Source organism: Paenibacillus sp. FSL R5-0887 (assembly GCF_038002305.1).
Taxonomy (GTDB): Bacteria; Bacillota; Bacilli; order Paenibacillales; family Paenibacillaceae; genus Paenibacillus_AQ; species Paenibacillus_AQ odorifer.
This window is the reverse complement of the sequence record NZ_JBBOCE010000001.1, coordinates 922744-979966: the sequence shown is the minus strand read 5'-3', so window position 1 is coordinate 979966 and position 57223 is coordinate 922744. Positions and strand designations below refer to the sequence as shown.

Here is a 57223-nt window from a genome sequence, read left to right as displayed (position 1 = left end):
TACCGAGCTTTTTAGCCAGCTTGTATTCCTCTTTGTATTCTTTCTTAATATGTTTCACAAAGGGATTATCTATTAGTGATCCTTTTAAAATACGTTCCAGCGAAAAACGCAAGTGGATCATTAATCGGATATGATTCATACTGCCGTGCTCAAAAGTTATCTTTCGTTCTTGCTGAATCATGTCTAGAAGCTCATTGACAATATTAGAGGCCTTGACTAACTGACCAACCGATACATTATTGACTGCTGAATACACATGATAAGTAAGAAATCCAATCTCATCTTCGGGGATTTGCACTTGAAATTCAGCATTGATTTTCTCCGATGCCTTGTAAGCGATCTCAAATTCCTTCGGAAATGACATTTTGGTTTCTTGCAAAAACGGATTAATAATATCCATCCCGTTGCGCAGACGGTAGATGGTGAACTGTATGTGGCTCGGGAGTGCCAGATAAATCTTGTCGTTTAACTTGTCAGGAAATTGACTTTGGATATCTGCAATTATCTCATCAGTTATTTTCATTACCTTAGGATCTATATCTTCCAGCAAAACTTGATATTGGCTCCAGGCTTCGCGATCTTCTAGACGAAACAATTTCTCAATCCGAACATCATTTCCTTCGATCACACCAGAACCCTTCACTGCAAATCCAATACCTTTGCCAATGATGACATATTCCTTCCCGTTTTTGCTTCCCTGAACCATTACAACGTTATTCCCAATTACACGCTGTACTTGAAATTGCTCGATCTCTCGCGACAAGCTCATCACTCCTCTCCCTAATTATCGTCAAATTGGAACAAAAAAAGCCAAGAATTGTCTAATGGAAATAAAGACAATTCTTGGCTCATGCCCTTAACGGTAACACGCCACTAAAATATAAATGATCATTTATGAACATATCATAATTCATGAACTGCTAACTCGTCAATGGTAAATTTAGAAATGTCAAGCGGAGCTCCAATTATCCCAAACAGCGCCTTATAAAAACTCTTCCACGCGAGGAAGCTTATCTTTAAGCTGGCGGACGTTAGTTTCAAGTCTCAGAATAACCTCTTCCAATTCTTTTGGATCAATGCCTCGGGAAACAGGAACCTGGATAACCTCTGTTTTTGTTTCTGCCTTTAATTCCCGCATTTCCAGCTGCTGCTCTTGCCATTTATCCATCAGATCAGCTATCGTCGCATAGAAACGTTCGTAATCTTTGATTACGCTGTCCAGAAATGTATCTACTTCCTCCGCATCGTAGCCACGCAGCTTCATGCTGAATTCTTTTTCATGTATGGTTAGAGCGTCTAATGTGATGCCAAGTTGACTGAACAGCTTCCGCTGTTTGTCTAACCGGCGTTTCATATGTTCATCCATCTTTTGCTACCTCCAAGTATATACTGCAATCATCCGGCAGTAACCATTATAACAGGGTGAGAGCATCCTGAAAATATTACTATAGTTGCAGTTCTAATAGTTGTCCACAACAGCTTTATTCAAAATGCCTAAGCAGCGGTCAAGATCCGTCTTTACCTGCTTTTTATATAACTTTGCTTTCTCTTCTCCATCTGAGGTGAAATGGTAAAGTACGATTTCTTGAAAATCCACTTTAGGGTCATTGCCTTTCAGCTGCTTGGTTCGATATAAAATCCCTTGCTGCACCAGCTCATGCAGGGCGCGATAGATTTCACTCTGTGGAGGGGAATAACCATGGGCTTTGAAATCCCGACGTAAATCCTCCAGCATTTGATATCCGTAACCGCGGTGTTGTTCTACCATTGTTATAAGATACACTTTGATAAACGCTCGTTGAGCAATCATAAACGCCATATAAACCCTCCTCATGTTGTAAATGTTGTTGGCTAATCTTTCCTTCTATTACTCTAGTATAAGCACTATTTTCCAACTTTCACAACCTGAAATTTGATAGAGGGTTCACTTATTACGTTGTTTATAGAGATTTGGTGGGATATAGGATGATTTATGTGGATGTGGGTAGGTAGGGTTTGGTTTTTTTGTGGTTTTCTATTGTGAATTTTTCATATGATGAAATTATGGAATAAATGATTGTACATCGTTGATTTCGTAGAATGATCCTCGAAGAATTAGGTCCACATGCTTCTGCACGATACAAACTCTATCTGGATCAATATACTTCAGTACGATACAAACTCCATCTGGACCCATATGCTTCTGCATGATCCTCGTCCCATTCTTTGTTTGGTTTGATCAATTTTGCTCGTTCGAGCTACTATCGGACCCCATTGACTCTATTCGCTGCTTTTCCCCACTTTTGCTGTGCTATCGGACCCTATGGGCGCTATTAGCATAAAAAGTAACATTTATACAGCTATTCTTGGGGAATAGCTGCACTGGTGTCCGAAACTACTCTGAAAAAGCTTAATATTTGCAAATAGCGTCTTCTCGGTCCGAAAGTTTCTGCGCGAAATAAACTCCATCTGAGCCCACATACTTCTGCGCAAACCAAACTCTATCTGAATCCACATGCTTCAGCACGCTCCCCTCCCATTCTTTGTTTAGTTTGTTCAAGTTTGCTCGTTCGAGTTGCTATCGGACCCCGTTGACTCTATTCGCTGCTTTTCCCCACTTTTGCTGTGCTATCGGACCCCATGGGCGCTATTGGCATAAAAAGTAACATTTATACAGCTATCCTTGGGGAATAGCTGCACTGGTGTCCGATACTACTCTCAAATAGCTAAATATTTGCAAATAGCGTCTTCTGGGTCCGAAAGTTTCTGCGTGAACTAAACTCTATCTGGATCCACAGGTTTCTGCACGAAATAAACTCTATCTGAGCCCACATACTTCTGCGCAAACCAAACTCCATCTGGATCAATATACTTCAGCACGATACAAACTACATCTGAACCCGCATGCTTCTGCACGATACAAACTACATCTGAATCCACATGCTTCTGCATGATCCTCCTCCCATTCTTTGTTTAGTTTGTTCAAGTTTGCTCGTTCGAGCTACTATCGGACCCCATTGACTCTATTCGCTGCTTTTCCCCACTTTTGGTGTGCTGTCGGACCCCATGGACGCTATTGGCATAAAAAGTAACATATATAGAGCTATTCTTGGGGAATAGCTGCACTGGAGTCCGAAACTACTCTGAAAAAGCTTAATATTTGCAAATAGCGTCTTCTGGGTCCGCAAGCTTCAATAGAACATCAATTCGAACAGCAAAACGCAAAAAAGCGATCCTCCATGTATTGAAGAATCGCTTTTTAGGTAACTAATAAGTTCCACTTTGCCAAGTTCATTTTCTAAACGTCCTTCTCAGCTATAATCCCTGCGCCACTCCGCTTTCCAAGTAACCTCTCCTAAGCACTATTTCATAGCGTTTTTCTCCATAAATTCATCCTTCGTCAATCCAAACAACAGTAAGTCTAAATACTGTCCATTTGTATAAATAACTTTACGGCGCACGCCTTCTTGAACACAACCCACTTTTCTAAGCATAGCTGCTGAGGGTTCGTTACCTTCGAGCGCACATTCGTTAAACTTGTTTGAGTCTAAGCTCCAAAAAAGCATACTTCAACAGGATGTTGATAGCTCTTGTCCCATACCCCTTACCTCGATGGTCTCTATCCACTTGCACGCCTATACTGAACGTACCATTTTTCTCGTCTATGCTATTAAGATTTACTCCACCCACATATTCACCATTCAGATTTTCGATCGTAAACATCAGCCGCTGTGATGAGAATTCTGCAAATGTGAACAATCTTAGTCTTATTTTCTCATCCTGCCCAAAATAATGACTGTAATCTATCTCTCTCATCTTATACCTCCGAGTCAACAATTTAGAGATTATGATAACACATCTACAGGATTATATTGGTATAGTATTTTTAAAATCAACTTTACGGTTAAAAAGCATAGTATTATATATTCATAAAATGCGAATCCCAAAATCATCTGAAATAGAGGTATATTCTATGAATGAATATCAATTGATTAGCGATTATAAACACATCGATAAATATAAGCTTAGCTTCAATTCTTTAGCCCAATCAATCTTTGGTATTGATTTTAAACCTTGGTATGAACAAGGGGGCTGGAATGACAAATATATTTGTTATTCCTTTATCGATGAAGATCACGTCATTGCGAATGCATCTATTAATAAAATGACTATTCTCATCAACAAAAAAGAATACAACGCCATCCAAATTGGGACGGTGATGACACATCCTGATTATCGTATGCAAGGTTTATCCCGAAAATTAATAGACCACATTATCGCTAAGTACGAACATGAATACGACTTCCTCTACTTATTTGCTAATGAGCGCGCTTTGGATTTTTATCCTAAATTCGGGTTTGAACGCATGCAAGAAAGCAGCTTTTCACTTAACGTTGCTCATCTTAGCAATCAGCCAACTACAACCTACTCTGTGCGGCCTTTATCTATAGGTAACCCCGTTGATTTTAGCATGATCAAAAATTTTGCAGTCAAAAGAACACCGGTATCCTCTGCGCTAAGTGTGATAAATAATGAACATCAGCTGCTGTTTTATTTTATTCTTCCTTTTCACGATTCCTTTTATTATATTGAAGAGGCTGACGTTATTGTGATCTTTAAACATGAGGATCATCAGCTTCATATTTTTGATATTATTAGTACAACAAGTTTTGATATCAACACAGTATTGAAAAGCATTATTTCTCCGGATACTGAAGTTATACATTTTTATTTCACACCAGATTATCCAATCGATCAAGTTAAGGCAGAATTAATTTCCCAGAGTGAAGATACCTTATTTATACGTCCGTTATTAAAAGAACTCCCTCAACATTTCATGTTTCCTATTACCTCTCATGCCTAGTTAACAAAAAAAAGGCTGCCATCTGGCAGCCTTTCTTAGTCGTGCATAGGAATATACATACTCTGTATCTCTTGTACTCCAGGGACAAATCCTAGATTTAAATAAACAGACTCCGCATCATTACCTTCCATGACATATAATCTTAGGATCGGATACTTATCTTTCAGGAGATTAAGTCCTCTTTTCAACATCAGTGTAGCAATCCCTTTTCCTCTGTAAGCAGGTATTACACCAATACTGTAAACTGCTGCGTAATCATCTTGTAAACCCAAAAGACAATTCGCAATTAGCTGTCCTGATTTCTTATCATACACAAGCGTTGACGCTGTCAGTAATTCTTCATTTGTGTAATTAGGTTCTTCACTTGGGATAAAATCTTCATAAGCGAATTTTTTTCTCCTTGTTGCCTCAAGACTTCCATCGAAGCTCGCATAGTTACATTCGGCGATCTGCTCTTCAAGAATAAAACGTTTAGCGCCCATTCCATTATCTTCGATCTGAGGACTTTCAATCCTTAACTCTTTGTTCCATTCGACCTCAAAATAATCTGTAGGACGGTGCATCCAACGGCATCTGAACTCATCAGGCCAAAACCCTGCCCGCGCAAATAATTGAACCTGGTCTGGCAGAACCTCGAAGGTTTTTATCGGTTTTGTTCTATCCGACCAATAAATCAAAAGCTTTTTTAATAGCTTCAGCACCACAAATGTATCGTTAAACGGTGGAATAACAAATAAATGATATATCCGGTTAGGCGACATCCTTACTCCACCTATTTTAGACTCGCCTTTATAGATCCAAAAAGCGTTTCTTTGGGCAGAATTGAACCTTTCTTCTTTAAAAAAACCATTATATTGCATATTTTAATAAATGGAACAATACAGTCCCCATTCTTCCGACTCTGCCTTACGAATAGAAAAATCATTATTTAAGTCATATGAAATCTCGTAATCAGACCATGCCATTAATTGCATTTACATTTCCTCCTCGCTAGTCCTATAACCTTCTGTATTCCATAGTATCACTTCTTAAAGTAAATGTTTGGTAATAAACTGTTATATTAGTCTTTTGCCGATTTAAAGCAAATGCTTTTCTTTTATCTTAGAAACGGCTTTACCTGGTTTTTAACCTCTAACTTTTGATAAGCTTGACGGACCATCAGCATACGCGCGAGTGTGATTTGTTCGTATTCCCGGGCAACATTAGGTTTATCATTTGCACTAATATGCCTTTTCGTTAGCCATTCATCACCGCTACTTAACGGTCCTTGCGAGAACTGAATTCGAATATATGCAGCTTCCAGCAATCTTTCCCTGCCAGGAGAATGATATTGCTTAAGTTCCGCAATAGCTGTCTGCAAAACCTCCGCTGCATCTTCCACATGACCCATTGCTTTTAACATTTTAGCTTGCAAAATAACCCTTGGCACCCACACGCTCACATGCCTCGTGGAATTACACATAACAAGCGCTTTGTCCAGTTGGACATTTGCATCTTTAAGATGATTCCGTTCATAGAAAAGATCCGCCAAAAATACAAAACCATGTCCTTGTAACGTTTACTATAGATGCAAATCTCTCTGTGCCTTCCCTGTTTTGGTCCAATAGCTCAACGAACGTATCCACGTCCCCCTGATAAAATGCAACCGAAGCACGATACAGATCCAACCGCATTTGAATTACTGCTTGCTCTTTTTCCGGAATAATAAATTCCTCTTCCATGAAAAGTTCAACCTTTTGTAAGAAGCGTTTGGCATCATCTGATCGTCCAGCGACAGCCATCGAACCCGCTTGAAAATAAAATAAATCAGGGTGCACAATCATATTTTTGATCGACAACTTATCTAGTGAATCTAGCAATGTAGATTCATCGCCATCTTTGATAATTGAATTGAAAGGCCTATCCATACATGATGCAGAAAACGTATAATCCTCTGCCTCAAAAGCATGCTGGATAGCTTCCAAGACCAGCCCTTCCTGAAAAAGAGCGGAAGGCAAGAATTAAACCCGCTGCCCATCCTTCTGTTTTTTTTCCAAGCAAAAATAACTCATCTTGTGAAAGCTGCTCGCTCAAGGGTTGAGATTGTAGCTCATCAATTTCGTCAAATGTAAATCTCAGATCATCGTTACTTAATTCTAGTAGTTCCTGTTGTGCTCTTAGGCGGGATAAGGCGAGTGGCGGGAGGGTTCTACTCAATATTACAAGCTTCACATTAGCCGGAAGATGTCCGATGAAAAAGCCCATACTTTCATGAATCGATTGATTCGTAATCGCATGATAATCATCCATTATAAGTGTAATAGAGCCTGGAAGAGAATGCAGATCGTTTAATAAAAGAGGAATCGCAGTTTCTACTGAACCGTCACGAACAGACTGGATAAACAAATCCAAGCGATTTAAAAAGGGGCGAAAGATTCTCTCAATTGCAGCATGCAAATTTAACCAGAATCGTACAAGATGGTTATCTGCAAGCTATGCAACCTCATCGGAATGAGTACGAGCCCATTCGGCCGCAAGTGTCGTTTTTCCAAACCCAGCTGAGGCGGCAATAAGCGTCACTTTGGCACGATTTTCATCCATGAGTTTAGACATTAATCTTATGCGCTGATCATAATAAGGAGCCTGTTTTAACCATCTATTAAGTAGTAACATAACATTCTAGCTTTCTGACATCCAATATCAAAAAAAGACCGCCAATTGGCAGCCTTTTTTCTAATATATTCTTGAGCATAACCAAAAAGCTGAACCCACTGCGATAATGCCTGCCATAGATACAAACAGGACATACCCTTTCTTTGTTCTAGTAACGGTGTGTTTATCATAAAACTCTGGTTTTCGAACGATTCCAAACCATAGATCAGCAATTAAATTCACGACTACTAAAGAAAAATTCTTTAATTTACTCATGTTATCTCTCCTTGTACATGTTTGGATTCATCTCTAACCTTTCAAGCTCTGAGCAAAACCTGACCTCCATGATGGGTATGATGGACTCCATCCGTAATCCATTCGAGCTTTTGTATTGGACGCTCCCCGTTCCCAGCCTTCTCTGCCCATATGCAAAGGAGGTCTAGGAGCTCCCAAGATTTCAGAAAAAACAGGCACCCAATCTATTCCTCGCGCAGGTTCATTGTCCACAATATTAACTGGACCAGAAGGCCAGTTCAGAGCAAGCGCCGCCGCGTTAGCTGCATCCTCCACGTGAAGGAATGACGTAACCGCTTCTGTTGCAGTCAGTCTCCCTTGTCGAATTTCTTCTGTCATTAATCCAGCAGCATCATACCAAGTCCCTTGGCCGTACAACATTCCGTACCGCAAAATCACATGATTAGGAATTTCTGCAACTGCCTTTTCAAGTGAGCGGATACCCTCAATGGTTCTCATCCGGGATTCAGAAGCATTAGCATCTAATGGAGTATTCTCCGTGGCAGGTCCCTCACCAGCTTCATAAGCCCAAGAGATACTTTGAGCAATAATCTGTTTAACCCCGTTTGTCAGTGAAGCATCGACAATATTTCGTGTTCCTTCTATTCTTATCCTTGAATTATCTGCAAAATTCCGCTGACTTAATGAAGTCAGCTGATGAATTACCACTTCAGGTTGGGCTGCTTGAATAGCCGCAAATATAGACTCACGCTCATACACATCCGCGATTACCGCTTGTGCCCCTATGCTCTCAAGGATTGTTTTGTTTTCTTCTTTATGGGTCAGACCGATAACCTCATGCCCCGCTTGTAGTAACTTAGGAAGCAATAACCGTCCAATCACACCAGCAGCACCTGCAACAAAGATTCTCATCTATTCCCTCCTTTTCGCTGTACTGTATCTTATGGCATAACTAGAGACAAAACATAATTTGAATGATTATCCATATGATACCACATATGCAAAAAAGACTGCACCTCACAGTCTATTGTTAAGAGGTGCAGTCTTTGATTTGTTTCATTTTATAAAGTGGTTCATCCAAAAATAGCAGCTTGTCTTTTATAAAGATCTTCCAATACTAAGCAAGCCATTGCTTCAACAACCGGCACGATTCTCGGACAGATACATGGATCATGTCTGCCCTCCGTTTTAATCTCAACTTCTTCACCATTCGAGTTTATGGTCTGTTGAGTAACAGAAATCGAGGATGTAGGCTTTACACTTATTCGAAAAATAATCTCTTCTCCTGTGCTGATTCCGCCTATAATCCCGCCGGAATGGTTACTAAGAAATCCATCCTTATTCATCGCGTCATTATGTTCACTTCCAAGCATAGAGGCCGCTTCGAATCCAGCTCCAAACTCTATTCCTTTTACAGCACCAATAGATAACATCGCTTTAGCTAACTCTGCATCCAATTTATCAAATACGGGTTCTCCAAGACCCGGAATAACCCCTCTAATCCGACACTCCACGATACCTCCGCAGCTGTCTCCAATCGAAGCTAAGTGTTCAATTTTTTTAATCATTTCAGCTCCAGCCTTAGCATCACAGGCGCGGACTGCATTTTGTTCAATAACATCTTCATCAAAGGTTTGACACTTAATCCCTCCGACCTCTTGCGTGTAGGCTAGTACCTCAACCCCTCTTCTTTCGAGCAGTTTCCGAGCGATCGCTCCGCCAGCTACTCTTGCCGCTGTTTCCCTGCCTGATGCCCGTCCACTGCCTCTATGATCGCGAATTCCGTATTTCTGCAAAAAAGTATAATCCGCATGGCCGGGTCTAAATGAATGCTGAATATCGTTATAGGCCTCCGGTTTCATATCTTTGTTGTACAGAACTACAAAGAGTGGAGTTCCGGTTGTTTTCCCTTCGAATATTCCTGATTGTATTTGCACCACATCATATTCCTTACGCGGTGAAGTTACAGAGGACTGGCCTGGTTTCCTTCTATCCATCTGTTTCTGAATATATGCTTCATCAATTTCAACATTAGGTGTAACTCCATCCACTATGACCCCAACCGCTGCACCATGTGACTCTCCAAAGGTAGTAATCTTAAATACTTCTCCAAATGTGTTACCTGCCATAATATTCAAACCTCCATTGCCGACTCTTTTATTATTTATATATCCAAATTATAATAAGATTGTTGCAATTAATGAAATCACATTTTCAACAGACTGTCATAGAGGTGATCTATATCAAATTCTTTAACCTTGAATGGTATCGTATTTTTTTATATACGGCTCGTTACAAAAATCTAACAAAGGCTGCAAATGAATTGCATATTACACAGCCATCCGTAAGTTATGCCATTAAACAAATGGAGGATTCTTTAGGCCTCAAATTATTTCATCGTTTATCTAAAGGTGTAGAGCTAACCGAGGAAGGACGGGCGTTATTGGAATATGTTGAGCCCTCTTTAGTCATGCTGGATTCTGCACAAAAGCATCTTCATAATCTAAAGCAATTAAACGAGGGAGAAGTTCGGATTGGAGCAAGTGATTCCCTTATAAAAAATCTTTTGCTGCCGCAATTGAACGCATTCCACAAACAATATCCCGGCATACGAATTCGGCTATCACACGGAAAAACGCATGAGATCACCAAACGTTTGAAAGAAGGCGAAATAGACTGTGCGCTCGTCCATATGCCTATTGACGATCCACAATTAAGTATTCAGACGCTTGCCACCCTTGAGGATTGTTTTGTAGTGGGACGAGCCTTTCAGGAACTGGCAAACCGTTCGCTTACGGCAAAAGAACTTGCAGAGTTACCTTTTATTTTATTATCCCCAGAAAGCAGCACCAGACTGTTTGTTGATCATTGGTTTGCTGGTAAGCGGTTGTCCGTTAAACCAGATATAGAGCTGGGCAGCATCGATTTACTCTCTGAATTTGCAAGACTTGGTTACGGGGTAGCCTTTATTAGCCGTTCTTTTGTAATTGAGGAGATTCAAAAAGGAGAACTTTTCGAGTTGCAATTAGATGATCCCCCTCCACCCCGGAATATAGGCTTCGCAATCCATCGCGATATGAGGTTATCCGTGGCAGCTGATTCTTTCGTCCGCATGCTTCGTATCCTTGATTAAGATCGTGCAAGGTAGCAGCATATAAGGACACTGCGTAACGGGGCATGTGCTTAGCAACCATAAGGTCGCTGCGGAACGGGGGGATTTCGTAGCTGCAAACCGGGGGCTTATGCTCAGTAGGATAAGGACACAGAGTCCGGGTGCGCTTACGTAGCAATACAAGGACACAGTAGAACGATGCACGTATGTAATAGTAAAAGGACTCTAGGGAACGGTGCAGGTACGTAACAGCATTAGGACACAGCGGAACGATGCACCTCCAATAAAGGACACCGTGATCGGGTACGCATAGATAGCAGTACAAAGACAGCACGTGCTTAGCAGTATTAAGGACACTGCGTAACAGCATAAGGACACTGCGTAACGGGGCACGTTCAGAGTTGCAATCCGATGCGAATACTCTGTAGCATAAGGACACGTGACCGGGTGCGCTTACGTAGCAATACAAGGACAGCACGTGCGTCGCAGCATAAGGACACTCCGAAACGATGCAGGAACGTAGTAGCAAAGGACACAGCGGACCTTAACCGCAATATTATTCAATATTTGGAGCCCTATCGGACCCCATTGCAGCTATTGGCATAAATAACAGCAAATATGAGCCTCATTCTATAGAATAGCGTCCATGGAGTCCGAAATCCTGCTGCAAAGACCAAAAATTAGCCAATAGCGTCATCTGGGTCCGTACACCTCAGAAGAGGATGAGCAAAGGGGGATTCCGGGAGGCGCGATGGACTAAAAATACAAAAGGAGCGATTCTCCATTAAATCGGAGAATCGCTCCTTGTAACCTTTTACCGCTTTTAAAGCAGGTTATTATAATGTTATATTTTATCGCGGTTGTAGACTTCAGCCGTCCGATCCGCTCTGTTAGCCATCGAATTTCCTAGTCTAGTGTCTTCGTTATAGACGCCTTCGTAACGCTGAGTATTCAGCGAACGGTTACCGCGGAACACATCATGTGCTTGATAGCCGCGTCCATTATCATCGACTAGTACAAGGATTTTGCCGCTTTCCACATAACCTTCGTACTCTTTAGCCTCATCCTCAGGAATACCGAGTCCGATCAAGCCGCCGACTAATCCACCTGCGCCTGCACCAACTGCTGCACCTGTAAGGGTTGCAACTATAGGCCCTGCCGCCAGAATCGGTCCAATCCCCGGAATCGCCAATGCTCCGATCCCTGCTAATAGTCCGGCAACGCCGCCAACTACACCACCTGTAGCAGCGCCTGTTGCTACTCCTTCTGGAGCTTTTGTGCCTGTATCCTCTGAGATGTTTCTAAGCTCATCACGATCACGTGTGATTACTGATATTTCATCATTATTAAATCCTTGATTGTGAAGTCCTTCAATTGCTCTGGTTGCTTCTTGCTCTGTGTCGAAAATACCTACGATTTTTTTAGTCACTTGAAGCCCTCCTTAGTAATTGTCTTCGCTAGTAATTACCCTTTAAACGGGAGACCAAACATCTAAGGAAAAATTTCAAGAGCATATGTAACCATAAATTATTTTACAGGACGTGTACGATTAGTCGGAATAGCCTGTAATGGGTCATCTGGCCAATAGTGCTTCGGGTACCGTCCCTTCAGATCTTTTTTGACCTCAAAATAGGTCCCCCGCCAAAAACTTGCTAGATCAGAGGTTACCTGCACAGGTCGTCTAGCTGGTGACAAAAGATGCAGCAATACTGGCAATTTTCCCCCTCCAATTCGAGGTGTGTCCAGCTGTCCAAACATCTCTTGCAATCTTACTGCCAATACCGGGGCAGCAGGATTAGTATAATCTACAGGCACACGCGAGCCACTAGGAACAGATATATGTGTAGGTGCCTCCTTTTCCAGCATCTGCCGCTGATTCCAGTCTAACATCCCCTCAAGCGCTCGCGCTAACGGTACACGCTGAAGGTCGCGGAGGTTCCTCATACCTTGCAGATATGGCAAAAGCCATTCATCCAACGTAGCAATTAAAGCAACATCTGATACATCCGGCCAATCTGAACGTAAGGTATGCATAAACATCAAACGTTCGCGAAGCTGTATGGTTCCCTTCTCCCACGGTAGGATTTCAATGCCATCTGTAGCGATGACACTTAATAGTACATTTGCCATTTCTTCCGCGGAGGGTCTTTCATGTGAAGTTTCTTTTAAGACCAACGCGCCGAGCATTGTGCGACGACGTTTCTTCACACTTCCACTTTCTTTATCCCAATACACATCCGCTTCCTCGGTGATGCGGTCTGCATGATAGGAAAGCAGTTGTCCTTCTTCTATCTCAGCTGCCAGCATAATTGCGCCCTGTGTAGCGCGATCATCGATCGAAGCAGCTACGATATAAGATGACCGGGCCAGCGGTTGCCCTTCCCGCATGGCCGCCCCCCGACCGGAGGAGAGCAGAAACGCGCCATCGCCGCGTTTCTGCCCGATCCGGTCGGGATAGGCGAACGACAGAAGCAGCCCGCAGCGGCTGATGTCGTTCACGTTCTCGCCCGGCGCGGCTTGCAGCTGCGCCAGGAAATGGCGGCTCTCGCGCTGCACAGCGCGCAGAGCCGCCGGGTCCGCTCCGCCGCTATCAGCGGAGCGCTCGAACCGGAGCAGCGCCTCAACGCGGAGCGTGAGGTCGCAATCTAGGGCCGCGGGACCCTTGAAAAGGTCCCGCTCTTGCAGCAGCGCCGCCAGCCGGCAGGCGAGCGGTGCTGTGCCAAGCTCTGCCGCGCGCAGCAGCATATGCGCGGCTCGCGGGTGCGCGCCAAGCGCGGCCATGCTGTGGCCGTGCGGCGTAATAGCGCCGCCGGCGTCCAGCGCGCCGAGCTGGCGCAGCAGCGCGGTGCCCTGCGCAAAAGGCGCAGCGGGCGGCGCGTCAAGCCAAGATAGCGCGGCAGGATCGCGCACGCCCCACAGCGCCAGCTCCAAAGCGAGCTGCGCAAGGTCCGTCTGCATAATCTCCGGCACATTGTCATCCGGAAGTCGATTATGCTCCTCCTGACTCCACAGCCTGTAGCACACGCCAGGGGCTGTTCGTCCAGCACGTCCCCGCCGTTGATCCGCGGAGGCTTTCGATACCGGGACTGTCGTTAGACTTGGCATTCCTGTGCGTGGTGAGAATACCTGTGTACGGCGCTGCCCTGTGTCAATTACCGTTCGCACGCCTTCAATCGTTAGACTTGTCTCAGCGATAGAAGTCGCAAGCACTACTTTTCGTTCACCTTGAACAGATGCAGCCACGGCTGCATCTTGGATATTTTGTGGCAGCTGGCCATATAGAGGGCGAATTACCGTCTGCTCTGCCAAGCTTCCATTTTCCAACTCACTTTGAGTTCTGCGTATTTCTCTTTCCCCCGGTAAAAAGACGAGAATATCTCCGGGTTGTTCAGCAAGCGCACGTCTCACAGCAGCTGCAGCAGTTTTTTCCAGTGGAAAATTCCCAGTAGTTGGCACATAGATTGTTTCTACAGGATAGGTTCTGCCCGGACAATTTACTACAGGCGCATCCCCTAGTAAAGCAGACACCCGCTCACTGTCCAAGGTAGCTGACATGATAAGAATCCTTAGATCCTCCCGCAGCACAGCCTGTGCTTCCAGTGTAAGGGCAAGTCCCAAATCCGCATGAAGACTGCGCTCATGGAACTCATCAAAAATAACTAAACCCACATCACCCAAAGAAGGATCGCTTTGCAGCATTCTCGTTAATACTCCTTCAGTGACTACAACAATCCGCGTATTTTTGCCTACTTTAGTGTCATTCCGCATCCGATAACCTACCGTCTGTCCAACACTTTCTCCAAGGCAGGATGCCATGTAAGTGGCGGCAGATCTAGCAGCAAGCCTTCTAGGCTCTAACATTAAAATGCTTTTACCCGCCATCCAGGGCTCGTCCAAAAACGCCGGAGGCGTTCCTGTTGTTTTGCCTGCACCCGGTTCAGCGATAAGTACTGCTGCCTGCGCAGTGTTAAGTATGTTTTTCAGGTCAGGAAGCACCTGTATAATCGGAAGCTGTTTCATTCTATCTCTCCATCGTCTATAATCATATGTTATAATTTTCCTTGAAGTTATCTTAGATCATCCTCATCATGTGTGAAAAAACCTTAAAGATCAAGACTTACCAATCATACCCTCTATAATATTAATAAGGAGACTTACTATGATATTCGTAACAAAAGCTACAATTTCAGATTTACCCATGCTCACCAAAATAGACAGCAAGATCATTGGCAATGAAAGCCGCAAATCGAAGATTGAAAAATATATCAATCATGAGCAGTGTTACGTAGCATCACATAATGGAACGTTTGTAGGATTTGCTTGCTACGATACAACCTTTTTCGAATGTTGTTTTATTCAGCTGGTCATTGTGGATCCTGAGTTCAGACGCCTAGGCATAGCCAAAACACTCCTTAGCTACATCGAGGAACAATGCCCAACCCCCAAGCTTTTCACCTCCACCAATGAATCCAATACGATCATGCAGCAACTATGTCTTTCTCAAGGGTTTGTTAAAAGCGGAGTCATTGAGAATTTAGATGATGGCGATCCGGAATGGGTATATTTTAAACAAATTAGATGAGTATACATGTTTAGTTACACATAACAAGCAAAAAGGCAGCTCTTCTGTCTAAAACGACCAAGAGATGCCTTTTTATTTTACACTATTTATTCTGATGTCCAAATGACTGTAGGCATTTAGGCAGTAACGTAACCAGCGTTATTCCTCTTCCTTTATCATCTGTTCGTGTATTTGAGCACTGTATTGCATAAAAGCAGGGTTACTATCCAAGCCGCGTTCACGCAATAACTCCTGTAGACGCAGTCTTTTCATAGACAGTTTTGACCGCAAAGCCTTGCCCTCACTGGTTTCTGCACTTCCGCTATTATGACACGCCGCTAGCAATCCTTCCAACGTAACACATTCAGCTCGCAGAGAGATTTCCTCAGGCACCAGTCCGGAGTTCTTCATGATTTTAAAAGACATCCGCAATTCTTCCGGCACACCCGATAAATCCTCGAGCTCCAGCGGCTTGCCATGCCCAGGTAAATCTCGAAATTCCCCGTTACGCATAGACTCCTGAATCCGCTGCTCAGCTAACCAAGACATCATCCCCATATACGCAGCCTCCTTCACCAATGCCACACTATTAACTACCCTGCCTAAGCAAAAGTAGATTTTACGGAATTGCGTTCATTTTAGCATAAAAGACTTAGGATTTGCATCAAGGTGCCGGAATGCTTTCTCAGATCTTTCCTATGCTGTTAACTATAGGGATGGCGAGCTATTTACTCAAATGCCCCTTGCCCTCGTCGCACAGTTGAATAGCTCAGACTCTGTAACTATCGTACACAAAGTATATTCTAAGCCCATAACCGCAACGTCAGCATACACTGGCTACCGTGAAACGTTTGGACCCAGGAGCTCTTGCTTGTATACTACATCCTTCATTACACATTCATTACATCTTCGTCGCATAGATCGTCCGGACCCAGCAGCCCTTATTTCACAAATTTAGTCCATTTCGCTGTACTATCGGACTCAGTTGCACCTATTCGCTCTAACACACCCTACTTTTGTTCAAAAACGCGGTAATAAGCGCTATGCGGTCCGATACTTCTAATAAACACACCAAAAACGCCAAATAGCTGCAATACAGTCCGATACATTAGCGAATCCACGCCTCCACAAATCGATCGGACCCAGCAGCCCTTATTTCGCTAATTTAGTCCATTTCACTGTACTTTCGGACTCAGATGCAGCTATTCGCTCAAACACACCCTACTTTTGTTCAAAATCGCAGCGATAAGAGCTATGCAGTCCGATAGTTCTAATAAACACACGAAAAACTCCAAATAGCTGCAATACAGTCCGCAACGCCGATGCATCCTCGCTACCATGTAACGTTCGGACTCAGATGACCTTATTTCACAAATTCAGGCTTATTCCCTCTGCTATCGGACTCAGTTGCAGCTATTCGCTAAAACCCACCTTACTTTTGTTCAAAATCGCAGCAATAAGCGCTATGCGGTCCGAAACGATCAAAAATCAAACAAAAAACGCCAAATAACTGCAATACAGTCCGCAAAACAATGCATACTCGTGGTCGTAGATCGATCCGATTCAGCAGGTCTTGCTCGTATACTACGTCCTTTACACCCTCATTACATCTTCGTCGCCATAGATCGTTCGGACCCAGCAGCCCTTATTTCACTAATTTAGTCCTTTTTACCCTGCTATCGGACTCAGTTGCAGCTATTCACTCAAACACACCCTACTTTTGTTCAAAATCACAGCAATAAGTGCCATGCAGTCCGATACTTCTAATAAACACACCAAAAACTCCAAATAGCTGCAATACAGTCCGCAACACCGATGCATTAGCACACACTCGCCACCGTGAAACGTTCGGACTCAGATGATCTTATTTCACAAATTCAGGCCTCTTTGCTCTGCTATCGGACTCAGTTGCAGCTATTCACTCAAACACACCCTACTTTTGTTCAAAATCGCAGCGATAAGAGTTATGCAGTCCGATAGTTCTAATAAACACACGAAAAACGCCAAATAGCTGCAATACAGTCCGCAACGCCGATGCATCCTCGCTACCAAGTAACGTTCGGACTCAGATGATCTTATTTCACAAATTCAGGCTTATTCCCTCTGCTATCGGACACAGTTGCAGCTATTCGCTCAAACACACCCTACTTTTCTTTAAAATCGCAGCGATAAGAGCTATGCGGTCCGATACTTCTAATAATCAAATCAAAAACTCCAAATAGCTGCAATACAGTCCGCAATGCCGATGCATCCTCGCCACCGTAGATGCTACTGTTTACTTCCGCCATTCATCACGCACTTATCCCTGTCTTCACTCACTTTTCATCGTCATGCACACTTATCTCCTACATCACTCCCTTTCCCCCGTCTTGCACACTTATCTCCTACATCACTCCCTTTTCTCCGCCAACACTAACTCCGCGCCGTACGCAAATCGAGCTCGTGGACTTGCCTATGACCTTATTTCTCCCGCTATTTTATTGCCCTCTATACCCTATAAGTTACGCTTCAGCCACACAGCCGGATCGTGCAATTAACACAGGCGATTGCTATACTCTTTCTAATGAGCCTCAACTCAATAAAAAAAGGACTACCGCAGTAGTCCAAAGGAGAAATATAAATGTTAGCTAACATCCAAAAAGAAGATCAATATTATGTCGCTCGTTTCGAACGGCAGTTAAAGCATTCCGCAACTGAGATTTGGTCCTATTTGACCGAAAATGAGAAGCTTGCCTTATGGTTCTCTGAATTAAAAATCGAGGACCTGCGTGAAGGCGGACTTATAAAGTTTGATATGCAAAACGGAACGTTTGTGGATATGGAAATTACCGTGCTGCAGCATCAATCTATTTTTGAGTTTACTTGGGCTGAGGATCTTGTTCGTTTTGAGTTATACCCTAATTCAGAAGGCTGTTTACTCGTCTTGAACGAAACACTACAAACGCTTACCCCGCATACACCACGAGATCTCGCTGGCTGGCATGTTTGTCTAGAAGTGATCCAGCATCTTTTGGAAGGCACGACGCTGAAGTCACGGAAAGACGAATGGAATAAATGGTACGAGCAATACCGGGAAGCGATCTCGAAATTAGGATAACAAGGACTCCGCGCCGTCAATCACGATTTGCGCACCTGTAATATGGATAGATTCATCCGAAGCCAGAAAAGCAACGAGATCAGCGACATTATCCGGCTTGCCCGGTCCATCTGCCAAGGGTTGCGCTCCATCAGGGAATTCAATCGGAATAACGATTGCTTCAACATCCTCGCTCATTTCAGTGGTTTCATCTATATTCGTAGCAATAGCCCCAGGGCAGATCACATTTACACGAATCTTAAACTTAGCAAGCTCGAGAGCTGCCATTTTGGCAAAAGCCACCTGTCCAGCTTTGGTAGTGCTATAAGTAGACCACCCAAAGCTGGCAAATCTAGTGTTCCCATTAATGGAACTAGTAATAATAATACTGCCCTTCCCTTTATCTTTCAGATGAGGAATAGTATATTTCAGAGTCAAAAAAGTCCCCGTCAAGTTCACCGATATCGTACGCTCCCAGTCGCTCAAGCTTAGTTCTTCTATCGGGCCCACAGCGCCATTAATCCCCGCGTTAGCGAATACTACATCCACACCTCCGAATTGTTCCACCGTACAACGTACGGCTTCCTCCATCTTTTTCTCATCCGAAGTATCTACCTCTATGGCCAGCGCGCAATCTTTTCGTAGCTTATTAAGCTTTTCTGCCAAGGAAGAGGTTCTTTCAAGATTTAAATCGAACAATGCTACATTTGCACCTTCCCGCGCCAGCTTAATAGCGGTGGCACGGCCAATTCCCGAGCCCGCTCCGGTTATAATCGCTGTTTTTCCAATAAATCTTTGTTTTTTAGATATGTTTGGGCTCATATGTAATCTCTCCTCTAATGTCTGTAAGATAAGTACTATGGATCAAGATTACCCAAATAAACCTGTAATGGAATCATCTTGTTCATAAATCTTCAGAATTTAGGCACGCCGCACAAAAAAATCTCCCCATTCAATAAGATGAGCGGAGAGTTTGTTTCGAATATTTAGAGTATTTAAAATATTTTGATTGTTTCGATGTTCGATGTTCGATGTTCGATGTTTCGATTATTTCAATTCAGTTATCCAGCTTGCGTACGTCCACTTTTACAGTCAGTGTTCCTGCTCCGCCGCGATATACCCCTTTTACAGGTACTATATCTTTATAATCCCGTCCATGACCCAGCTTGATATAACGCCAGTTCACTTCAACATTATTCGTCGGATCAAAACCAAGCCAGCCCGTACCCGGAATATGGGTCTCCACCCAAGCATGTGAAGCCTGCTCGAAATTAGCATTGCTGCTCTGTAGATCACCGACAAAATGATATCCACTAACATATCTTGAAGGCAGACCCACACTGCGGCAGACAGCGATCATAAGATGAGCATAATCCTGACAGACCCCCCGCTTGAGCTTGAGGGCTTTTTTTACCGTTGTATTTACGCTTGTTGCCTCAGGATCATAGGTGAACTGTTCATAAATCGTCGAAGATAACTTCAGAATCCATTCATACATATCCTCAGCTTCACTAAAAGGGTACTGGGAAGCGAACTCCACTAATTCAGGAGTCACCTCGGTATAACGGGTCGGCAAAATAAACTCAATATAACGGTTCTGAAACTTTTCATCATTTAATAGTTTAACTTGCTCTTCAAGGCTGGTTCGCGGAAGATCGGTACCCTGGGCTTTATCCAGCGTTACTACAGTAGCTTTCGTATGGATTACCATTTCCGTATGTGGCTTATTAACCGAATAGGCATGCACCCGATTACCGAAGAAATCCTCATACGTTAATAGATTAGCTGCCGGAGATACTTCAACCTCATGGTGATAACAGGATTGCCGATAGTTGGTGCGTGGGGTAAGCCTGATTTCATTGACACTGTCCGTAACCGGCTCTGGATAACTGTATGTGGTGGTGTGATTGATTTGAATCTTCATACAGATACTCCTTCTCGCCGAAAAAAGGCGCCCTCCATCGTTTTGCCCAGTCTCTGGCAAGATATTACGAGTGATTGCAGCACATCTTCCACCAGTTCACCGGACATTTCCTCTTTCTCCATATAATCCAGCTCTGCCTTCAGCTTTCCTGCTTGACGGATGACCTTCTCATGACCTGAGCCTTTTTCTGAGGAATCTAATTCAAGTCTAGCTAAATGCTCTTCCAGCTGGTGAAAAGAAAAGCGGATCGAACGTGGAAATTTGGGATTTGCGATCAAAAAATCTAAAATGCTCTCCGGTGACATAGCATCTGCATAATAACGGCGAAACGCCTGATAACCACTTACCGATTTCAGCACAGCCTGTAACTGAATATAAATTGCATGAAGCTCTTTAAAACGGCAAGAGGCAATAACTGCCTGCAAAATACGCGTCGTATTCTCTGCCCGTTCCAGAAAACGGCCGCTCTCTATAAAATGCCATTCATTTCCCCTAAGCATTACGGATTGTTCTGCTCCTAGAAACATAGCCGCACGTTCCTTCACCTGCTGGTAGAAATGATGTGGGCCACTCATAATATCAGCGACTGACCGCTCCCCAAGCCATAGATTAAAGCTGTTGACGATATCCCATAGCTCACTTGGAAGATGCTGACGCAGTGTGCGAAGATTATTTCTAGCATGATGTACGCAAGAGAATAATGAATTCGAATTGCCCAAATCGAGTGTAATAAAGGATAACACGTCCTGTTCAGAAAAGGTTTCGAACTGCTGCAAATACTCACTTCGAACTCCTAATGCATCGATAAGCCTCGACCATTTATGTCCTTCTTCCTGAAAATCCTCTTCCTGCTGGATATGATAATGTACATTGATTAGCCGCGCATGATTCTCTGCCCTTTCAATATATCGGCCGATCCAGAATAAAGCCTCCGCATTTCGATTCAGCATCTTTAGCCACTCCTTTATCCTCCAAATTGATGCTGCATATTTTTGATTCACAATCAAGGCTTACAAGATATAGATCAAGCCATAACCCAAGTATCCTTTACGCCACCACCTTGCGAGGAATTCACAACCAGTGAACCTTCTTTCATAGCCACTCGTGTTAATCCACCAGGTATGACATGCGGCTTCCGGTCTGCGCCCATTAATACAAAAGCCCGAAGATCGATATGCCGGGGTGCCATAGTGCCTCCCGACAATACTGGCGCTCTGGACAAGGACATAATTGGCTGTGCCACATAACGGTCCGGATCGGCAATAATTTTCATTCGGAACTCGGCTAATTCTTCTTTGGTCGCCTCACTTCCGATCAACATCCCATATCCTCCGGATAATGAGGTTTCTTTAACAACCATTTCGGATAGGTTCTCAAGAACATACAGGCGTTCATCGGGTCTGCACAACAAATACGTCGGCACATTACCAAGGATCGGCTCTTCATTCAGATAATAACGAATCATATCCGGTACATAGACATACATCGCTTTATCATCTGCAACACCGGTTCCCGGAGCATTAGCAATCGCTATGTTACCTGCCCTATATGCATTCATAAGTCCTGCCACACCCAGTAAAGAATCAGGTTGAAAGGCCAGCGGATCAATGTAATCATCATCCAACCGACGATACAGCACATCCACGCGACGCAGTCCGTTCATTTCTTTCAAATATATTTTGTGATCCTTTGTTACCAAATCTCGTCCTTCGACCAAATGTATACCCATCTGCTGTGCCAAAAAAGCATGTTCATAATATGCAGAATTGTATTCTCCAGGCGTTAGGAGTGCTATAACCGGATCTGACCTTCTTGAAGGAGATAGACTACGAAGCACGGATAAGAAGCGATTTAAGCTATGATCTACATCTCGGATGGAGCTGGCAAAGGACAATTCAGGAAACAATTGATTCATAAGCGTTCTGCCTTTAAAAAGATAGGAAAAGCCGGAGGGTGTTCGCAGGTTGTCTTCAAGTACATAATAATGCCCATCGTGGTGGCGGATCAGATCGATTCCTGAGGTGGTGATATAAGCTCCACCGGGCACTCGCAGACCTGACATTTCTGGCCGGAAATAACAGTTGGAAATAATCATACGCCTAGGGACGATGCCATCTTTAACAATGTATTGCTCATGGTAAATGTCATGAATGAATAAATTCAAAGCTGTGATACGCTGAATAATTCCAGCTTCTAGCCTCTCCCACTCATTCTTAGGGATAATACGTGGAATCATATCGAAGGGGATCGTTCGCTCCATAGGATGATCCTGAGCCGGGTTGTAAAGCGTAAAGGTAATTCCTTCTTCCATCATCCTACGCTGCATTAAATTTTGCTTCCCTTGCAGCTCTTCGGAGCTCATTCCGGAAAACATGCGATTCACATGTCTGTAGTGCGGCCGGACATTCCTCTTATCAGCATACATTTCATCGAAAAAATGCTGTAATGGATACGGAGACAGACCTGGCAGAGGATCTAATTTGGACATGAGCCCGACTCCTTTCGATAGATGTAATCTTTGTTAACAACTTATACTTTCATTTCAGAAAACATCCATGGAAATATTGGTTTATATTCTCATAATACGTAAATCCACTCGTTCATGTCAACATATATAACAGAGAAATGTGATTCCGGAGATATTTGTATTTTTTGGAATCGCTTCCTTTCTCTCTTATATAGGTTGCCGGAGATGAAATGTAGATTCATCATTGAATTGTATGCAGGAAGTGTGACAAGCATTACTGTTATGAATTTTTCATATAATGTATTTTTTATATAGTTGCCTGAGGATGTGGATTCATTGAGTATGGTATAATTTGTTGCGATGGGAGAGTGACCTATGGAGCACAAATATACTATGTCAATTGAGCAGGAAGAGACTAGGCGGAATCACATTTATCTGTTATTTGGCCTGTCTGAAGCGGGATCAATGAAGGTAGCCCTTAGTCATCTGGGTTGTCGTCATTTAATACGAGTACTTTCATTTAATGAAACGTTCTCTGCTGGACCGTTGCGTGGATTACATAATAATGAAGGCTATCATACCCGTGAGTTATGGTTTCAGGAACGATTTCCGGATCAGGGTTATCATTTAAATCCCCAGCATAAACTGGCAGCCATGATTCAGACCTTAAAAGAAATTCCCGAGGACAAAAAAATCACTATTTGGTGCGGAGATAACTCCCATGATCAAACGGGTTTACGATTTGCACTTTCTATTCTTAGTGAGAGGACGCAACCTATTCATGTTATTGATCCAGTCAAGGCTTATAGGGAGATTGCTGCTCCATTTGAAATCGGCTTATATCCCAGAGCACTTAGTCAGCTCCCAAATGAAGTTCTGCAAAAAATTATAAAAATTACCGAAAACACACCCCCTATCACCTCCGCTCAAAGAAAACAGTATGAACTAGAATGGCAAAAAATCAGCAACACCGAGGATATGCTTAGAGTTTGGGCTGAGGGCCAGCTTATGAATGTTCCCGAGAGTTACTATGACGAAGAAATTCTTTCTTTAATTCTGCAACTTCAACAGTGTGAGGAAAGAGATGGCTACGTAAATGCAGGTCTAGTTGTAGGCACAATTATAGGGCAATGGAATTTGTATCTCAGTACCTCATTCATAGAATATCGCTTCTGGAGGCTAATTAGTGAGGGAAAGCTGTTATTTAAAGGGATCCCTTACGCGATGCATTTATACTTTCTAAAAGTCGCTTAGCAGTTGCTACAAAATGACGGACAAACCCTTTATAAAAAAGAAAAGGAATGCCCTCCTAACTAAATATAGCTTCGAGGGCATTCCTTGTAAATATGACTTCTTTATGATTATATTGTGCTGTTGATTACACTTGCTCTTCCGATTCTTCTGACTCTTCTTCCTCGGCAATTAATCCGGCAAAAAGAGCATGTACGAACTGCTGCGAATCAAATGGCTGCAAGTCTTCCATTTTTTCTCCAAGACCTACAAACTTCACCGGCAAATTCATTTCCTGACGAATCGCTACAACGATTCCGCCTTTAGCCGTACCGTCCAGCTTCGTCAAGACCAAGCCAGTGACGCCACTCTTTTCACCAAATAACTTGGCTTGTGTAAGTGCATTTTGACCCGTCGTAGCATCTAGCACCATCAGTACCTCATGTGGAGCACTTGGGATTTCTCTTTGAATGACGCGGAAGATTTTGTTGAGCTCTTCCATCAGATTGCTTTTATTCTGCAGTCTGCCAGCAGTATCGCAGATTAAGATATCCACGTTGCGTTGCTTTGCCGCTTGGACCGCATCGTACATTACAGCCGCCGGGTCAGAGCCTGCTTGTTGTTTAATGACATCTACGCCTGCGCGTTGGCCCCAAACCTCAAGCTGCTCAATCGCTCCGGCACGGAACGTATCCCCTGCAGCCAAAAGAACTTTTTTACCTTCTTGTTTGTAACGATGAGCCAGCTTGCCGATGGTAGTCGTCTTGCCCACGCCATTGACCCCAACGAACAAAATAACCGTAATTCCATTCGGATTTTCCTTCAGGCTGTTATCATCATCTCCACGCAGCAGCTCCATAAGCTTACGGGACAAAATCGGCTTCAGCTCGGCAGCATCTTCAATCCGATTTTGCTTCACTTCGGCACGCAAATCCTCGACAAGGGTCATAACAGTGTTTACACCCACGTCTGCACCAATCAAAATCTCTTCCAGCTCTTCGTAGAACTCTTCATCTATCTTTTTGCGGCGGATGATAAGGTCGGAGACCTTCTCTACAAAACCTTTACGGGTTTTCTCTAATCCGTCGCGGAATTGTTTCGTTACACTTTCCGTTTTGCCGGAAATGCTTTCTTTTAATTTTCTAAAAAAGCTCATTTGGTTCCTCCTAAAAGTTTCTCTTCTTTGATGAATTTAAGCAATCTCAGCTTCTTCATCCTCTAAACGTACTGAAACGAGCTTGGAGACACCGCCCTCTTCCATCGTTACTCCGTATAACACGTCCGCCTCTTCCATCGTTCCTTTGCGGTGCGTAACGACGATGAACTGAGTTTGTTCAGAGAACTCGCGTAAATACTGTGCAAAACGAACAACGTTCGCTTCATCGAGCGCAGCCTCGACCTCATCCAATACGCAGAACGGAACTGGCTTCACTTGCAAAATAGCAAACAATAACGCCATCGCAGTTAGAGCGCGTTCACCGCCGGATAAAAGCTGCAGATTTTGCAATTTTTTACCCGGTGGTTGGGCTACGATATCTATACCTGTTTCCAGCATATGTTCCGGATCCAGAAGCATGAGATCCGCTCGCCCGCCGCCGAACAGCTTTGAGAACACGGTCCCGAACTGTTTGCGGATCGCATCAAAGGTCTGTTTGAAACGTTTGGACATTTCATCTTCCATCTCGCGGATTACTTGATACAAGGTAGTCTTAGCTTCGACTAGATCATCTTTTTGTCCACTGAGGAACGTATACCGTTCATGGACCCGCTGATATTCTTCGATCGCCCCTAAGTTAACCTCTCCTAGCGCAGAAATACTGCGCTTCAAACGCTGTACATCGGCTTGTGCGGCAGGTACATCTTCAGGCACTGGATATCTCTGTTTTGCTAATTCATAACTTAGCTCGTAGTCATCACTCAGCTTGCGGAGAATATTATCCAGCTCCACATCGAGTCGACCGACAGAAACTTCAGTGGCACGCAGCTTGTCCTCGACTACTTTAAGGGCCTGACGTTGATCTTTAGTCTTGCCTTCCTCAAGTTCCAGCTTACGGGTTAACGCTGTACGCTCAGCACGCGCAAAATCCAAAGTTCCAGTCGTCTCTTCCTTCTTCAAGCGGTAACTGTTCAAATCTTCCTTCTGCTTCACAGCTTCCAAAGCATTGTTAGCCAGATCCTGTTCAATCGTATGTAACAGATTTCGATTCTGGCGCAGCTCCTTGTCCTGTGAACCCACATCTTGTCTTAGGCGACGTAACTGCTCCTCCAGGGAGAATATCTCCTGATCGAGCTTGCCTTCCGAGACTTTCATACTGGTCAACTTGCCTTGCAGCTCTTCCTTAGCTGATTCATTCGCTTTACGCGCTGATTCAGCGTTACGGATACCCTCATGGGCTTCCTTTTCTTCCTTTTCAAGGCGTTCAAGCTCAGCAGTGGCTTGCTTCCGCGTCTCTTCAAGCGCACGTACTTCATTCTCAAAGCCGCTGCGTTCCGCACCTGTGCTCTCCACTTGCTCCTGCACATGCCGAAGCTCATGCTCGAGCTGCTTCAAATCACCGGAGACTCTTTGCTCTTCCAGTCTTTTCTCATCGCCATCACGGCGCAGGTCCTCCAGCTTCACGCTAGCGTTCTCCTGCTCCTCACGAAGTCTGGCAATGCCTTGCTTCAGCTTCACTATTTGACGTTCGCTTTCTTCAATCTCACTGCTTAATTGATCCAGCTGACGTTTGCGGCTAAGCAAGCTATTGTTCTTCTTATGCTGGCTACCCCCGGTCATCGAACCGCCGGCATTAACTACATCGCCTTCCAGGGTAACTACCCGATAACGATATTGGCATCTAGCGGCGATACGGTTCGCTTGCTCCAAGCTCTCCGCAATAACCACATTGCCGAGCAAACTGCCAATAATGCTAGTATATTTATCATCGTAACCAACAAGTTCGGAACCAATCCCAACAAATCCGTCAGCATCACCCACCATACCACGGTCACTGCCAGAAATCTGGCGCGGCCGGATAACATCTAGCGGAAGAAAGGTAGCTCGTCCCAGCTGACGTTGCTTTAGAAATGATATCGCTTGGCGGGACACAGTCTCATTATCCATGACCACATGCTGAAGTGATGCGCCTAGAGCAGTCTCAATCGCCATTTCCAGCTTCTCCGGAACAGAGATCAGCTCCGCAACCGCACCATGCACACCGTTGAGCTGTCCTTTGCGCGCACCCTTGAGCACTTCTTTAACCCCAAGCATGAAGCCGTCGAAATCATCCTGCATCTCTTTCATGGTCTCATGACGAGAGACTTGCGCTTCCCGCTTCTGTTCCCATTTCCGAAGACCGGACTGTGTTTCTTCGATCAGCTTCTGACGTTTACTGAGCTGCTCACTTTCAGTGATATAAGCCCCGCGAAGATTGCTAAGCTCCTTCCCCAGCTGGGCAATCTTGTCCTTCAGCCCTTTCTGGTTGGCAGACAACTCTTCATGCCGGGCTGTCCATTTGCCGCTTTCTTCTTCACTGCGGCTCATACGACGTTCCAGATTCTCCTTTTGCTGATCCGCGTAACGAATTTCGTTACGTGCATTCGCCATAAGGTTCATTAGCTCCAAAAGAGCACTTTTGAGCTTTTCTTCCTGGCTCTGGCTAATCCCGTCTGCCACACCTTCAAGCCTTGTCTCTTCATCTTCGATCTGTTTCCGAAGATCCACAAGCTTAAGCCGCGATTGCTCAAGCTTAAGCTCCAGATCCACGACTTCACGCTGACGATCTGCAGAACGCTCGCCAACCGAACCTAACGTGAGCATTAACTGCTCACGATTACTTTCCAGATTGCGCTTGCGTTCCCTCAGCACTTCACCGTAACCTTCGCTCTTCTCAAATGCTTCGCTATAACGCAGCAATTGCTCTTGCTGCTTCTCGATCTGTGCTTCGATTGTGCGCAGTTCAGAGCGCCCGCTCTCCAGCTTGGCATCATGAGCCGAAACCACAGTAGACAGCTCCAGCTGCTCGTCCTTCAACGTTTCAAGCTTAGCGTTACCTTCCTGCCAAGCGGTATGAATGCCTTCAATCTGGTGTACGTATACTGAAATTTCCTGATGTTTTAATTGTTCGCGAAGTTCCTTAAAGCGGATAGCTTTCTCGGACTGATCCTTAAGTGGCCCAATCTGATCCTCAAGCTCACTGATCAAATCATGAATACGAAGCAGGTTCTGCTCGGTATCATCCAGCTTTCGACTTGCGTCTTTCTTGCGCGATTTATATTTTACAATACCTGATGCTTCTTCAAAGATGCCTCGCCGATCTTCGGAACGAGTACTTAGAATCTCTTCAATCCTACCCTGCCCGATAATCGAATAGGCTTCACGTCCGATACCGGTATCCATAAACAGCTCTGTGATATCCTTCAGACGGCAGGATTGCTTATTAATTAAATATTCACTATCTCCACTGCGGTGGACTCTCCGAGTCACTGTAACTTCGCTGAAATCCAGCGGAAGTGTGTGATCTTCATTATCAAGCGTAAGTGATACTTCGCCATAATTCACGGCTTTACGCGCATCACTTCCAGCAAAAATGATATCCTCCATCTTGCCGCCACGCAGTGATTTAGCACTCTGTTCGCCGAGTACCCAGCGTATGCCGTCAGAAATATTGCTTTTGCCGCTTCCGTTCGGGCCAACTACAGCCGTTATACCGCGCACAAACTCCATTTCTGTTTTGTCGGCAAATGATTTAAAACCAGCTAATTCTATCCGTTTCAAAAACATACTTGCCAATCACCTCTGACCCATTATACCATAGCGTTTGTACCCTAAAAAACCATTAAGATGTACCTTATCCTTTGTAACGCGGAACATATAAGTTCTTATATTGTCGAAAAAGAGCAGCAACGGTCTGAGCTCCGCCTAAACGCCGGTATTCAGACCTTTGCTGCTCTCCTCCGCTTGTCCCCTTGATGCAAAACTCAGGCACCGTCCTCTTTCAGATGCAAAAGTGCTGCTGCTGCAGCCTGCTGCTCTGCTTCCTTCTTGGACCGGCCGCTTCCTTTACCAAGTGAACGGTTAGCCATATACACCTCTGAGACGAATTCACGCTCATGTGCAGGTCCCCGTTCTTCTATAATTCGATATTCCAATGTACCCATATTGTGCTGCTGAATTAGCTCTTGCAGTTCCGTCTTATAATCGGTCATCTGCATTTGCAATTTCCCATCCGTCTCCACGAGAGGAAATACGTGATTATCAAGAAAACTCCGCACTGTTTCCAGTCCTTGGTCGAGATAAAGCGCTCCCACGAAGGATTCGAATACATCAGCCAGCAGGGCCGGGCGAGTACGTCCGCCCGTAAGTTCTTCCCCTTTGCCCAATAGTACATAACGGCCAAAACCTAAACTCTCCGCAAACTTGACCAGTGAAGGCTCGCATACAATAGCGGCCCGCAGCTTGGTCAACTCTCCCTCAGGTCGGTCTGGCAATAGATTGTACAAATATTCAGAAACCGTTAACTCCAGAACTGCATCCCCAAGAAATTCGAGACGCTCATTGTCCTGATGCTGATTGAAACGGTGTTCATTCACATAGGATGCATGGGTAAAGGCCTGCTTCAGAAGCACAGAATCGTGAAATTGGATTTGAAGTTGCTGTTGTAACTGCTTCAGTTCTCCTTTCACCGCACTGTCCCCTTACTAATTATATTTTTTTAGAATAACTGTTGCGTTATGTCCCCCGAAGCCGAACGAATTCGACATTACAATATCAAGATCAGCTTTACGTGGCACATTTGGTACATAATCCAGATCACATTCCGGGTCTTGGTTGTCCAAATTAATCGTTGGCGCAATCATCCCTTTTTGCAAAGAAAGGCCACAGATAATAGCTTCTACTCCACCAGCAGCACCCAGAAGGTGACCTGTCATGGATTTCGTCGAACTAATTGCCACTTTATAGGCATGGTCACCCAATGCTTTTTTAACAGCAGCAGTTTCTGATCTATCTCCTACAGGCGTTGAAGTACCATGAGCATTGATGTAATCAATATCTTCAGGAGAGATACCAGCATCCCGGATTGCCATCTTCATGCAGCGAGCTGCACCATCTGGATCAGGCTCAGTCATATGATGAGCATCTGCGCTTAGACCATAACCGATAACCTCAGCATAGATCTTCGCTCCACGTTTCTCAGCATGTTCGAGTGATTCCAGAATAAGAATCCCGGCACCTTCACCCATAACAAAACCATCGCGATCCACATCAAACGGACGACTTGCCTTCTCAGGCTCATCATTGCGAGTGGACATTGCTCTCATAGCACAAAAACCAGCCATACCTGTTGGACGAATGGTCGCTTCGGAACCACCGCAGATCATTGCATCTGCGTCTCCACGTTGAATCAAGCGGAAGGATTCCCCAATGGAGTGACTTCCTGTAGCACAAGCAGTTACTGTCGTCGTATTAGGACCCTTTGCACCAAGGTTAATGGACAACTGCCCAGAACCCATGTTAGCAATCATCATCGGAATGAAGAACGGACTAACCCGCTTCGGTCCTTTTTCAAGCAACAAGTTATGATTGTCTTCCCAAGTTCCAAGACCACCAATACCTGATCCTACAGATACACCTATTCTTTCGGCATCAATATCTTCACCGATCTTAAGTCCGCTATCTCGCAATGCGTCCTCACCGGCAGCCACTGCAAATTGTACAAAACGGTCCATTTTGCGGGCTTCCTTACGACCAAAAAGTGCCTCTGGATCGAAATCTTTAACAGAGGATGCTATTTGCGTAGTATACTCACTGACATCAAAGGTCTCAACCTGTGATACACCGGATTTGCCGCTCATAAGATTATCCCAGAACGTCTCCAAATCTTTGCCCAATGATGTAACTACGCCCATCCCGGTAACAACCACTCTATGACTCAAACACAATCACCCCATCTATAGGTTGTATACATTATATTCAGAACTTATATACTTTCTGTTGCTACTATATGAACAGCGATAACCGCATCATTAACCATCCTGCGGTTCTGTTATATCCCTTATATAGTTGCTCAAGGCAACCTTTGATTCATCTTTAATGCTCTATAAATGAGGAGAAGTCCCGCCCTAGCAGGAACGGGACTCTCAATCATATGACTCTAGGTATGAGATTGTATGTACTTCACAACTTCACCCACGGTCGTAATCGTCTCTGCATCTTCATCAGAGATTTCCATATCGAATTCATCTTCCAATTCCATAACCAATTCTACTACATCAAGAGAATCAGCACCTAAATCATCTTTGAAAGACGCTTCTAATGTTACCTCAGCTTCATCGGCACCTAAGCGGTCGATGACAATGCGTTTTACACGCTCTAATACATCGGACATCCGGTTCACCTCCTCTTTTGGTATTATACGAGATATGAGTTCAAAATACCATAGAGCGTCAAAAACGCTTTCTTTATCCCTCACATTTCAGCATTAAAACAGTGTAATTTCTCCTTGACGGAGAGTTACATATACATCCCGCCATCCACGTGTAGTGTCTGGCCGGTCATATACGCAGCGCCTTCAGAGGCCAGGAAGACTACAGCCATAGCAATCTCTTCAGGGCGCCCCAGCCGAGCAAGTGGAATGCCCTTCTCAAGCTCACTGCGCACTTCCTCAGAGAGCTCACGCGTCATATCTGTATCAATGAAGCCAGGAGCGATACAGTTCACCGTGATCCCCCGTGAGGAAAGCTCACGAGCCGATGCCTTCGTTAAACCGATGACACCTGCCTTAGCTGCGGAGTAATTAGCTTGTCCAGGATTTCCTGTTACACCTACTACGGAAGAAATATTGATAATGCGCCCGTAGCGTTGCTTCATCATAGGGCGTGTAGCTGCCTTTAGGCAGTTAAACACCCCTTTTAGATTCGTTTCGATCACTTGATCGAACTCTTCTTCTTTCATGCGCATAATCAGGTTGTCTCTGGTAATGCCGGCATTATTGACAACAATGTCAATACGTCCCCAGGTATTCAGAACCTCTTTGACAAGGTTCTCGGCCTGTTCACTATTGCCGACATCGCCACGAAGGGCAATACCCTCCGAGCCAAGCTCGACAATCCGAGCTACGGTTTCTTGTGCGGCTGCTTCACTGCCCGCATAGTTCACGGCCACCTTCACGCCATGTTCCGCGAGAGCAAGTGCAATACTGCGGCCAATGCCGCGAGAGCCACCAGTTACAAGGGCCGTTTGACCCCGCAATGCTGAGAACATCATTTATTCCCCTTTCGATCATATTGCTATTGATAAACAATGTTTGAACGTATCTTACAAGACAGCTTGCACACTTTCAAGTGTGTTAATGTTGATTACTTTGACTGTTTTGTCTATTTTGCGGATCAGACCTGCCAGAACACTGCCAGAACCAATTTCCACAAAAGTATCCACACCATCAGCAATCAGCCATTCAATACTGTCTTGCCAGAGCACAGGGGAGTACACCTGGCGGACAAGCAGTTCACGGATTTCTTCAGGATCCGTTACAGGGGCTGCGGTAACATTGACAATAACAGGTACAGCCGGAGCATTAAAGGTAACACTCTTCAGCTCGTCTGCCAAGCGGTCTGCCGCAGCCTTCATCATCGAAGAGTGAAAAGGTCCACTTACTTCCAGCGGAATAGCCCGCTTTCCGCCTGCTTCCTTAACACGCTGCACAACACCGTTAACCCCGGCCTGTGAACCAGAAACAACAATCTGTCCCGGGCAGTTCACATTCGCCAGTTCTACCACGCCGCTCTCCTCGGATACGCTCCGGCATAATTCTGCCAGAGCATCCCGCTCCGCACCAAGCACTGCAGCCATAGCTCCCTGTCCACCTGGAACAGCTTCCTCCATAAAACGACCGCGTAAACGCACGAGTCTTACAGCATCTTCATAGGACAATACGCCTGCCGCAACCAGTGCGCTGTATTCTCCTAGGCTATGACCAGCTACATAATCCGGCTTCATCCCTTGATCACGTAATGCTTCCAGAAAAGCCACACTTGCTGTTAGCAGAGCTGGTTGTGTATTTACGGTCTGTTTCAAATCACTGTCAGGTCCTTCAAAAATCAGCTGGCTCAGCGGAAATCCGAGCACCTCGTCACCTTTTTCGAATACCGCGCGGCTGTGTGGAAGAGCTTCATATACATCTCTACCCATTCCAACTGCCTGTGCACCCTGACCGGGAAAGACAAATGCGATTTTACTCATAAGTAAGAACTCCTTCCTCTATTACCAGATCAATACGGACGCGCCCCAAGTCAAGCCACCGCCGAATCCAACCATCAGAACCGTGTCGCCTTCCTTCATGCGTCCTTCTTCCGCCGCTTCAACTAGAGCTAGAGGAATAGAAGCTGCTGATGTATTAGCATATTTATCAACATTGATTACACATTTCTCCGGTGGCAGGTCAAGCCGCTGCATAGCGGATTGAATGATACGAATATTCGCTTGATGCGGTACGAACAAATCAATATCTTCTTTACCTAATCCGGCTTTAGTAAGCACACGTTCTGTAGCTGAGCCCATAACACGAACGGCAAACTTAAACACTTCCCGGCCATTCATATAGATGAAATGTTTCTTGTCTTCAACCGTCTGCTGAGAAGCAGGCAAGCGCGAGCCCCCAGCTTCCAGCTTAAGCAAGTTTCCTCCAGAACCTTCAGCACCCAGATCGAAGGATTGGAAACCGCGTCCCTCTGGAACTTCACCGATGATTACTGCTCCTGCACCATCGCCAAACAGTACACAGGTGTTACGATCCGTATAATCAGTGATGCGGGATAAAGTGTCCGCACCAATTATGAGTGCATTATTGTACATTCCGTTCTGAATAAAGCCAACCGCAGTAGCTAGGCTGTATACAAAACCAGAGCAGGCTGCTGATAAGTCAAAGGCCGCAGCACCTTTTGCTCCAAGTTTATCCTGCAAAATGCAGGCTGTGGAAGGAAAGGAGCTATCAGGGGTTACCGTTGCAATAATAATAAGATCCAGATCTTCGGCTTTCATGCCTGCAGAATCCAAAGCTTTAAGTGCAGCTTCATAGGCTAAATCAGAAGTTGCCTCATGTGGTGCAGCGATATGTCTTTCACGGATCCCTGTCCGACTGACGATCCATTCATCGTTAGTCTCCACTATTTTTTCTAGATCACTGTTTGTTAAAATTTTCTCAGGTACATATTTACCCGTACCGATAATCCCAACCGGCCGCAACTGTTTCATTTCGTCACTCACTTCCCGCTAATTTCCTTGGATATACTTGGCACAAGATCGGCTTGCAGAGCAATCCGCGCTTGTCTTACTGCATTTTTAACCGCATTTCCGTCTGAAGATCCGTGCCCCTTAACTACCAATCCGCTAAGACCAAGCAGCGGTGCACCGCCATGCTCTTTATAATCCATCTTGCCCTTCAGGGCTCTAAGCTCCGGCATCAGCATAGCCGCTCCAAGTTTAGTCTTCAGAGAACGGCTGAATTGCTCCTTCAGTAAAGAGAACAATGCACCCGCTGTACCCTCAAGCGACTTCAACAGGATATTACCAGCAAATCCATCGCAGACAAGCACATCGCAGTTTCCTGTCAGTACGTCGCGTGCCTCAACATTACCGATAAAATGAATGCCCGGCAATTTCTCCAGCAGTGGATAGGCTTCTTTGGTCAGTTCGTTGCCTTTCCCAGGCTCCGTCCCTACATTTAGAAGTCCAACCCGCGGCTTAGCAATGCCATGCACTTTATTCCGATAAATGCTGCCCATCAGCGCATATTGCACCAGATGTTCAGGCTTCGCATCCATGTTAGCGCCAAGATCAAGCGCAAGCACGCCAACATCATCCAGCGTCGGAATCATAGGTGCCAGCGCCGGACGTTCAATCCCCTGCATACGGCCTACTACAAGTAACCCTGTAGTCATAAGCGCCCCCGTGTTACCTGACGAAATCATAGCATCTGCTTCGCCCTCACGCACCATACGTCCAGCTACAACCATGGATGAATCTTTTTTGCGGCGAACCGCCTTAACCGGCTCTTCATCAGAACCAATAACATCTCCTGCATGCCGCACACTCAGGTTGGACGGCTTGTCCTTCAGCAGTGGCTCTAGTCTGGCTTCGTCACCTACGAGCACAATCTGCGTATCTTTCCATTCCGCGGCCGCGGACAACGCCCCCTCGACATTACATTCAGGAGCGTTGTCCCCGCCCATGGCATCAATGGCGATCAGCACTACGGTTACCCCCTTCACTATACTCTTCATTAGCGGAACGATACACTATAAAGTGGCCTTGAAATACCAATTCTTCTCCGACATAGGTGAATACGTCCACCTCTGCTTTGCCGCCTCTGCCTGCAAGTGACCGCACTTGAGCTTTAGCAATGCACTTCTCACCAAGCAGAACCATACGAACAAATCGTATGTCGGCTGAAGCAGTCAAGGCAATTTCATCGTTAATCACAGCAACCGCAAGCGAATTGGCTTGAGCAAACACGTAGTGGCCACGGGCGATCCCATTTCTGGAAAAGACATGATCCTCACGAATTTCAAAGATCGAAATCCCGCTCTTATCGAGCTGTAAATCGACAATATCTCCGATCACTTCATCCGCAGGCAAAGAGCGCACCTGATCATAGGAATGCTCTGCCATTTGTTTCATTCTTTCACGCAGTTCTGGTATTCCCAGCTCCATCCGGTCTAACCGAATCGTCTGAATGCTCACCTTCAGCTGACGAGTCAACTCCCGATCAGTTACAAAAGGATTGCCTGCAATTATATGTAGCAGCTGTTGCTGACGTTCTTTCTTGGACATCCGCTCGATAGCGGCTCACCTCCTGGCACATGCCAAGCGTAAACGCCTTCGGCGCCCTAATAAGGACGGTAAGCGTTTAAGCGAGAAATATAAGACATAAAGTATAGGTGCATAACTTATACTTCCTTATATTTTAAAGAAAGCATCCGGCCGCTTGAATGGCCGCTGTTATATTAGGTCAAACAATCATAAATATTATTTAGAACCAGGTACTAATATGTAGTATAAAGCATGCCGCACCAAAAATAAAGCATTGACTTCTGAGCGGAACATAAAGTATAGGTGCAAACCCTATCTTTATTAGATTTGGACAAAAAAATAGTACCTCACCGAAGTGAAGTACTACTTATTTTTGAAACTATTGTTTGATGATTTCTCTTGCTTTGTAAGTTCCGCAAACTTTGCATACGTGGTGAGCTAGTTTCAACTCTCCGCATTGTTCACATTTCACCATGCCCGGCACAACCAACTTAAAGTGGGTGCGACGTTTGTCACGGCGTGTTTTAGACGTTCTGCGTTGTGGTACTGCCATGTGTTCCACCTCCTCGTGATATTTCTGTCAGCCTGCTCCTCAGAGCAGGATGTGTTTTGTTGTAATGTTTCATTTGAAAAAGTCTTTCAACCCAGCGAGTCGAGGATCGATCACTGTGTTGTCGCAACTGCAGGTGCCTTCGTTCAAGTTCTGTCCGCATTTCTGACAAAGACCAAGACAGTCTGCCTTGCACAATACCGAATCCGGTAAGTGCAGTACGAAATTTTCTTCCACATACGGGATAAGATCCACAACCTCATCCTTGACGTAAATGAGATCCTCATCTTCGTCATCATCTGGAAGAACTGGCTGCTTAAGCCACTTGAAAGTCTCAGCAAAAGGAATGTTCAAATCACTTTTGACCTCCGTGAGACAACGTGAACATAACATGTCCACATCTCCACTCAGTTTCCCCACCACGTTCACACAATCGGTTCCCGCGGGCAGCGCTTTAAGGTCTACTGAGAGCGGAGCAACAGTTAGAATATCCTTGCGCCCTTTGACTACCTCGCTGACATCCACAACATCGTGAATATGTAACGGTTCGTCGGCATTCGCTAATTTGCGAAAGTGAATCTGCATACTTATCACTCCCAAACAAACAAAATTTATTATACCTAGTATTCTATACCTTTGTCAACCATTTTCCCTTTATATTGTTTCAGAAAATGCGGTGAATTATGATATAACTATTAGTGTAAATCAAAAGATCAGCTTGTGCTAACAGTATCTCTAGAAATCTACCCTACTAAACTCAATAAATATACCTTACTTATCGGAGGGAAGCCACAGTGACAACGGTTGGAATCATCGCAGAATACAATCCTTTACATAACGGACATGTGCATCACTTCACGGAAGCCAAAAGACTTTCCGGCGCAGAGCGCACCATCGTCGTCATGAGTGGTCCCTTTACCCAGCGCGGCGAGCCGGCGGCGGTAAGCAAGCAAGCCCGGACAGAGATGGCGCTGCATATGGGCGCCGACCTCGTCATTGAGCTGCCGGTGGCTTATGCCGTCCAGCCAGCCGAGTGGTTCGCGTTCGGAGCAGTTGCATTGCTGGAAGCGACCGGGGTCGTGGACAGCTTGTGCTTCGGCTCCGAAGCCGGCACTTTGGGCTCGCTGCTCCCGCTGGCCAGATATCTGGCTGAGGAAAGCAGCGAGCTTCAGAGCGAGATCCGCCGCCGCATGGCGCTCGGAGCGAGCTTCCCCGCCGCGTACAGCGCAGCGGCGGCGGTGGCCTTTGAAGGGACTCTCCCGGAAACGGAGAGTTCCGGAGATGCAGGCGAGCTGCTGCGCCAGCCGAATAACAGCCTTGGACTGCATTATCTTATCGCCTTGCAGCGGCTGCACAGCAAGATAATGCCACTAACCGTTCCGCGCACAGCAGCAGGCTTCCATGACCCATTACAAGCCGACTCTTCTATTGCAAGTGCGACGGCCATCCGCAAGCTGCTGCAAGAAGGCGGATCTCCCGCTGCTTATATGCCGGATTATAGCGTGTCCATTTTGGAAAGAGAGCATGCAGCCGGAAGGGGCCCTCTGAGCTTGGAGAGCTTCAGTATCCCGCTCCGCCATCTGCTGACCACCCATACTGCTGCCGAGTTACACGCGATCCATGATATGAATGAAGGCTTGGAGAACCGAATACTGCGGCTTTTGCCTGAGTTGGAGCAATTCTCTGTTTCAGGCCTGCTTCACGCCCTTAAGAGCAAGCGCTACACGCATACACGGTTACAGCGTCTGCTGCTACATGTTCTGTTAAATCATTCTAAAAAAGAAATGACCCCTTCCATACTAGCAGAGGGGCCCGGATATATTCGTATTCTTGGTTTTAGAGAAAGCGGACGAGCACTGCTTAAAGAAATGAAACAAAAAGCTACGTTGCCCATCGTCATGCGCCCGTCCCTTTGTTCCCATCCGCAGCTTGAGCGAGATCTTCAAGCCGCTTCCGCTTTCGCGGGAGCTTTTAAGGAACCCCGTAGAAATGATATGTACCGCGATTATTTGGAACCTCCGGTCATGGTTTGACCGGCAGTTCCACCATATACTTCAGCGCCTCATCCAGCGTAGATACAGGCACCAGCTTCATAGATGTGCCGATTTTATCAGCTTTTGCTTTGGCTTCGTCATAATTCTTAACAGGCACGAAAAAAATCTCCGCCCCTTCTCGGTCCGCAGCCACGATCTTGTGTTTCACTCCACCGATAGCACCAACTACACCCTCAGCGTTAATCGTACCCGTCCCTGCAACCCTATGGCCCTTAGTTAAATCTCCAGAAGTAAGGCGATTGTAAATTTCCATAGTGAACATTAGCCCTGCCGAAGGTCCGCCAACATTTGTATCTACAAAGCTGACAGCTTTCCCTGCTTCTTTTGGTTTTACTTTTTGAACGGCGGCAATAGTGACTCCAAAACCAGGTCGAACGGCAGCTCCCTCTTTATCCTTTATTTCAACCAACGTCACTTGTTCTTGTACTTCCTTGCCATTTCTTTGCAAAACAACAGCGACTTGATCTCCGATTTTTTTAGAGGAGAGCAGTTTAGACAGTGCTTCAGGATCGGGCACTTTTTGTCCCTCTACACTAATGATTTTGTCACCCGGCAGAAATTGTCCTTTATTACTTTCTACAGGAACCGAAAAGACGTAGAGATAATCCACTACATCCTCATATGGAATTCCCGCTGCATGATAAGCGGCCTGAACAGAATAAGACTGTGAGCTATTCATATAATAAACCTGCTCTGCAGCATATTCGTCTTCTGATTTATCCCCTAGCCGGGTTTCTTTTCGCACAACCTCTGAATTGGAATTAAAAGCAGAGGCGACCAATAAGGCCACATTAGCATAACTAGCAGACACCGTTGTCATCATAAACGTTCCTTCTTCAGCCGGATCGGCATTCTCTACCTTAATCATAGGGGCAACTTCAGATGCACTGCCTGGCTGATATACGATGTACGGGGTGTTCATAAAGACAAATACATACACGATTACTACAAACGTAAACAGATAAGCTGTGGCGCGGAAACCCGGCCGATGCTTCAGTTGCTTCACTGCTCTTCCCTTCTTTCCCGCGGCACTTTTAGGATATGAATGATTGAACTTCATTACCGCTTCGACTAGTGGTTTGGCATGATGGTTGTCTACTCTGCATAAATTGATAACACATCGTCCATGCCTTAAGTTATGAAGAGGTGATCTGAGAAATGAAAAATATTCAAATACGCCGACTAGCTACACGCTCCACACCATTTATACCCGGGATTATGGCAATCCTGACAGCCATTGCAATTATTATCTCACCGGAGAGCTCCTTTGAGGCTTCACTCCAAGGATTGAAGCTTTGGTGGACACTCGTATTTCCTGCCCTGCTCCCCTTCCTGATGCTGTCAGAGATGCTTACCGCCTCGGGTTTCGTGCATGGTTTTGGAGTGCTTCTGGAGCCATTGATGAAAAAGGTCTTTCGTCTGCCCGGTGCCAGCGGCTGGACCTTGGCACTCGGAATCACAGCCGGATTCCCCGGTGGAGCTGGAGGGGTCATGCAGCTACACAAGCAGAACAGCATTTCTGACAAGGAAGCCGCCCGACTTGCCGCACTTACACACTTCGCCAGCCCGGTAACCATGCTTATAGTAATTGGCATAGCTTTTCTACACAGTACTTCAGCAGGTTATTTCCTGCTAACCATCCACTGGATCTCTGGACTTCTAGCCAGCTACACCGATGCTCTATTAAAGGGGCGGTCAGCGAACACGAAACCAGTTGATAAGATCTCCACGGACACCAAACAGCCTTCTTTATATAGTCGCGTTCAGCTTGCAGCAACAGATGCCAGAGCAAAAGACGGACGCAGCTTCGGCAAGCTTCTCGGCGAGTCCGTCGCTAATGCCGTGCAAAGTCTGATGGTCGTGGGCGGTTACATGATTATGTTCGCTGTAGTCATCAATATCATCACTACTGTACTTCCCGCATTGCCAGCTGCTCTGCCAGCAAGCTTGCTGGAAATTCATTTAGGCGCCGACGCAATCAGCAAAGGGCTAGCAAGCATAGGAACAGGTCCCTCTAGTATGTTTGGGATAGCTTTGCTGTCTGCTGCACTGGGCTGGAGCGGACTCTGTGCGCAACTACAGGTGCTGACCATGCTCAAACAAGCCAGAGTCAGATTTCTACCCTACGCTACGGTTCGTCTGATGCATGGACTTTATGCTTTTCTGTTAACTTTATTGCTCTGGAAACCATTGTTGGCTATCCCTAAAGCTGCTTTACCAGCACTTGCAGACTCACGCCCGACTCCAAGCGGCACCCTTAATGTAACGGACATATGGAGCTCTTTTCCACAGCTGCTAAGTCTGCAAGCCCTTCTGCTCATCATCCTGTTGGGATTATCTGCTGGAACGTATCTAGTAAGTACTATTCGCCATCGGCTCGGTTAAATTTACGCTTCATCGCTTGTTCAACCTCAGGCGTCACAAAATCAGTCACATTCCCGCCGAAGTGGGCGATTTCTTTAACAACGCTGGAACTTAAGTAGGAATATTTCGGATTAGTCATCATAAAAATCGTTTCTGCATCGGGATCCAGGCTATGGTTGATCGATGCGTTTTGCAGCTCATATTCAAAGTCAGTAACGGTACGGATACCCCGAACAATGACTTGAGCATCTTTTTGACGAACATAATTCACTAACAGATCACGGAAGCTGTCAATTTCCACATTGGGAATATCAGCGGTCGCCTGTCTTAATAGCTCTGTCCGTTCATCAACAGTAAACAGCGGGTTTTTACTCAAATTATTAAGCACCGTTACAATCAAACGGTCGAATTGCTTGGATGCGCGCCGAATAATATCCATATGTCCCATAGTCACGGGATCAAAGGTACCTGGATAAATGGCAACACGTTCTTTTCTAATTTGCTGACTCATTCTCTACCTCCTCACCAGCTTCACTTTCCTCTGCAGGATTAGTTTCATACTGGTAAATAGAAATTGTCGTTTCTCCGTATACGGCCTGACGCAGCCTATAAAATCCTGGAATATCTTCAGGATAGGCATAACTTGATTCATGCTCCAGAACAATAATTGCGTCCTCTTGCAGCATTCCTTTTTCGACCATCATAAGCATAAGCTCATCTCCATGCTTCAAGCGATAGGGAGGATCCAAAAAGACCAAATCAAAAATTTTCCCCCGCTTCTCCAACGCACTTAGCGCTCTCCCAGCTTCATTACGGTACACCTGCGCTTGTTCTTCCAGCTTAGTAGCCTTCAGATTGGCGCGGATCGTGTCGATACTTTTAGGATCCATATCAACAAATACGCCGCTTTCCATCCCTCTGCTTAAGGCTTCGATCCCCAACCCCCCAGTACCGGCGAACAAATCCAGCACCACTCCACCTTCGAAATATGGGCCTATCATGCTAAATACAGCTTCCTTCACCTTATCGGTCGTAGGCCTTGTCCCACTTCCCGGAACACTCTTCAGTGGCCTTCCTTTTGCACTTCCCGATACCACTCTCACTGTTATTCACCCGCTCTATATCTCTGTTTGTTATGCCCAAAAGGGCATAAGTCCACGCCTATCGTAACACATTTGCGCGATGAAATAAAAAATTTGTCTAGATATGAAATAAGAAGGCGAAACAGCTTATTCAGAGAAATAAGTCATCTTAATGTATAAGATTGGACTTCCAGGGACATCATGTAATTATCGACACCACAAATGTCGTAGACAACCGCGGAGCAGGCTTACGTTTCCCCATAAGCTCTTCGTCCGGTTTCTCCTCTCCCATGAAAGGGGCCCTCGAAAGAGGGCCCCGAATTTATGTTTAACGGTATTATAAGCACGAAAAGACTACCTTTCGGCAGCCTTTTCAGCAACAACTATTTCACAAATCTTCCGATAAACTCAGAAACTACGCTCTCATACTTAACCGGATCCATGCGGAAAGCTTCTCCGTGACCCGCATTAGGAACGATGTAAAGCTCCTTCTCGACCGGACTATTTTCATATACCGTATGAACCATTTCCGTAGGAACAAAAGTATCATTATCGCCATGAATAAACAGAGTTGGCGTTTTAGATTTCTTCACCTGTTCTAAGGCCGAGGCTTCACCAAAGGAATAACCTGCCCGGATCTTTGTTAGCATACTGGTCGTATCTACAATTGGAAAGGCGGGGAGATGGTACATTCTTTTTAATTGAAAGGTAAGCTCGTCCTTCACTGAGGTATAGCCGCAATCTTCCACAATTGCTTTAACATTAGCTGGTAAATCCTCACCGCTTGTCATCATTACGGTAGCTCCCCCCATGGAAACACCGTGCAGTATGATCTGTGTATCCTCACCGTTTGCTTTCAGAACGTTCTGTATCCACTTCAGGTAATCCTTACGTTCTGGCCATCCAAATCCGATATAGTCACCCTCACTTTCTCCATGTCCTCTGGCATCCGGCAGCAAAATATTATATCCAAGTCTCTCATAATACATTCTGGCATAACCGCTCATTTGAGTTGCATTTCCAGCATAGCCATGAGCAATAATCACTGTCTTATCGGAATGTTCAGGAGCAGCTAAATAGTACGCTTTAAGCTGTATTCCGTCATCAGAATTCATTTCCCATCTATCAAAGCTCTGGGTATCCCACCACTCTTGGTCTGCCTTCGAGGTATCTTTAGATTGTTCTACCTCTGGACTGGACTGCAGGTCAGGGCTTTCATTTAAGAAGTCCTTTGAAGCACGTGCAATAGCAACATGATAGAAATAAAAGCTTCCCACAGTTACAACAATGATTAAAAGTACAATAACAGAAGAAATTCCGATCATCATTTTTTTCTTCAAACTAGCTCTCTCCTAAATAAAATTTAACAGTATTAATCTATGTTATCAGATTAAGATAACATGTATATTTGAATATTCAAAATCATAGTATTGTAAACTCATGTTATTCACTACGTGATTAGTATTCTTTTAACTTATTATTTTATATTACCTTAATGGACAAAATATCTACAAAAAAAAAGCCCCAAGTCGGCAAAATGCCAACATGGAGCTCTGCTATTTTAGTGATTTAGAATATGCATGCGCTTGTAATAATTACTAATAAGATGAACAAAACTAAGATTGCGCCTGTAGAAGTAAAAGCACCACCAACATGACCATATTCAGCACCCATGAGAAGACCTCCTCCGTATTTAGAATACATCATAAGATATGTAATGATCCCCTTAGAAGATTGGGCGTTCAGTTAAAAAAAAAGACCTCTACTGGGCTACCAGCGAGGTTAAAGGCTCTACAATTAATCAGAAACTAAAATACCATCAAAGCTTTCTGGGCCCACACGTACTGTACCGAGAAGATTAGAAGAAACAAATGCTGTATAAGTGAGCTGAGGTGTGATGGCTGGTAAGAAATCCGCTGCTGAAAAGGTTATTACTTGCGGAGCCAATATACTAAGAGCAAAAGTTGAAGTAGCAGAATACACTTTTGGATCAGTAGCCAAGGTTCCTTTTACAATCGTGATTGTGATACCCACTAACGCTAGCGGAAGCGTCACTGATATCGTTCCTTTAAGGAGAACACGTGGATTGGTAGTCACTCCAGCCGTTAACAACCCAATCTGTCCAAAAAGCTGCGGCGTGTTAAGTACCGTAATAGGAATAGATATAGAGTTGGCGAGGCTGGCATTTTGAGATGTTCTAGCATCAAGGTAAGTTCCCATCGTTGCACCCCCTTTATAAATTGGCATACCATAATATATTAGTGTTCTCGATAGAATGCATAGCCACATTACCAGTGTAAAACAATTGTTTTATAAAACTCATAGGCCAGATCTATTTATCATCTTTTTTCGTCCCCTCCCTTTTATTAAAAGCTAGTTCAAACAAACCGGTCGCTGATAGTCCCGCAAGACCCCCCGCCCAGAGTCTCAGAATCAGATTCATATCAGTGAACGGGTAGGCAACTGCTCCAACCAGCAAGCCAATAGCCAACCCCACTACTGGCACAATGTTCCGCGGAAGTTCAATGCTATTCTTCACAAGTTGTACAAGTGCCATTACAAAAACAGCTAGGACTGAAGCAAAGGCAAGCACACTGTTGAGAGCATCGTTATACATGTTTTTTAATCCTCCTTATTTCATTTTTTACTTCCTGTTACAAGTAAACCCGCACGGTTCAGCACCGTTAATATGCGATAGAAATCGTAACTGCCACCCGATGGAGTATCGAGAAGTCCTGCCGCAGTCGCTGCTTTCACAGCCGCCTCAGCCCATGCAGGGACATTCATGACTGCCCGATTTTCAATGAATGTCACCCGATCCGTAAGCTTATTAATCGACTGCCCCTGTTCTTGCACACCTGTTTTCAGCGTATCCCTGCTATCTGTAAGAGCTGCTATAAGAGCACGCAGTTCCTTTACTTCCGATTCTAGACTAACAAGCTTTTGCTTATCCTCTGCTGACATCTCATCATCTCCTCCCATGGATTTGTCGTCATATTGATACAGATTATAGGTATTCATAATTTGAATCAGCTTAGCTGCATAGTTCGGATCAGTAGCGTAACCAGCTGCGGCAATCTCTTGTGCGGCCACCTTGCCACTCGCACCGAGAACCTTGCTGTAAAGGTTGCGATTCCATGAGACTCCATTCACAATCAAGTCGGAATGATCCGCGATAGATTCTCCCCAGTTGTTATAGGCTCGAAAAGGGGCATTCACTTTAACAGCTTTACCGTTAATATATTCGGTAGTTTGTACAGTAATGCTGCCAGCAGGTCCACTTCCTTTGATCCCAAACAAATTATTCGCTTTCACAGTCAATCCACTGCTGCCCCAGCCTGACTCCAGAGCCGCTTGAGCAATGGTTAACGAAGCAGGAACCTTAGTGAGTTGCATGTCCTTTACAGCAAAATTCGCAATCTTTGCTATAAACTCGCCTTCTGTCATCTCATCACATCCTCTCCGTTTATTAAATGCGGGGCATCATAAAATGACTGTGCTTATCCCCTTCTAACATTGTGTTTTTACTAGATTCGAATCCAACTCGGCAACAAAAAAAAGCCATCCCATTACCCATGAAATGACTGCTGGAGTAGCCTCAATGATCTGAACATCTAACTTCCTAATTACATCTCATTCGCTTACGAATCATCTATCGGACTCAGCTGACCTTGTACGCAGCGTTAGCTCACTTTTTGGATATTAACGGACACCACAGCCGTAATTGGCACCAAAAACAATCAATAACAGGCTCTTCATATAGAATAATGTCTCTGAGGTCCGAAACCATGCTAAAAAGGATAAAAACATGCTAATAACGTCATCCGGGTCCTAAAGCTTCAATAGACTGAATATGACTCGGCGGTGTAAAAGCAGCCAAACAACGATCCAAAAAAAAGGAGTAGTAGTTCTCCTATTATTAGAGAACTACTACTCCTTTGTCTTTCATGACATCGACCACTGCTATCCACTATGACGTGGAGCGTCTATGTAAAATGGAGGGGTGCACTTCTCGGTAGCTCAAGCGGTGCCTTAGGTCCTGCATAATGCATCCTCAACTCCTTTCACCCGGACAATATGTAATTATTAGTAAATCTAGCTTGTGAATCCCGTAGAATTAGCGTAATATATAGTAATAATTTACTATATAGGAGGGTCTAACAGACTATGCCTTCATATTATTTTAAAGAAGTATGGACACCCTTACGCTGGGTAGGTATAAAGTTTTTTCGTGATGATGATGGATTCTTATGGATTAAATGGTGGGCAAAACCCAGAAAACGGTTACGTTAACGCATACTATTACATATGCCATAATACATAGGCTCAGCAGTTAGAATACTCATAATAATCTGCACTGCCCCCCCTCCGCTTCAAGCATTGATTTGCTAGCGGAGGTCTTTATGATCCACGCTAGCAACTGATGCCGTCCGTTTACTAATTCCCTACTTTTGCCCCAAATGAACGTGCCAAGAGTACCGCCTGTTCAATATCCATCCGCACTCCCTGCAGATCCAGACTCTTTAAATCAATTCCTTCAACAATCGCTTCCCGCATATCCGCTCCCTTAAGTTTGCATTGAGACAATTGTACACGGCTCAAATCCGCTCCGCGCAAGTCACTTTTTTGCAAATTACAGCCCATTAAATCCGCTTCTGTAAATCGAATCCCTCGCAGATCCTGTCTGCTTAGATTAGTATGTCTTAGGTTCGTGTACGACCAGTCCCCTCCGAGTAGGGAGATTCCGTCCAAATATGCATTTGAGAAATCCGATCCAACCATCTTGCAATCTTCGAATTTAGATACAAACAGGTTCGCTCCCGTAAATTTACAATTGGTAAAAGCTGAACCTTTATGGTGAGACGCATTAAGCATGGCTCCAGTAAAATCACAATCAATAAATCGGCAGCCAATAGAGTTCATCTCTTCCATAGAAGTGCCTTTGAAGGAGCATTGCTCGAATGTGCAGTTATTTAACTCACCATCCTGCAAGCTTCCTTGATCAAAATTGTGATTACGGAACGTTTCATTAAGGTATTGGTACATATAAATCTCATCACCTTCGTTAGTATTAAAAAAATTAATTCTTAATTAAAAATAGCACTTTAGTAGATTGTTCTCAACATTCCCTTTCGATATAATAGCAAATAAACAATGGGGAGGAAAATTATGGATGTGTCCAGCAGGAAAGAACCATTCCGTTATGTTATGAACCATCCGCTTGAATGCTGGATTGAAGTTCCGCTTAACAATTCCGGTCCAGGTGCTGGAAAGTTAACAGAGGCTGTATTACTCGATCTTAGCCGTTCGGGTTGTAAGGTACGTACTCCTTTGAATCTTCGATTCACTGCAAGAGATACTAGGCTTATTATTCATCTTCAATTAAATGAAGAGAAGCTTCAGCTCTTATGCAGCGTCCGGTGGGGTTGGATGTTTGGGCTTGGCCAATATCAATATGGAGTTAAATTCCGCTTGGACGAAAATGAGGAAGAACGCCTAATAAGAGAGCTTGAAACATGGACCGCCACCCTTCGGGTTGAAGGTCTGTAGAACTTACCCTAACAGATGCCCTTCACTTAGAAGGACGTCTTTTTTTTGCACAAAAACGAAGACAAAGCTAAATCGCTCTGCCTCCGTTCAAAAAACTATTCCGCCAAGTTGTGGCTAGACGTCCACTCTTTTATTAACTAGCTTGATGATGACCACTATAAGAAGAACTGCTATCACCGCTTCAAACAGAAGAGGAGCTAGATTCAAATGACCCTGTATAAGCTGTATCCCATTTGCGGTATCCGTCTCATCTATGACCTCGAACTGGAATACACTTTCCCAAGCAGTGAAGTTACTTTTGAAAATAAAATACTCCAAATAGAATATTCCATTCTGTAACAAATACGCAGTGGCCAGCCCAATCCATACTCGCCCCTTAAATTTCACACTTCGTGCAACCGTAATGGAGACCATCAAGGTAAGCATGATATAACCGGCAAACCAATACGCCTGCAAGAGAACTAACAATCCCACTTTCCAGAAATTCTCCGGAAGAAATGAGGAGGGATACATTGAAAGATACACACCAAAATGGATCAAAGCTATTAAAATAATACCCAGCATTAGAGCTAAATAGAGCACTAACGGAGAAAGGACTGTGTTCAAAGTTCTTACGGGCACTAGGCGACGATTATAGGAATTTATATTGTTAAAAAAGGTTTTTGCTGCCATGACAAGAAAGATCAGTCCTGCAATAACATAAGCTATTCCGTTCAAAGTAAACCGTTCATAGTCATGCAGTTTGGTAAATCCTAACCCAATCTGTGCCAGAATTATGATTACAAAAACTGCAAGAAACTTATCCCTATCCCGTCTAAAATCATACTTCACTAGCTTTAGCATTCTGCGTACACCTCTCTGAACAGTTCGTCAATACTTTTGCCATGGCGTAGCCGAATATCCTCCACCGCAGTATGCATCAGAATTTCTCCTTCTTTTATAAAAATCACATCATCAAAGATCCGCTCAATATCCGATACTAAATGGGTTGATAAGAGAATGGTACTGTCCTCTTCATAAAACTCTACTAACGCGTTAAGAATTTTTGTTCTAGCTACCGGATCTACACCACCAATGGGTTCATCCAGCAAATAAAGGCTAGCTCGGCGTGATAGGGCAAGTGTAAGCTGTAAACGTTCGTTCATCCCTTTGGACAGGTCCTTTACCTTATCTTGCGCTCTTAGTTTCATAAACTCCAACATTCGCGAGGCTTTAGTCTGATCAAAATCCGGATAGAAGTCAGTTTGGAATTTCAGAGCATCGGAAACACTCATCCAGGATTCTGTAAGCGGCTTATCAGGCATAAACGACACCACCGCTTTACTTTCTGTTCCTACAGAACCCCCAATGACGGATACACGACCAGAGGTAGGTTGTGTCAGTCCAGCGATGATTTTCATAAGTGTACTTTTGCCGCTGCCGTTACTGCCCAGCAGTCCTGTGATCTTACCCGCACTCAGATTAAAAGATACCTTGTGGAGGGCATGCTTGGATCTATATTTTTTTGTAACTTCATGAACCTCAAGTATATTCCCCAACTTGTTTATCCCCCTATTCTTTATCCTTGTTACGGATATTCTCCGCAACCGCCGCTAAAATATCTTCGCCTTGAAAGCCAAGATCCTGCATACCACGAATGAAACGATCTAGCACATCTTTGGCCATTTCTTTTTTGATGGTCAGGATAGTACCTTCATTACTTGTGACGTATCTTCCCATTCCACGCCGGGTTTCCACGATTTCTTCACGCTCCAGTTCCTGAAAAGTTCTTTGCACCGTATTCGGATTAATCTGCAGTTCACTGGCAAGTTCTCGTACTGAGAGTATTTTATCTCCCGGTTTCAGCTTGCCTGTGACGATTTCACCTTTGATGTAATTCATGATCTGTATATAAATCGGCAGGTTGTTATCGAATTCGATTGTCATGATTAAGCAACATCCCTTCGTCTAAAGACGGAGAAACCTACGAGAAGAAAGACAGCTGTGTATAAGACAAGCATCACGACAGAAAAGGTCAGTGTCATTCCAGGCATTGGTGCTCCTCCACCTTCATAAGCAGATAAATTTAAGTTTGGAAACAGAACATATTTGTAAAAATCACGAGAAATAATCAATTTGTCTATCATTAATGCAAACATAGTAGCCCCAATCGTTACTCCCGTTGAAGTGGTCAATATCCCCAGCATAAAAGCAAGTGTTCCATACACAACCGTACTAACGAGATTATACAATAGGTTTGTAAGCATCTCACTCATACCCGCTTCTCCACCACTTAGTCCAAACCACAAAGCTCCTGTTCCAAAAACGGCTATACCTCCGATGACAGTCAAAGTCAAAGCATACAACAGTACAACCACATATTTGGATGCGAGGATTGCTGTACGGCTTCTGGCGCGGATAAGCAGGAACTTGATGGTTCCTTGACTATACTCTTTTGAGACAATACCTGCTGTTCCGATAATCGCAAGAATTGTAATCACTTGCCCAATCCCTTGGGAAAGCAGCATCATTGCTGAAAAATCATAAGCTGATTCAAACAGGCCAGGTGAGACAGAATGAACTATATAACCTAACAGCAGGGATAATAGAATTAATATCAGATATGGCATAAAAAATGTGCGTTTTTTTGAGAGCTTGAGCCATTCATTCACAATCAGATTATTAAAGTTACGCAATGCGGTTTCCTCCTGTCCATTTCAAGAAATCTTCCTCAAGACTTTGTTTATTCTCCGTAATCCGAAAAATCCCCACGCCTTCATCACTAAAAGTAGATACAAGCTCCGGTACTCTGCTATCAAGCAGACTTACTGTCACTTCAGATCGCGCGCTATCCATAGAGATCAATTCCGCATAATCCAAGCGCTCCAAGATATTTATAGCGGATTCGATTGATCCTACACGGATGGTGAGCTTCACTTGTGCGGTTGCTTCCTGCTCCTCACCAATCGTAGTTACGGTCACCAGCTTACCATTCTGGATCACAATAGCCCGATGGCATATTTGTTCAATTTCAGTAAGTAAATGGCTGGAAATCAGAATAGAAATGCCTTCCACTTCGGCGATGGTACGCATATAATCACGCATTTCCCGTATTCCGGCCGGATCAAGTCCGTTCGTAGGCTCATCTAAAATCAATAACTTCGGCCGATTGAGAAGCGCCTGAGCAATCCCAAGACGTTGGCGCATCCCCAGCGAATAAGCCTTTACTTTTTTATTCATCGCTTCTTGAAGTCCTACCAGTTCTACAACCTCATCTATTCTGCCAGCCTCAATGTTATCCGTCATTCTTTGGTACTGCTTCAGATTATCAAGTCCAGTCATATAGGGATAAAACTCTGGATTTTCAATTATCGCACCGATATGGCCAATCGCCTGCTTAAAATCCTTTTTCACACTGTGGCCTTGGATAATCACATCGCCTTCGCTCATCCTTATTAAACCCGTCATCATTCGAATCGTTGTGGTCTTTCCTGCACCGTTTGGACCTAGCAATCCAACAATTTCACCCTTACGGATATCAAATGTCAGCTTATCCACAATTGGTCTTCCTTTGATGATCTTACTTACCTCATTCATTTGCAGAACGATTGAATCTTGCATTTCTACACCACTCCCCTGTTTCATGCGAATCCTCCCTGCCAACTAATGTATTGTTAATTTTTTATATTGTGTCAGTGTCATAGTTAAATAGTACACTAATATATTGTTGGAGTAAAGCCCAAAATAATAAATTCATGCAAATAAGGGCTTTCTATTAGACTTTCAGCCAAGCCAAAAAGTTATATGAACATAGATTAGATAACAAAGGAGGAATTACAAATGAAAAAAGAAGTTCACATTTCTCAGACTTTCCCTCGCTTGACCGTGTACGATGAAGAAAACTTCAATGGACGCCGTAGAGTATATACTGGCAACCTGGGTATTCGTAATACGGACAACATCCTCGATGGTATTGAGAGCCTTCGGTTCTTCTCTACTAGCAGCAATGCTACACTGGTACTCTTCACAAGAACCCGGTTTAGAGGAAATTTCCGTGTTCTTCGCGGGAACCGCAACATTAGGGATCTGGATGATTTCATTTCAGGTAATGACGTGGAATCCATTATTTCTACTAACCAACGCTTAACCCTCGAACAAATCCGTAATATCCGCAGCAGCGGTAACTTGCCTTCGGGATATCGTTTGATCTAACAACTGCTTACAACAACAAAAAGGAGTAATCCGGAGCCTAGCGCCCAGGTCACTCCTTTTTCCAGTCGAAAATACCGCATTCATTTATGGTAAATCTGGCGGCGAGTTGTCGAAAACGACTGTTCGTCAATCGAACTTGGAGGGATTAACCATGATTACAAAAAAAGTAACATCTGTAATATATCCTAGGCTAAGAGTGTTTAGTGAGGAGAACTTTCGGGGGCTTCGCAGAACTCTTCGCGGCAACCTGGGCATTGCAGATATAGATTCAGTCCTTACAGGAATAGAAAGCTTGCGCTTCTTCTCCACAAATCCGAACGCTACGCTTGTGTTATTCGATCGTTCTGCCTTCCGCGATAATTTCGTCATTTTGCGTGGTAACCGCAGCATCCGCGAACTGGACGACTTTCTGCGAAGAGGAGATGTCGAATCGCTCATTTCAAGCAATCAACGGCTGACCCCGGCGCAGGTTCGCACCATTCAACGTACCGGCAGCTTGCCATCAGGATATCGTTTGATCTAATTCAATGAGGACGCAGTTTAAGCCATAAGCTTAAGGTGCGCCCTCTTTTATTTTCCGCTATAATGACTCCATACATATTAAACAGGAAAGAAGGCTACTTTATGGAACCGATCGTTTCTACTCGATGGCTGCTTGCTCGGTTATACGAGCCTGAACTTGTTATAGTTGATTGCCGTTTTTTACTTACTGACCCGGAAGCTGGACGTAAAGCCTATACAGAAGATCATATTCCCGGAGCAGTTTATCTACATCTGGAAGAACAGCTCTCCGCTCCAGTAAGCGCACACGGTGGACGCCACCCACTGCCTGAGATCTCGAAGCTAACCACCGTTCTTAGCAAGGTTGGCATTAACAGAGATAGCATTGTCGTTGCTTATGATGATCAAGGCGGTGCCTACGCTTCCCGTCTGTGGTGGATGCTTAAATATTTGGGGCATGAACGTGTGTTTGTAATGGATGAAGGCTACTCTGTTTGGAAAAATGGTAAGTTTCCCGTCAGTGATCATCAAGCCGTGCGAATTCCTAGCCAGTATGAAGCAGATGTTCAGAAGAAGATGCTTGTTAGCATGGAAGATGTGCAAAATGTAGTTAACGACGGTGGTGCACTATTGATGGATTCCCGCGAGTCCCGCCGCTATGAAGGACTTGAAGAACCCATTGATCCGAAGGCAGGTCATATTCCCGGAGCGATCAATAAGTTCTGGAAGGATGTGCTGGATGAGCAAGGGCGCTGGAAATCAACTGAGGTGCTGAAAGAGCATTATGAAGGAATTAATCCTGAGCAAGAAATTATCGTGTACTGCGGTTCAGGCGTAAGTGCCTGCCCAAATGTGCTCGCACTAGGCAAAGCCGGGTACAAGAATGTGAAGCTGTATGCAGGAAGCTGGAGTGATTGGATTTCATATGAGGAGAATCCGGTGGCTACTGGAGGAGAGTAAAATACAAGAGCCCGCGTTCGACGCGGGCTCTTGTATTTATGAGTAACTACGATAGATAGCTAAAATCAACAAATCAAAACTCAAGTCAACAGTTAGCTAACTTTAACTACCTCTTTTATGCTGTTTAGATCGGTCAAATCCTTTCCCAATGCGCTTTCTAGCTGATTATTCCCTCTGTTTACTCCTTTTCAATGTTTGGAGAAATTATTCTGAAAATCGCTGATCCGCAGCTGATTCTCCGCGTCCAACAGCTCGAATTGATTTCGATTAAACCGGATCAGCCCGTCCTGTGCCATTCGCTGCAGTTCTCTGGACAAGGCGCTGCGGTCAACAGTCAAATAATCAGCCAGGTCGCTGCGGGTAAACGGAATTTCAAAACAGGCGGAATTGTTTTTTTTGGTCTGGAGGGCCAAATAATGCAGGATACGGTCCCGCAGCGATTTGTGGGAGACCAGATCCAGCTTTTGATAGATAGACCGGTTGTTCTCAAGCAGCAGGGCCAACATATTCTCAATGATCCGTCCCCTTAAATGGCAAGTGTCCTGGCCGGGCCGGACGATTTTATTTATTTTGATAAACAGAATCCGGCATTCCGATCCCGCCACCGCTTCATAGCCGCTGTGCTCTTGGACAAGGCGAAGCGCCGTTTCGCCAAAGATTTCTCCATCCCCGAGTTCCGAGAAAATAAATCTCATGCCTGAGATATTATCTTTGCACAGCAAAACATTGCCATGGATAATAATGCCCACCGAATCCAGAATATCGTCTTTTCTAAAAACAACCTCCTTCCGCGCAAAATCCTTGATTGTGCCCTGCAGGCAGCTCAGTGCTTGCTGCACCTCCCGGTCCGCGAATCCCTTAAACAAAGTGGTGCTCTGTATCCTGCTCAGATATTTCTGCAATTTTCTCAGCCTCCTGTTGCCATGGCAACAGAGTCATGATGAATACTCTGCTACAATAAAATAAATGAGAATAATTCTCATTAGTCATTCTCATTATATCAAATTGCAGGAATCATTCAATCAAGCAATTTGGAAATAATCAAAACACTGTACTTTGAATAGGGGGATCGTATGAGTGGAATTACAGCAGGCAAGGTATTTTTCTTAACAGATATGATCAGCGTCAAGCCGCACCGGATTGCGAGCCGAACGCTGTCATTACCCGTAGCTGCAGCCGAAACAGCAGCACAACCGGAATGGGTATTGTATGCCATGGATCAGGAGGAGACTATCAGTTCGGAGACCTCCCCCAAATCTAAAATCATCCATGTGCTGGAAGGCGAGCTTCATCTGCTGGTGGCGGCAGAGCCCTATCAATTGACAGCCGGCGCATCTGTTATCGTCCCAGCGGGCACATGGCATGATTATTCCGCCCACAGCAGCTGCAAATTTTTGCAAATCAGTATATAAAACGGAGGTATTCAAAATGGAAACAGGTTTATTTATTAAAAAACTGCCGCAATCCGCAGTCATAGATTTGAAAGAAATCATCACAATAGAGGAACAGCAGGTTTCCAGTCTGACCCTTGTACAGCGGCCAAATCTGGCAATGACCTTACTTTCGCTGGATAAAGGCTCGTCGATTGGGGGCCATTCTTCCCCGGGCGATGCCATGGTCAACATTTTGTCCGGGCAAGCGGAAATTACAATTGGAGAAGATAACTACACAGTTCATGCGGGGGAGACCCTAGTTATGCCGGCCAATATTCCGCATGCCCTATACGCAACAGAAGCGTTTCAGATGCTTCTGGTTGTAGTCAAGCCGGATAAGTAATGGGGTGAATGCGATGAAAAAGGAAGTAGGCCATAATTTTTTGGCGCGGCTGGGAAAAAAACGTTTGCGGCCCGGCGGCGTTGCAGCAACCAACTGGCTGATCCAGCAAGCCAATCTGAGTACGGACAGCCAGGTTTTGGAGGTAGCCTGCAATATGTGCACCACCTCCATTCAACTGGCCGGGAAATACCACTGTCAAATTACCGGCATTGATATGGACCCGCGGGCGCTGGAAAAAGCAAACCGAAATATTAAAAATGCCAATCTGGAAAACTATATCCATGTCCGGCAAGGCAATGCGATGAAGCTCCCTTTTGAGAATGAGAGCTTTGACGTTGTCATTAATGAAGCCATGCTCACGATGCTTAACCAGCCTGCGAAGGAAAAGGCAGTCGCCGAATACTATCGGGTACTAAAGCCTGGCGGCATTCTGCTAACACATGATATTACCTTTGCCAAGGAAAATATGGAAGAACATCTAGCCGAGCTTCGCCGCACCATTCACATCAATGTCGAGCCGCTGTCTGTTGGGCATTGGGCGGGATTGTTCCACTCCGCAGGCTTTAAGCAAGTAGACAATGCTACCGGTCCCATGTCCTTAATGAGTATCAATGGACTCATTCGCGATGAAGGGGTTATCGGGGCGCTGCGTATTGTGAAAAACGGGCTCAAGAAAGAGAACCGGGAACAGTTCAAAAAGATGTATACCTTTTTTAATACGACGGGTAAAGATCTGAATTATATTGCCGTTTGCAGCAGCAAAAAATAGTTGGGCGCAGGCCTATCATGTCTTATGATAGGTTTTTATTTTCACTGTAATTGAGAATAATTATCAATAAAATTCATCAACATTACCATCTAGCTGTCAAAATAACCGCTTGAAAGGAACTCACGATGAAAGCTAAATCTGTTTATGCCTTGTGCCTCAGTTTACTGTTAAGTTTATTTTTTATGTTAAGTGCCTGTTCGCAACAAAAAAATGAAAATTCGCCCAAATCCGCCGCTCCCTCCGCTGGCCCGGCAGAAACACTGAATATCACGGTCGGCGGCCCTCCTTCTCCGCCTTCTCTGCCTATTCTGAGGCTAATTGAATCCAAGGCATTGGGAGAATCGGTCAACATCGAGTTCAAAACCTGGGAGTCCATCGACACGCTGACCGCGCTGGCTAAGGACAATCAAGTAAGCTTCTTAGCTCTGCCACTGAACAATGCCGTCGTGATGTATAACAAGGGAATGGATCTTTCCTTGATGAATGTGAATACCTGGTCAGTGATGAGCATGATTACAACAGATCCGTCCATCCAGAGCTGGGCGGATCTTAAAGGAAAAACGCTGTATGTGCCTATGAAATCCTCGCCTGTCGATTATATTACGCAGACATTTTTGAAGCATAACGGACTGGAGCCAGGGAAAGACATCACATTGCATTACACCCAGCTGGCTGAGGGAGCTCAGCTGTTGTTATCCGGCAAGGCCTCCACAATTGTGAGCATTCAGCCGCAAATTACCGCGATACAAATGAAAAATGATCAGGTGCGCTCGATCGTGGATTACAAAAAGGAATGGCAGCAGGTTACCAAATTAAACACCGATCTGCCCAACGCCGGACTCGCAACCAAGCAGTCAGTAATTGCCAGCCAGCCGGAACTGGTCGCCCGCTTCCAGGAAGAATATCAAAAAGCGCTGCAATGGACGCTGGACAACCCCAAAGAGGCGGCTCAGTTGGCCAACAAGTATTTCAAGCTGGATGCCGGTGTGGTTGAGAAAGCGATTCCGCATATGGCGCTGGATTTCGCCTCCGCTTCCGAGAGCAAAGAGGTTCTGTCAACGTATTACCAGACGCTAATGAATTACAGCAAGGACAGCATTGGAGGCAAGCTTCCCGATGAACAGTTCTATTATCAGCCTAAGTAAAAAAGCCATATCCCTGTTGGGCATTGCCTTGCTGTGGCAGCTTGTAGCTATGCAGATGGACCCTTTTGTCCTGCCTGGCCCGCTGGAGACGATGCGCACGGTCCTGAGCTATTTCGGTGATCCGGAGTTTTATTATGCAGTTTATCGCACGCTGCTCAAGCTGCTGATCGGCATGGTCTGCGTTCTGCTGCTGGGCGGCTGTCTGGGGCTGCTGCTTGGACTTTATCCGCGTTGGAAGCCTTATCTGGAACCAGTCATCGATATAATGCAATCCGTGCCGCCGATCGCCTGGCTGGGCATCGCGATCATTTGGTTTGGGCTTACGGATCTGCCTGCAATTTTTATTATCGTGTTGTCCACTACACCGGTTTTGGTGGTCAATCTGTACGAGGGA

Annotated in this window: 65 protein-coding genes (2 of these 65 running past the window's edge); 16 read left to right on the top strand and 49 right to left on the bottom strand. The window is 44.8% G+C overall.

The window, feature by feature from the left end; genetic code table 11:
- From MKY14_RS04505 to MKY14_RS04480, 6 genes are all read right to left on the bottom strand, one after another.
- A protein-coding gene (locus MKY14_RS04505) for a PRD domain-containing protein (protein WP_076305489.1) crosses the window boundary here: on the bottom strand, positions 1–769 show its 5' portion. The gene continues 104 nt to the left of window position 1, outside the view; the window shows 769 of its 873 coding nt (coding positions 1–769); the start codon lies at positions 767–769; its stop codon lies off the left edge, out of view.
- 213 nt (positions 770–982) lie between these two features.
- The gene (locus tag MKY14_RS04500; protein WP_036686669.1) at positions 983–1366 is read right to left on the bottom strand and encodes a DivIVA domain-containing protein; all 384 of its coding nucleotides are present in this window, start codon (positions 1364–1366) and stop codon (positions 983–985) included.
- 93 nt (positions 1367–1459) lie between these two features.
- Positions 1460–1819, bottom strand: coding sequence for a helix-turn-helix transcriptional regulator (locus MKY14_RS04495; protein ID WP_036686667.1), 360 nt, complete (start codon positions 1817–1819; stop codon positions 1460–1462).
- A 222-nt stretch (positions 1820–2041) separates the two neighbouring features.
- Entirely contained in the window at positions 2042–2188 is a 147-nt protein-coding gene (locus MKY14_RS04490) for a hypothetical protein (RefSeq protein WP_248548171.1), read from the bottom strand.
- A 566-nt stretch (positions 2189–2754) separates the two neighbouring features.
- On the bottom strand, positions 2755–2931 hold the full coding sequence (locus MKY14_RS04485) for a hypothetical protein (protein WP_179086250.1): 177 nt from the start codon (positions 2929–2931) through the stop codon (positions 2755–2757).
- 579 nt (positions 2932–3510) lie between these two features.
- Positions 3511–3795 carry a GNAT family N-acetyltransferase gene (locus MKY14_RS04480; RefSeq protein ID WP_340975877.1) on the bottom strand — a complete coding sequence of 95 codons (285 nt, stop codon included), beginning with the start codon at positions 3793–3795 and terminating at the stop codon, positions 3511–3513.
- A gap of 157 nt (positions 3796–3952) precedes the next feature.
- On the opposite strand from MKY14_RS04480, the gene MKY14_RS04475 reads away from it, so the two are divergent.
- The gene (locus MKY14_RS04475; RefSeq protein WP_076183777.1) at positions 3953–4843 is read left to right on the top strand and encodes a GNAT family N-acetyltransferase; all 891 of its coding nucleotides are present in this window, start codon (positions 3953–3955) and stop codon (positions 4841–4843) included.
- 35 nt (positions 4844–4878) lie between these two features.
- Here the strand turns inward: MKY14_RS04475 and MKY14_RS04470 are convergent, their stop codons facing one another.
- The 8 genes from MKY14_RS04470 to aroC all read right to left on the bottom strand — a co-directional run bounded on the left by MKY14_RS04470 (position 4879) and on the right by aroC (position 9858).
- Positions 4879–5604, bottom strand: a complete 726-nt coding sequence (locus MKY14_RS04470) for a GNAT family N-acetyltransferase (RefSeq protein ID WP_340975876.1) — start codon at positions 5602–5604, stop codon at positions 4879–4881.
- Between the two features lie 335 nt (positions 5605–5939).
- Positions 5940–6374, bottom strand: a complete 435-nt coding sequence (locus tag MKY14_RS04465; protein ID WP_340975875.1) for a hypothetical protein — start codon at positions 6372–6374, stop codon at positions 5940–5942.
- Positions 6355–6807: a hypothetical protein gene (locus MKY14_RS04460; RefSeq protein ID WP_340975873.1), complete on the bottom strand. Its 453-nt coding sequence runs from the start codon at positions 6805–6807 to the stop codon at positions 6355–6357. The genes MKY14_RS04465 and MKY14_RS04460 overlap by 20 nt, the downstream gene beginning before the upstream one ends.
- Entirely contained in the window at positions 6782–7279 is a 498-nt protein-coding gene (locus MKY14_RS04455) for a hypothetical protein (protein WP_339173882.1), read from the bottom strand. The genes MKY14_RS04460 and MKY14_RS04455 overlap by 26 nt, the downstream gene beginning before the upstream one ends.
- Before the next feature lie 36 nt (positions 7280–7315).
- Positions 7316–7495 carry a hypothetical protein gene (locus MKY14_RS04450; protein ID WP_076305492.1) on the bottom strand — a complete coding sequence of 60 codons (180 nt, stop codon included), beginning with the start codon at positions 7493–7495 and terminating at the stop codon, positions 7316–7318.
- Between the two features lie 60 nt (positions 7496–7555).
- Entirely contained in the window at positions 7556–7750 is a 195-nt protein-coding gene (locus MKY14_RS04445; RefSeq protein WP_076126143.1) for a hypothetical protein, read from the bottom strand.
- Positions 7751–7783: 33 nt separating this feature from the next.
- Positions 7784–8641 carry an NAD-dependent epimerase/dehydratase family protein gene (locus MKY14_RS04440; RefSeq protein ID WP_340975871.1) on the bottom strand — a complete coding sequence of 286 codons (858 nt, stop codon included), beginning with the start codon at positions 8639–8641 and terminating at the stop codon, positions 7784–7786.
- Positions 8642–8802: 161 nt separating this feature from the next.
- Entirely contained in the window at positions 8803–9858 is a 1056-nt protein-coding gene (gene aroC, locus MKY14_RS04435) for a chorismate synthase (RefSeq protein WP_340975870.1), read from the bottom strand.
- Positions 9859–9929: 71 nt separating this feature from the next.
- Between aroC and MKY14_RS04430 the strand changes: the two genes are divergently transcribed.
- Positions 9930–10862 carry a LysR family transcriptional regulator gene (locus tag MKY14_RS04430; RefSeq protein WP_076218037.1) on the top strand — a complete coding sequence of 311 codons (933 nt, stop codon included), beginning with the start codon at positions 9930–9932 and terminating at the stop codon, positions 10860–10862.
- 823 nt (positions 10863–11685) lie between these two features.
- Here MKY14_RS04430 and MKY14_RS04425 read toward each other — a convergent pair.
- On the bottom strand, positions 11686–12270 hold the full coding sequence (locus MKY14_RS04425) for a general stress protein (RefSeq protein ID WP_076126136.1): 585 nt from the start codon (positions 12268–12270) through the stop codon (positions 11686–11688).
- 98 nt (positions 12271–12368) lie between these two features.
- Positions 12369–14861 (bottom strand): ATP-dependent helicase HrpB, encoded by a 2493-nt coding sequence (hrpB, locus tag MKY14_RS04420; protein WP_340975869.1) that lies wholly within the window; start codon positions 14859–14861, stop codon positions 12369–12371.
- Between the two features lie 139 nt (positions 14862–15000).
- Here hrpB and MKY14_RS04415 point away from each other — a divergent pair, with 139 nt between their 5' ends.
- Positions 15001–15423, top strand: a complete 423-nt coding sequence (locus MKY14_RS04415) for a GNAT family N-acetyltransferase (RefSeq protein WP_248548165.1) — start codon at positions 15001–15003, stop codon at positions 15421–15423.
- 138 nt (positions 15424–15561) lie between these two features.
- Here the strand turns inward: MKY14_RS04415 and MKY14_RS04410 are convergent, their stop codons facing one another.
- Positions 15562–15960, bottom strand: coding sequence for a DnaJ family domain-containing protein (locus MKY14_RS04410; RefSeq protein ID WP_076218040.1), 399 nt, complete (start codon positions 15958–15960; stop codon positions 15562–15564).
- 1586 nt (positions 15961–17546) lie between these two features.
- On the bottom strand, positions 17547–17690 hold the full coding sequence (locus tag MKY14_RS04405; RefSeq protein WP_340975868.1) for a hypothetical protein: 144 nt from the start codon (positions 17688–17690) through the stop codon (positions 17547–17549).
- 332 nt (positions 17691–18022) lie between these two features.
- Here MKY14_RS04405 and MKY14_RS04400 point away from each other — a divergent pair, with 332 nt between their 5' ends.
- Complete coding sequence (locus MKY14_RS04400; protein WP_076126128.1) at positions 18023–18499, top strand: SRPBCC family protein; 477 nt, start codon at positions 18023–18025, stop codon at positions 18497–18499.
- Here the strand turns inward: MKY14_RS04400 and MKY14_RS04395 are convergent.
- The 4 genes from MKY14_RS04395 to MKY14_RS04380 all read right to left on the bottom strand — a co-directional run bounded on the left by MKY14_RS04395 (position 18491) and on the right by MKY14_RS04380 (position 22890).
- Complete coding sequence (locus MKY14_RS04395; protein ID WP_340975867.1) at positions 18491–19300, bottom strand: SDR family oxidoreductase; 810 nt, start codon at positions 19298–19300, stop codon at positions 18491–18493. The two genes, MKY14_RS04400 and MKY14_RS04395, sit on opposite strands and share 9 nt — an antisense overlap.
- Before the next feature lie 235 nt (positions 19301–19535).
- Complete coding sequence (locus MKY14_RS04390) at positions 19536–20402, bottom strand: transglutaminase family protein (RefSeq protein ID WP_076126126.1); 867 nt, start codon at positions 20400–20402, stop codon at positions 19536–19538.
- Positions 20399–21352: an alpha-E domain-containing protein gene (locus MKY14_RS04385; protein ID WP_076126125.1), complete on the bottom strand. Its 954-nt coding sequence runs from the start codon at positions 21350–21352 to the stop codon at positions 20399–20401. The genes MKY14_RS04390 and MKY14_RS04385 overlap by 4 nt, the downstream gene beginning before the upstream one ends.
- Before the next feature lie 74 nt (positions 21353–21426).
- Positions 21427–22890, bottom strand: a complete 1464-nt coding sequence (locus MKY14_RS04380; protein ID WP_076279025.1) for a circularly permuted type 2 ATP-grasp protein — start codon at positions 22888–22890, stop codon at positions 21427–21429.
- 354 nt (positions 22891–23244) lie between these two features.
- Here MKY14_RS04380 and MKY14_RS04375 point away from each other — a divergent pair, with 354 nt between their 5' ends.
- Positions 23245–24123 carry a DUF1835 domain-containing protein gene (locus MKY14_RS04375; RefSeq protein ID WP_076280752.1) on the top strand — a complete coding sequence of 293 codons (879 nt, stop codon included), beginning with the start codon at positions 23245–23247 and terminating at the stop codon, positions 24121–24123.
- A gap of 124 nt (positions 24124–24247) precedes the next feature.
- Here MKY14_RS04375 and ftsY read toward each other — a convergent pair whose 3' ends face one another.
- The 12 genes from ftsY to MKY14_RS04315 form a co-directional block, all read right to left on the bottom strand.
- A complete protein-coding gene (gene ftsY / locus MKY14_RS04370; RefSeq protein ID WP_036686498.1) occupies positions 24248–25255 on the bottom strand; it encodes a signal recognition particle-docking protein FtsY in 1008 nt (335 codons plus the stop codon).
- A gap of 36 nt (positions 25256–25291) precedes the next feature.
- Positions 25292–28861 carry a chromosome segregation protein SMC gene (gene smc, locus MKY14_RS04365; RefSeq protein WP_076126122.1) on the bottom strand — a complete coding sequence of 1190 codons (3570 nt, stop codon included), beginning with the start codon at positions 28859–28861 and terminating at the stop codon, positions 25292–25294.
- A gap of 197 nt (positions 28862–29058) precedes the next feature.
- Complete coding sequence (gene rnc / locus MKY14_RS04360; protein ID WP_038570606.1) at positions 29059–29763, bottom strand: ribonuclease III; 705 nt, start codon at positions 29761–29763, stop codon at positions 29059–29061.
- Between the two features lie 15 nt (positions 29764–29778).
- Positions 29779–31014 (bottom strand): beta-ketoacyl-ACP synthase II, encoded by a 1236-nt coding sequence (gene fabF, locus MKY14_RS04355; protein ID WP_076101782.1) that lies wholly within the window; start codon positions 31012–31014, stop codon positions 29779–29781.
- Between the two features lie 218 nt (positions 31015–31232).
- A complete protein-coding gene (locus MKY14_RS04350) occupies positions 31233–31466 on the bottom strand; it encodes an acyl carrier protein (protein ID WP_036686493.1) in 234 nt (77 codons plus the stop codon).
- Positions 31467–31591: 125 nt separating this feature from the next.
- Positions 31592–32341, bottom strand: coding sequence for a 3-oxoacyl-[acyl-carrier-protein] reductase (gene fabG, locus MKY14_RS04345; RefSeq protein ID WP_036686492.1), 750 nt, complete (start codon positions 32339–32341; stop codon positions 31592–31594).
- Between the two features lie 54 nt (positions 32342–32395).
- Positions 32396–33319, bottom strand: a complete 924-nt coding sequence (gene fabD, locus MKY14_RS04340) for an ACP S-malonyltransferase (RefSeq protein ID WP_076190037.1) — start codon at positions 33317–33319, stop codon at positions 32396–32398.
- Positions 33320–33340: 21 nt separating this feature from the next.
- Positions 33341–34330 (bottom strand): beta-ketoacyl-ACP synthase III, encoded by a 990-nt coding sequence (locus MKY14_RS04335; protein WP_139329841.1) that lies wholly within the window; start codon positions 34328–34330, stop codon positions 33341–33343.
- 8 nt (positions 34331–34338) lie between these two features.
- Positions 34339–35328 (bottom strand): phosphate acyltransferase PlsX, encoded by a 990-nt coding sequence (gene plsX, locus MKY14_RS04330; protein WP_339282036.1) that lies wholly within the window; start codon positions 35326–35328, stop codon positions 34339–34341.
- A complete protein-coding gene (gene fapR, locus MKY14_RS04325) occupies positions 35312–35908 on the bottom strand; it encodes a transcription factor FapR (protein WP_036686484.1) in 597 nt (198 codons plus the stop codon). Before fapR ends, plsX begins: the two co-directional genes overlap by 17 nt.
- Before the next feature lie 358 nt (positions 35909–36266).
- Positions 36267–36440 carry a 50S ribosomal protein L32 gene (gene rpmF / locus MKY14_RS04320; protein WP_019911234.1) on the bottom strand — a complete coding sequence of 58 codons (174 nt, stop codon included), beginning with the start codon at positions 36438–36440 and terminating at the stop codon, positions 36267–36269.
- A gap of 69 nt (positions 36441–36509) precedes the next feature.
- Positions 36510–37022: a YceD family protein gene (locus tag MKY14_RS04315; RefSeq protein ID WP_036686482.1), complete on the bottom strand. Its 513-nt coding sequence runs from the start codon at positions 37020–37022 to the stop codon at positions 36510–36512.
- Between the two features lie 209 nt (positions 37023–37231).
- Between MKY14_RS04315 and MKY14_RS04310 the strand changes: the two genes are divergently transcribed.
- Positions 37232–38470 (top strand): nucleotidyltransferase, encoded by a 1239-nt coding sequence (locus MKY14_RS04310; protein WP_076279030.1) that lies wholly within the window; start codon positions 37232–37234, stop codon positions 38468–38470.
- Here MKY14_RS04310 and MKY14_RS04305 read toward each other — a convergent pair.
- Positions 38460–39497, bottom strand: a complete 1038-nt coding sequence (locus MKY14_RS04305) for a SepM family pheromone-processing serine protease (RefSeq protein ID WP_076126114.1) — start codon at positions 39495–39497, stop codon at positions 38460–38462. The two genes, MKY14_RS04310 and MKY14_RS04305, sit on opposite strands and share 11 nt — an antisense overlap.
- Positions 39498–39649: 152 nt before the next feature.
- On the opposite strand from MKY14_RS04305, the gene MKY14_RS04300 reads away from it, so the two are divergent.
- The gene (locus MKY14_RS04300; protein WP_340975863.1) at positions 39650–40876 is read left to right on the top strand and encodes a nucleoside recognition domain-containing protein; all 1227 of its coding nucleotides are present in this window, start codon (positions 39650–39652) and stop codon (positions 40874–40876) included.
- Here the strand turns inward: MKY14_RS04300 and coaD are convergent.
- The 8 genes from coaD to MKY14_RS04260 form a co-directional block, all read right to left on the bottom strand.
- On the bottom strand, positions 40854–41366 hold the full coding sequence (gene coaD / locus MKY14_RS04295; protein ID WP_076126111.1) for a pantetheine-phosphate adenylyltransferase: 513 nt from the start codon (positions 41364–41366) through the stop codon (positions 40854–40856). The genes MKY14_RS04300 and coaD overlap by 23 nt on opposite strands.
- Complete coding sequence (rsmD, locus tag MKY14_RS04290) at positions 41350–41958, bottom strand: 16S rRNA (guanine(966)-N(2))-methyltransferase RsmD (protein WP_076190033.1); 609 nt, start codon at positions 41956–41958, stop codon at positions 41350–41352. The genes coaD and rsmD overlap by 17 nt, the downstream gene beginning before the upstream one ends.
- Before the next feature lie 362 nt (positions 41959–42320).
- Positions 42321–43277 carry an alpha/beta hydrolase gene (locus MKY14_RS04285; RefSeq protein ID WP_076126107.1) on the bottom strand — a complete coding sequence of 319 codons (957 nt, stop codon included), beginning with the start codon at positions 43275–43277 and terminating at the stop codon, positions 42321–42323.
- A 229-nt stretch (positions 43278–43506) separates the two neighbouring features.
- Positions 43507–43611 (bottom strand): sporulation protein YjcZ, encoded by a 105-nt coding sequence (locus tag MKY14_RS04280; RefSeq protein WP_111503812.1) that lies wholly within the window; start codon positions 43609–43611, stop codon positions 43507–43509.
- Between the two features lie 123 nt (positions 43612–43734).
- On the bottom strand, positions 43735–44157 hold the full coding sequence (locus MKY14_RS04275; RefSeq protein WP_340975861.1) for a hypothetical protein: 423 nt from the start codon (positions 44155–44157) through the stop codon (positions 43735–43737).
- A gap of 112 nt (positions 44158–44269) precedes the next feature.
- Positions 44270–44554, bottom strand: a complete 285-nt coding sequence (locus MKY14_RS04270) for a holin (protein WP_076126104.1) — start codon at positions 44552–44554, stop codon at positions 44270–44272.
- A gap of 20 nt (positions 44555–44574) precedes the next feature.
- A complete protein-coding gene (locus tag MKY14_RS04265; protein WP_076280758.1) occupies positions 44575–45384 on the bottom strand; it encodes a glycoside hydrolase family 73 protein in 810 nt (269 codons plus the stop codon).
- Positions 45385–46374: 990 nt separating this feature from the next.
- The gene (locus MKY14_RS04260) at positions 46375–46983 is read right to left on the bottom strand and encodes a pentapeptide repeat-containing protein (RefSeq protein ID WP_076126101.1); all 609 of its coding nucleotides are present in this window, start codon (positions 46981–46983) and stop codon (positions 46375–46377) included.
- 123 nt (positions 46984–47106) lie between these two features.
- Here MKY14_RS04260 and MKY14_RS04255 point away from each other — a divergent pair, with 123 nt between their 5' ends.
- Positions 47107–47487 carry a PilZ domain-containing protein gene (locus tag MKY14_RS04255; RefSeq protein WP_076126099.1) on the top strand — a complete coding sequence of 127 codons (381 nt, stop codon included), beginning with the start codon at positions 47107–47109 and terminating at the stop codon, positions 47485–47487.
- Positions 47488–47601: 114 nt separating this feature from the next.
- Here MKY14_RS04255 and MKY14_RS04250 read toward each other — a convergent pair whose 3' ends face one another.
- The 5 genes from MKY14_RS04250 to MKY14_RS04230 are packed head-to-tail and all read right to left on the bottom strand — an operon-like array spanning position 47602 to position 51111.
- Entirely contained in the window at positions 47602–48330 is a 729-nt protein-coding gene (locus MKY14_RS04250; protein ID WP_340975859.1) for a hypothetical protein, read from the bottom strand.
- Positions 48324–49025 (bottom strand): ABC transporter ATP-binding protein, encoded by a 702-nt coding sequence (locus MKY14_RS04245; protein WP_076126093.1) that lies wholly within the window; start codon positions 49023–49025, stop codon positions 48324–48326. Before MKY14_RS04245 ends, MKY14_RS04250 begins: the two co-directional genes overlap by 7 nt.
- A gap of 13 nt (positions 49026–49038) precedes the next feature.
- Complete coding sequence (locus MKY14_RS04240) at positions 49039–49413, bottom strand: GntR family transcriptional regulator (RefSeq protein WP_076101764.1); 375 nt, start codon at positions 49411–49413, stop codon at positions 49039–49041.
- Positions 49414–49415: 2 nt separating this feature from the next.
- Positions 49416–50162, bottom strand: coding sequence for an ABC transporter permease (locus MKY14_RS04235; RefSeq protein ID WP_076304218.1), 747 nt, complete (start codon positions 50160–50162; stop codon positions 49416–49418).
- A complete protein-coding gene (locus tag MKY14_RS04230; RefSeq protein ID WP_081383247.1) occupies positions 50155–51111 on the bottom strand; it encodes an ABC transporter ATP-binding protein in 957 nt (318 codons plus the stop codon). The genes MKY14_RS04235 and MKY14_RS04230 overlap by 8 nt, the downstream gene beginning before the upstream one ends.
- Positions 51112–51306: 195 nt before the next feature.
- Here MKY14_RS04230 and MKY14_RS04225 point away from each other — a divergent pair, with 195 nt between their 5' ends.
- The 3 genes from MKY14_RS04225 to MKY14_RS04215 all read left to right on the top strand — a co-directional run bounded on the left by MKY14_RS04225 (position 51307) and on the right by MKY14_RS04215 (position 53139).
- Positions 51307–51678 (top strand): hypothetical protein, encoded by a 372-nt coding sequence (locus tag MKY14_RS04225; RefSeq protein WP_076126089.1) that lies wholly within the window; start codon positions 51307–51309, stop codon positions 51676–51678.
- A 151-nt stretch (positions 51679–51829) separates the two neighbouring features.
- Positions 51830–52201, top strand: coding sequence for a hypothetical protein (locus MKY14_RS04220; protein ID WP_076126088.1), 372 nt, complete (start codon positions 51830–51832; stop codon positions 52199–52201).
- Positions 52202–52302: 101 nt separating this feature from the next.
- Complete coding sequence (locus MKY14_RS04215) at positions 52303–53139, top strand: sulfurtransferase (RefSeq protein WP_340975856.1); 837 nt, start codon at positions 52303–52305, stop codon at positions 53137–53139.
- Positions 53140–53327: 188 nt separating this feature from the next.
- On the opposite strand, the gene MKY14_RS04210 is transcribed toward MKY14_RS04215, so the two are convergent.
- Positions 53328–54041 carry a Crp/Fnr family transcriptional regulator gene (locus tag MKY14_RS04210; protein WP_340975854.1) on the bottom strand — a complete coding sequence of 238 codons (714 nt, stop codon included), beginning with the start codon at positions 54039–54041 and terminating at the stop codon, positions 53328–53330.
- A 171-nt stretch (positions 54042–54212) separates the two neighbouring features.
- On the opposite strand from MKY14_RS04210, the gene MKY14_RS04205 reads away from it, so the two are divergent.
- From MKY14_RS04205 to MKY14_RS04185, 5 genes are all read left to right on the top strand, one after another.
- Positions 54213–54551, top strand: coding sequence for a cupin domain-containing protein (locus tag MKY14_RS04205; RefSeq protein ID WP_076126083.1), 339 nt, complete (start codon positions 54213–54215; stop codon positions 54549–54551).
- Between the two features lie 16 nt (positions 54552–54567).
- Entirely contained in the window at positions 54568–54915 is a 348-nt protein-coding gene (locus MKY14_RS04200; protein ID WP_076189939.1) for a cupin domain-containing protein, read from the top strand.
- A 13-nt stretch (positions 54916–54928) separates the two neighbouring features.
- Positions 54929–55684 carry a class I SAM-dependent methyltransferase gene (locus MKY14_RS04195; protein ID WP_076126079.1) on the top strand — a complete coding sequence of 252 codons (756 nt, stop codon included), beginning with the start codon at positions 54929–54931 and terminating at the stop codon, positions 55682–55684.
- Between the two features lie 125 nt (positions 55685–55809).
- Positions 55810–56829, top strand: coding sequence for an ABC transporter substrate-binding protein (locus MKY14_RS04190; protein WP_076189937.1), 1020 nt, complete (start codon positions 55810–55812; stop codon positions 56827–56829).
- Positions 56801–57223, top strand: the 5' portion of a protein-coding gene (locus MKY14_RS04185) for an ABC transporter permease (RefSeq protein WP_076126075.1). 339 nt of this gene lie beyond the right edge of the window; only the first 423 of its 762 coding nucleotides appear in the window; it begins with the start codon at positions 56801–56803; its stop codon lies off the right edge, out of view. Before MKY14_RS04190 ends, MKY14_RS04185 begins: the two co-directional genes overlap by 29 nt.

Coding starts and splice junctions, on each gene's coding strand:
- MKY14_RS04500 (WP_036686669.1), bottom strand. CDS start 1,366: ATGGATGAACATATGAAACGCCGGTTAGACAAACAGCGGAAGCTGTTC.
- MKY14_RS04495 (WP_036686667.1), bottom strand. CDS start 1,819: ATGGCGTTTATGATTGCTCAACGAGCGTTTATCAAAGTGTATCTTATA.
- MKY14_RS04490 (WP_248548171.1), bottom strand. CDS start 2,188: ATGCAGAAGCATATGGGTCCAGATGGAGTTTGTATCGTACTGAAGTAT.
- MKY14_RS04485 (WP_179086250.1), bottom strand. CDS start 2,931: ATGCAGAAGCATGTGGATTCAGATGTAGTTTGTATCGTGCAGAAGCAT.
- MKY14_RS04480 (WP_340975877.1), bottom strand. CDS start 3,795: ATGAGAGAGATAGATTACAGTCATTATTTTGGGCAGGATGAGAAAATA.
- MKY14_RS04475 (WP_076183777.1), top strand. CDS start 3,953: ATGAATGAATATCAATTGATTAGCGATTATAAACACATCGATAAATAT.
- MKY14_RS04470 (WP_340975876.1), bottom strand. CDS start 5,604: ATGTCGCCTAACCGGATATATCATTTATTTGTTATTCCACCGTTTAAC.
- MKY14_RS04450 (WP_076305492.1), bottom strand. CDS start 7,495: ATGTTACTACTTAATAGATGGTTAAAACAGGCTCCTTATTATGATCAG.
- MKY14_RS04445 (WP_076126143.1), bottom strand. CDS start 7,750: ATGAGTAAATTAAAGAATTTTTCTTTAGTAGTCGTGAATTTAATTGCT.
- MKY14_RS04440 (WP_340975871.1), bottom strand. CDS start 8,641: ATGAGAATCTTTGTTGCAGGTGCTGCTGGTGTGATTGGACGGTTATTG.
- aroC (WP_340975870.1), bottom strand. CDS start 9,858: ATGGCAGGTAACACATTTGGAGAAGTATTTAAGATTACTACCTTTGGA.
- MKY14_RS04430 (WP_076218037.1), top strand. CDS start 9,930: ATGAAATCACATTTTCAACAGACTGTCATAGAGGTGATCTATATCAAA.
- hrpB (WP_340975869.1), bottom strand. CDS start 14,861: ATGAAACAGCTTCCGATTATACAGGTGCTTCCTGACCTGAAAAACATA.
- MKY14_RS04415 (WP_248548165.1), top strand. CDS start 15,001: ATGATATTCGTAACAAAAGCTACAATTTCAGATTTACCCATGCTCACC.
- MKY14_RS04410 (WP_076218040.1), bottom strand. CDS start 15,960: ATGGGGATGATGTCTTGGTTAGCTGAGCAGCGGATTCAGGAGTCTATG.
- MKY14_RS04405 (WP_340975868.1), bottom strand. CDS start 17,690: ATGGCGGAAGTAAACAGTAGCATCTACGGTGGCGAGGATGCATCGGCA.
- MKY14_RS04400 (WP_076126128.1), top strand. CDS start 18,023: ATGTTAGCTAACATCCAAAAAGAAGATCAATATTATGTCGCTCGTTTC.
- MKY14_RS04395 (WP_340975867.1), bottom strand. CDS start 19,300: ATGAGCCCAAACATATCTAAAAAACAAAGATTTATTGGAAAAACAGCG.
- MKY14_RS04390 (WP_076126126.1), bottom strand. CDS start 20,402: ATGAAGATTCAAATCAATCACACCACCACATACAGTTATCCAGAGCCG.
- MKY14_RS04385 (WP_076126125.1), bottom strand. CDS start 21,352: ATGCTGAATCGAAATGCGGAGGCTTTATTCTGGATCGGCCGATATATT.
- MKY14_RS04380 (WP_076279025.1), bottom strand. CDS start 22,890: ATGTCCAAATTAGATCCTCTGCCAGGTCTGTCTCCGTATCCATTACAG.
- MKY14_RS04375 (WP_076280752.1), top strand. CDS start 23,245: ATGGAGCACAAATATACTATGTCAATTGAGCAGGAAGAGACTAGGCGG.
- ftsY (WP_036686498.1), bottom strand. CDS start 25,255: ATGAGCTTTTTTAGAAAATTAAAAGAAAGCATTTCCGGCAAAACGGAA.
- smc (WP_076126122.1), bottom strand. CDS start 28,861: ATGTTTTTGAAACGGATAGAATTAGCTGGTTTTAAATCATTTGCCGAC.
- MKY14_RS04350 (WP_036686493.1), bottom strand. CDS start 31,466: ATGTCCGATGTATTAGAGCGTGTAAAACGCATTGTCATCGACCGCTTA.
- fabG (WP_036686492.1), bottom strand. CDS start 32,341: ATGTTCTCAGCATTGCGGGGTCAAACGGCCCTTGTAACTGGTGGCTCT.
- fabD (WP_076190037.1), bottom strand. CDS start 33,319: ATGAGTAAAATCGCATTTGTCTTTCCCGGTCAGGGTGCACAGGCAGTT.
- MKY14_RS04335 (WP_139329841.1), bottom strand. CDS start 34,330: ATGAAACAGTTGCGGCCGGTTGGGATTATCGGTACGGGTAAATATGTA.
- fapR (WP_036686484.1), bottom strand. CDS start 35,908: ATGTCCAAGAAAGAACGTCAGCAACAGCTGCTACATATAATTGCAGGC.
- rpmF (WP_019911234.1), bottom strand. CDS start 36,440: ATGGCAGTACCACAACGCAGAACGTCTAAAACACGCCGTGACAAACGT.
- MKY14_RS04315 (WP_036686482.1), bottom strand. CDS start 37,022: ATGCAGATTCACTTTCGCAAATTAGCGAATGCCGACGAACCGTTACAT.
- MKY14_RS04300 (WP_340975863.1), top strand. CDS start 39,650: ATGAAAAATATTCAAATACGCCGACTAGCTACACGCTCCACACCATTT.
- coaD (WP_076126111.1), bottom strand. CDS start 41,366: ATGAGTCAGCAAATTAGAAAAGAACGTGTTGCCATTTATCCAGGTACC.
- MKY14_RS04280 (WP_111503812.1), bottom strand. CDS start 43,611: ATGGGTGCTGAATATGGTCATGTTGGTGGTGCTTTTACTTCTACAGGC.
- MKY14_RS04275 (WP_340975861.1), bottom strand. CDS start 44,157: ATGGGAACTTACCTTGATGCTAGAACATCTCAAAATGCCAGCCTCGCC.
- MKY14_RS04270 (WP_076126104.1), bottom strand. CDS start 44,554: ATGTATAACGATGCTCTCAACAGTGTGCTTGCCTTTGCTTCAGTCCTA.
- MKY14_RS04265 (WP_076280758.1), bottom strand. CDS start 45,384: ATGACAGAAGGCGAGTTTATAGCAAAGATTGCGAATTTTGCTGTAAAG.
- MKY14_RS04260 (WP_076126101.1), bottom strand. CDS start 46,983: ATGTACCAATACCTTAATGAAACGTTCCGTAATCACAATTTTGATCAA.
- MKY14_RS04255 (WP_076126099.1), top strand. CDS start 47,107: ATGGATGTGTCCAGCAGGAAAGAACCATTCCGTTATGTTATGAACCAT.
- MKY14_RS04250 (WP_340975859.1), bottom strand. CDS start 48,330: ATGCTAAAGCTAGTGAAGTATGATTTTAGACGGGATAGGGATAAGTTT.
- MKY14_RS04240 (WP_076101764.1), bottom strand. CDS start 49,413: ATGACAATCGAATTCGATAACAACCTGCCGATTTATATACAGATCATG.
- MKY14_RS04230 (WP_081383247.1), bottom strand. CDS start 51,111: ATGAAACAGGGGAGTGGTGTAGAAATGCAAGATTCAATCGTTCTGCAA.
- MKY14_RS04225 (WP_076126089.1), top strand. CDS start 51,307: ATGAAAAAAGAAGTTCACATTTCTCAGACTTTCCCTCGCTTGACCGTG.
- MKY14_RS04220 (WP_076126088.1), top strand. CDS start 51,830: ATGATTACAAAAAAAGTAACATCTGTAATATATCCTAGGCTAAGAGTG.
- MKY14_RS04215 (WP_340975856.1), top strand. CDS start 52,303: ATGGAACCGATCGTTTCTACTCGATGGCTGCTTGCTCGGTTATACGAG.
- MKY14_RS04205 (WP_076126083.1), top strand. CDS start 54,213: ATGAGTGGAATTACAGCAGGCAAGGTATTTTTCTTAACAGATATGATC.
- MKY14_RS04200 (WP_076189939.1), top strand. CDS start 54,568: ATGGAAACAGGTTTATTTATTAAAAAACTGCCGCAATCCGCAGTCATA.
- MKY14_RS04195 (WP_076126079.1), top strand. CDS start 54,929: ATGAAAAAGGAAGTAGGCCATAATTTTTTGGCGCGGCTGGGAAAAAAA.
- MKY14_RS04190 (WP_076189937.1), top strand. CDS start 55,810: ATGAAAGCTAAATCTGTTTATGCCTTGTGCCTCAGTTTACTGTTAAGT.